51 protein-coding genes (2 of these 51 cut by a window edge) are annotated in these 56,226 nt (G+C 66.8%); 33 read left to right on the top strand and 18 right to left on the bottom strand.

All coding sequences use genetic code 11. The annotated features are described in order from the left end of the window. Nucleotides 1-219: the 5' portion of an electron transfer flavoprotein-ubiquinone oxidoreductase gene (locus V9K93_RS17590; protein ID WP_046985351.1), read on the bottom strand. It extends 1,458 nt beyond the left edge of the window; 219 of the gene's 1,677 nt are visible here — the first part of the coding sequence; it begins with the start codon at nt 217-219; its stop codon lies beyond the left edge, outside the window. A 306-nt stretch (nt 220-525) separates the two neighbouring features. On the opposite strand from V9K93_RS17590, the gene V9K93_RS17585 reads away from it, so the two are divergent. Next, the gene (locus tag V9K93_RS17585) at nt 526-1,689 is read left to right on the top strand and encodes an acyl-CoA dehydrogenase family protein (RefSeq protein ID WP_136638492.1); all 1,164 of its coding nucleotides are present in this window, start codon (nt 526-528) and stop codon (nt 1,687-1,689) included. 117 nt (nt 1,690-1,806) lie between these two features. Here V9K93_RS17585 and V9K93_RS17580 read toward each other — a convergent pair whose 3' ends face one another. Beyond that, nucleotides 1,807-2,286 (bottom strand): tRNA (cytidine(34)-2'-O)-methyltransferase, encoded by a 480-nt coding sequence (locus V9K93_RS17580; protein WP_046985349.1) that lies wholly within the window; start codon nt 2,284-2,286, stop codon nt 1,807-1,809. Between the two features lie 69 nt (nt 2,287-2,355). Next, the gene (locus V9K93_RS17575; RefSeq protein WP_046985348.1) at nt 2,356-2,832 is read right to left on the bottom strand and encodes an XAC0231 family protein; all 477 of its coding nucleotides are present in this window, start codon (nt 2,830-2,832) and stop codon (nt 2,356-2,358) included. Between the two features lie 415 nt (nt 2,833-3,247). On the opposite strand from V9K93_RS17575, the gene V9K93_RS17570 reads away from it, so the two are divergent. From V9K93_RS17570 to V9K93_RS17555, 4 genes are all read left to right on the top strand, one after another. Beyond that, nucleotides 3,248-6,097 (top strand): M16 family metallopeptidase, encoded by a 2,850-nt coding sequence (locus V9K93_RS17570; RefSeq protein ID WP_337302948.1) that lies wholly within the window; start codon nt 3,248-3,250, stop codon nt 6,095-6,097. Between the two features lie 178 nt (nt 6,098-6,275). Then, on the top strand, nt 6,276-6,593 hold the full coding sequence (locus V9K93_RS17565; protein WP_046985346.1) for a DUF4156 domain-containing protein: 318 nt from the start codon (nt 6,276-6,278) through the stop codon (nt 6,591-6,593). Nucleotides 6,594-6,696: 103 nt separating this feature from the next. Further along, entirely contained in the window at nt 6,697-7,713 is a 1,017-nt protein-coding gene (locus V9K93_RS17560; protein ID WP_004135358.1) for a 3-oxoacyl-ACP synthase III, read from the top strand. Between the two features lie 124 nt (nt 7,714-7,837). Beyond that, on the top strand, nt 7,838-8,728 hold the full coding sequence (locus tag V9K93_RS17555) for an alpha/beta fold hydrolase (protein ID WP_337302947.1): 891 nt from the start codon (nt 7,838-7,840) through the stop codon (nt 8,726-8,728). 100 nt (nt 8,729-8,828) lie between these two features. Here the strand turns inward: V9K93_RS17555 and V9K93_RS17550 are convergent, their stop codons facing one another. Beyond that, nucleotides 8,829-9,260 carry a YkgJ family cysteine cluster protein gene (locus V9K93_RS17550; protein ID WP_046985344.1) on the bottom strand — a complete coding sequence of 144 codons (432 nt, stop codon included), beginning with the start codon at nt 9,258-9,260 and terminating at the stop codon, nt 8,829-8,831. 104 nt (nt 9,261-9,364) lie between these two features. Between V9K93_RS17550 and oleC the strand changes: the two genes are divergently transcribed. The 3 genes from oleC (at nt 9,365) to V9K93_RS17535 (ending at nt 12,284) form a co-directional block, all read left to right on the top strand. Beyond that, nucleotides 9,365-11,023: an olefin beta-lactone synthetase gene (gene oleC / locus V9K93_RS17545; protein ID WP_337302946.1), complete on the top strand. Its 1,659-nt coding sequence runs from the start codon at nt 9,365-9,367 to the stop codon at nt 11,021-11,023. Beyond that, nucleotides 11,020-12,006: a 2-alkyl-3-oxoalkanoate reductase gene (gene oleD / locus V9K93_RS17540; protein WP_337302945.1), complete on the top strand. Its 987-nt coding sequence runs from the start codon at nt 11,020-11,022 to the stop codon at nt 12,004-12,006. The genes oleC and oleD overlap by 4 nt, the downstream gene beginning before the upstream one ends. 122 nt (nt 12,007-12,128) lie before the next feature. Further along, nucleotides 12,129-12,284, top strand: a complete 156-nt coding sequence (locus V9K93_RS17535) for a DUF1328 domain-containing protein (protein WP_004153593.1) — start codon at nt 12,129-12,131, stop codon at nt 12,282-12,284. A 118-nt stretch (nt 12,285-12,402) separates the two neighbouring features. On the opposite strand, the gene ddlA is transcribed toward V9K93_RS17535, so the two are convergent. Then, on the bottom strand, nt 12,403-13,497 hold the full coding sequence (gene ddlA / locus V9K93_RS17530; RefSeq protein ID WP_337302944.1) for a D-alanine--D-alanine ligase: 1,095 nt from the start codon (nt 13,495-13,497) through the stop codon (nt 12,403-12,405). A gap of 535 nt (nt 13,498-14,032) precedes the next feature. On the opposite strand from ddlA, the gene V9K93_RS17525 reads away from it, so the two are divergent. The 4 genes from V9K93_RS17525 to V9K93_RS17510 all read left to right on the top strand — a co-directional run bounded on the left by V9K93_RS17525 (nt 14,033) and on the right by V9K93_RS17510 (nt 17,734). Next, nucleotides 14,033-14,668 (top strand): ubiquinone biosynthesis accessory factor UbiJ, encoded by a 636-nt coding sequence (locus V9K93_RS17525; RefSeq protein WP_046985340.1) that lies wholly within the window; start codon nt 14,033-14,035, stop codon nt 14,666-14,668. Next, nucleotides 14,665-16,320 (top strand): ubiquinone biosynthesis regulatory protein kinase UbiB, encoded by a 1,656-nt coding sequence (gene ubiB / locus V9K93_RS17520; protein WP_253079464.1) that lies wholly within the window; start codon nt 14,665-14,667, stop codon nt 16,318-16,320. The genes V9K93_RS17525 and ubiB overlap by 4 nt, the downstream gene beginning before the upstream one ends. Nucleotides 16,321-16,325: 5 nt before the next feature. Further along, on the top strand, nt 16,326-16,904 hold the full coding sequence (locus tag V9K93_RS17515; RefSeq protein ID WP_295378634.1) for an O-methyltransferase: 579 nt from the start codon (nt 16,326-16,328) through the stop codon (nt 16,902-16,904). An 86-nt stretch (nt 16,905-16,990) separates the two neighbouring features. Then, complete coding sequence (locus V9K93_RS17510; RefSeq protein ID WP_046985337.1) at nt 16,991-17,734, top strand: pseudouridine synthase; 744 nt, start codon at nt 16,991-16,993, stop codon at nt 17,732-17,734. Between the two features lie 75 nt (nt 17,735-17,809). Here V9K93_RS17510 and V9K93_RS17505 read toward each other — a convergent pair whose 3' ends face one another. Next, complete coding sequence (locus V9K93_RS17505) at nt 17,810-18,337, bottom strand: DUF2059 domain-containing protein (protein ID WP_337302943.1); 528 nt, start codon at nt 18,335-18,337, stop codon at nt 17,810-17,812. A gap of 134 nt (nt 18,338-18,471) precedes the next feature. On the opposite strand from V9K93_RS17505, the gene arfB reads away from it, so the two are divergent. The 3 genes from arfB (at nt 18,472) to dcp (ending at nt 21,778) form a co-directional block, all read left to right on the top strand. Beyond that, the gene (arfB, locus tag V9K93_RS17500) at nt 18,472-18,903 is read left to right on the top strand and encodes an alternative ribosome rescue aminoacyl-tRNA hydrolase ArfB (protein WP_004135621.1); all 432 of its coding nucleotides are present in this window, start codon (nt 18,472-18,474) and stop codon (nt 18,901-18,903) included. 4 nt (nt 18,904-18,907) lie between these two features. Next, entirely contained in the window at nt 18,908-19,510 is a 603-nt protein-coding gene (locus V9K93_RS17495) for a lysophospholipid acyltransferase family protein (RefSeq protein WP_012509731.1), read from the top strand. 111 nt (nt 19,511-19,621) lie between these two features. Then, nucleotides 19,622-21,778: a peptidyl-dipeptidase Dcp gene (gene dcp, locus V9K93_RS17490; RefSeq protein ID WP_046985334.1), complete on the top strand. Its 2,157-nt coding sequence runs from the start codon at nt 19,622-19,624 to the stop codon at nt 21,776-21,778. A gap of 355 nt (nt 21,779-22,133) precedes the next feature. On the opposite strand, the gene V9K93_RS17485 is transcribed toward dcp, so the two are convergent. Both V9K93_RS17485 and V9K93_RS17480 read right to left on the bottom strand, forming a co-directional pair. Continuing rightward, on the bottom strand, nt 22,134-22,580 hold the full coding sequence (locus V9K93_RS17485) for a 3-dehydroquinate dehydratase (protein WP_004153636.1): 447 nt from the start codon (nt 22,578-22,580) through the stop codon (nt 22,134-22,136). A 3-nt stretch (nt 22,581-22,583) separates the two neighbouring features. After that, nucleotides 22,584-22,985 carry a hypothetical protein gene (locus V9K93_RS17480; RefSeq protein ID WP_337302942.1) on the bottom strand — a complete coding sequence of 134 codons (402 nt, stop codon included), beginning with the start codon at nt 22,983-22,985 and terminating at the stop codon, nt 22,584-22,586. Nucleotides 22,986-23,187: 202 nt separating this feature from the next. Here V9K93_RS17480 and lepB point away from each other — a divergent pair, with 202 nt between their 5' ends. Both lepB and V9K93_RS17470 read left to right on the top strand, forming a co-directional pair. After that, nucleotides 23,188-23,814, top strand: a complete 627-nt coding sequence (lepB, locus tag V9K93_RS17475; protein ID WP_136640087.1) for a signal peptidase I — start codon at nt 23,188-23,190, stop codon at nt 23,812-23,814. 124 nt (nt 23,815-23,938) lie between these two features. Beyond that, complete coding sequence (locus tag V9K93_RS17470; protein WP_295381628.1) at nt 23,939-25,195, top strand: MFS transporter; 1,257 nt, start codon at nt 23,939-23,941, stop codon at nt 25,193-25,195. A 117-nt stretch (nt 25,196-25,312) separates the two neighbouring features. Here the strand turns inward: V9K93_RS17470 and V9K93_RS17465 are convergent, their stop codons facing one another. Both V9K93_RS17465 and V9K93_RS17460 read right to left on the bottom strand, forming a co-directional pair. Beyond that, nucleotides 25,313-26,221, bottom strand: coding sequence for a LysR family transcriptional regulator (locus V9K93_RS17465; protein WP_014645561.1), 909 nt, complete (start codon nt 26,219-26,221; stop codon nt 25,313-25,315). Between the two features lie 204 nt (nt 26,222-26,425). Continuing rightward, nucleotides 26,426-27,394, bottom strand: coding sequence for a LysR family transcriptional regulator (locus V9K93_RS17460; protein ID WP_337302941.1), 969 nt, complete (start codon nt 27,392-27,394; stop codon nt 26,426-26,428). A 110-nt stretch (nt 27,395-27,504) separates the two neighbouring features. On the opposite strand from V9K93_RS17460, the gene aceB reads away from it, so the two are divergent. The 4 genes from aceB (at nt 27,505) to V9K93_RS17440 (ending at nt 34,489) form a co-directional block, all read left to right on the top strand. Continuing rightward, a complete protein-coding gene (gene aceB, locus V9K93_RS17455; protein ID WP_337302940.1) occupies nt 27,505-29,127 on the top strand; it encodes a malate synthase A in 1,623 nt (540 codons plus the stop codon). Nucleotides 29,128-29,191: 64 nt separating this feature from the next. Next, complete coding sequence (aceA, locus tag V9K93_RS17450) at nt 29,192-30,493, top strand: isocitrate lyase (RefSeq protein WP_004153647.1); 1,302 nt, start codon at nt 29,192-29,194, stop codon at nt 30,491-30,493. 420 nt (nt 30,494-30,913) lie between these two features. After that, the gene (locus V9K93_RS17445) at nt 30,914-31,957 is read left to right on the top strand and encodes a GGDEF domain-containing protein (protein WP_337302939.1); all 1,044 of its coding nucleotides are present in this window, start codon (nt 30,914-30,916) and stop codon (nt 31,955-31,957) included. Between the two features lie 42 nt (nt 31,958-31,999). Next, the gene (locus tag V9K93_RS17440; RefSeq protein WP_337302938.1) at nt 32,000-34,489 is read left to right on the top strand and encodes a putative peptide modification system cyclase; all 2,490 of its coding nucleotides are present in this window, start codon (nt 32,000-32,002) and stop codon (nt 34,487-34,489) included. 4 nt (nt 34,490-34,493) lie between these two features. Here the strand turns inward: V9K93_RS17440 and V9K93_RS17435 are convergent, their stop codons facing one another. Continuing rightward, on the bottom strand, nt 34,494-34,781 hold the full coding sequence (locus V9K93_RS17435; RefSeq protein ID WP_136639972.1) for an NHLP-related RiPP peptide: 288 nt from the start codon (nt 34,779-34,781) through the stop codon (nt 34,494-34,496). A gap of 119 nt (nt 34,782-34,900) precedes the next feature. On the opposite strand from V9K93_RS17435, the gene V9K93_RS17430 reads away from it, so the two are divergent. Then, nucleotides 34,901-36,097: a putative peptide maturation dehydrogenase gene (locus V9K93_RS17430; RefSeq protein ID WP_337302937.1), complete on the top strand. Its 1,197-nt coding sequence runs from the start codon at nt 34,901-34,903 to the stop codon at nt 36,095-36,097. 18 nt (nt 36,098-36,115) lie between these two features. Here V9K93_RS17430 and V9K93_RS17425 read toward each other — a convergent pair whose 3' ends face one another. From V9K93_RS17425 to V9K93_RS17415, 3 genes are read right to left on the bottom strand one after another with little or no spacing between them, the layout of a single operon-like run. Next, entirely contained in the window at nt 36,116-38,131 is a 2,016-nt protein-coding gene (locus V9K93_RS17425) for an acetyl/propionyl/methylcrotonyl-CoA carboxylase subunit alpha (protein WP_489686273.1), read from the bottom strand. Nucleotides 38,132-38,139: 8 nt separating this feature from the next. Then, complete coding sequence (locus V9K93_RS17420; RefSeq protein WP_337302936.1) at nt 38,140-39,750, bottom strand: carboxyl transferase domain-containing protein; 1,611 nt, start codon at nt 39,748-39,750, stop codon at nt 38,140-38,142. A 10-nt stretch (nt 39,751-39,760) separates the two neighbouring features. Next, a complete protein-coding gene (locus tag V9K93_RS17415) occupies nt 39,761-40,924 on the bottom strand; it encodes an isovaleryl-CoA dehydrogenase (protein ID WP_025875795.1) in 1,164 nt (387 codons plus the stop codon). 159 nt (nt 40,925-41,083) lie between these two features. Here V9K93_RS17415 and V9K93_RS17410 point away from each other — a divergent pair, with 159 nt between their 5' ends. The 3 genes from V9K93_RS17410 (at nt 41,084) to V9K93_RS17400 (ending at nt 44,057) form a co-directional block, all read left to right on the top strand. Then, nucleotides 41,084-41,692 carry a TetR/AcrR family transcriptional regulator gene (locus V9K93_RS17410; protein WP_025875794.1) on the top strand — a complete coding sequence of 203 codons (609 nt, stop codon included), beginning with the start codon at nt 41,084-41,086 and terminating at the stop codon, nt 41,690-41,692. A 205-nt stretch (nt 41,693-41,897) separates the two neighbouring features. Next, nucleotides 41,898-42,416, top strand: coding sequence for a c-type cytochrome (locus tag V9K93_RS17405; protein WP_025875793.1), 519 nt, complete (start codon nt 41,898-41,900; stop codon nt 42,414-42,416). 201 nt (nt 42,417-42,617) lie between these two features. Then, nucleotides 42,618-44,057, top strand: coding sequence for an ExeM/NucH family extracellular endonuclease (locus tag V9K93_RS17400; protein ID WP_337302935.1), 1,440 nt, complete (start codon nt 42,618-42,620; stop codon nt 44,055-44,057). Between the two features lie 47 nt (nt 44,058-44,104). Here V9K93_RS17400 and V9K93_RS17395 read toward each other — a convergent pair whose 3' ends face one another. Together V9K93_RS17395 and V9K93_RS17390 are read right to left on the bottom strand one after the other, a co-directional pair. Beyond that, the gene (locus V9K93_RS17395) at nt 44,105-44,482 is read right to left on the bottom strand and encodes a DUF3011 domain-containing protein (protein WP_080277675.1); all 378 of its coding nucleotides are present in this window, start codon (nt 44,480-44,482) and stop codon (nt 44,105-44,107) included. Nucleotides 44,483-44,638: 156 nt separating this feature from the next. Next, a complete protein-coding gene (locus V9K93_RS17390) occupies nt 44,639-45,496 on the bottom strand; it encodes an EamA family transporter (RefSeq protein WP_337302934.1) in 858 nt (285 codons plus the stop codon). Nucleotides 45,497-45,539: 43 nt separating this feature from the next. Between V9K93_RS17390 and V9K93_RS17385 the strand changes: the two genes are divergently transcribed. After that, the gene (locus V9K93_RS17385; protein WP_136640095.1) at nt 45,540-46,211 is read left to right on the top strand and encodes an alpha/beta hydrolase; all 672 of its coding nucleotides are present in this window, start codon (nt 45,540-45,542) and stop codon (nt 46,209-46,211) included. Continuing rightward, on the top strand, nt 46,208-47,308 hold the full coding sequence (zapE, locus tag V9K93_RS17380) for a cell division protein ZapE (protein ID WP_136640094.1): 1,101 nt from the start codon (nt 46,208-46,210) through the stop codon (nt 47,306-47,308). Before V9K93_RS17385 ends, zapE begins: the two co-directional genes overlap by 4 nt. Nucleotides 47,309-47,401: 93 nt before the next feature. Here the strand turns inward: zapE and V9K93_RS17375 are convergent, their stop codons facing one another. Then, nucleotides 47,402-48,238 carry a DUF2884 family protein gene (locus V9K93_RS17375; RefSeq protein WP_253079591.1) on the bottom strand — a complete coding sequence of 279 codons (837 nt, stop codon included), beginning with the start codon at nt 48,236-48,238 and terminating at the stop codon, nt 47,402-47,404. Between the two features lie 575 nt (nt 48,239-48,813). Here V9K93_RS17375 and V9K93_RS17370 point away from each other — a divergent pair. After that, nucleotides 48,814-51,225: a ribonucleoside-diphosphate reductase subunit alpha gene (locus tag V9K93_RS17370; protein WP_004136104.1), complete on the top strand. Its 2,412-nt coding sequence runs from the start codon at nt 48,814-48,816 to the stop codon at nt 51,223-51,225. Nucleotides 51,226-51,365: 140 nt separating this feature from the next. Further along, nucleotides 51,366-52,385, top strand: coding sequence for a ribonucleotide-diphosphate reductase subunit beta (locus tag V9K93_RS17365; RefSeq protein WP_012509755.1), 1,020 nt, complete (start codon nt 51,366-51,368; stop codon nt 52,383-52,385). Between the two features lie 157 nt (nt 52,386-52,542). On the opposite strand, the gene V9K93_RS17360 is transcribed toward V9K93_RS17365, so the two are convergent. Next, on the bottom strand, nt 52,543-53,178 hold the full coding sequence (locus V9K93_RS17360; RefSeq protein ID WP_253079592.1) for a LysE family translocator: 636 nt from the start codon (nt 53,176-53,178) through the stop codon (nt 52,543-52,545). Nucleotides 53,179-53,330: 152 nt separating this feature from the next. Between V9K93_RS17360 and V9K93_RS17355 the strand changes: the two genes are divergently transcribed. The 4 genes from V9K93_RS17355 to V9K93_RS17340 all read left to right on the top strand — a co-directional run. Beyond that, nucleotides 53,331-53,732: an acyl-CoA thioesterase gene (locus V9K93_RS17355; RefSeq protein ID WP_004153688.1), complete on the top strand. Its 402-nt coding sequence runs from the start codon at nt 53,331-53,333 to the stop codon at nt 53,730-53,732. 55 nt (nt 53,733-53,787) lie between these two features. Next, the gene (locus V9K93_RS17350) at nt 53,788-54,591 is read left to right on the top strand and encodes an NAD-dependent protein deacetylase (protein ID WP_337302933.1); all 804 of its coding nucleotides are present in this window, start codon (nt 53,788-53,790) and stop codon (nt 54,589-54,591) included. 107 nt (nt 54,592-54,698) lie between these two features. Next, entirely contained in the window at nt 54,699-55,799 is a 1,101-nt protein-coding gene (locus V9K93_RS17345) for an NADH:flavin oxidoreductase/NADH oxidase (protein ID WP_337302932.1), read from the top strand. A 193-nt stretch (nt 55,800-55,992) separates the two neighbouring features. Next, nucleotides 55,993-56,226, top strand: partial view of a hypothetical protein gene (locus V9K93_RS17340; RefSeq protein ID WP_101764733.1) — the start only. The gene runs 267 nt beyond the window's last position; 234 of the gene's 501 nt are visible here — the first part of the coding sequence; the start codon lies at nt 55,993-55,995; its stop codon lies off the right edge, out of view.

Raw genomic sequence — 56,226 nt, 5'->3', positions numbered from 1 at the left:
TTCGGTCAGCGCGCGCGGGTCCATCACCGCACCGGACAGCACGTGCGCGCCCGGCTCGGAGCCCTTTTCCAGTACGCACACCGACAGCTCGCGACCGGCTTCGATCGCGCGCTGGCGCAGGCGGATCGCGGTGGCCAGGCCGGCGGGGCCGGCGCCGACGATCACCACGTCGAACTCCATTACTTCACGCGGGGGCAGGGCGTTGGCTTCAGCGCTCATCGATTGCATGACTCGTGGGTAGTGCCGGCATCGGGGCCACCGGCGGTTGCCTGGGAATCGCGCGTGCAGCCACGAGCGAAACGGTTGTTTGAATGTGTCAGGGTACCGGGCCGCGCGTGATCGAGCTAGATCGCCGATGTTCACATCCGGATTGCTGCAATGCAGCGTAATGCGCGTGGTCTGGTAGGTGCCAACCTTGGTTGGCGTGAGCGGAAACACCAGCGCCGACCAAGGTCGGCCTCTACCCGCACACCAACTCCGCCCGGATGACCGACAATGGTCGGGTCCTGACTGCGTGTGAGTGCCATGGCTTTGGATCCGTACGACCTGTTCGATGTCCGTTCCCTGCTCAGCGAGGAAGAGCGCGCGGTCCAGGAGAGCGTCGCCCGCTTCACCAACGAGCGCGTGCTGCCGATCATCGGCGATGCCTTCGACCAGGCACGCTTCCCTTCAGAGCTGGTGCCGGAGATCGCCGCGCTGGGCCTGCTCGGTGCCACCCTTCCGGCCGAATACGGCGGCGGCGACCTCGGCGCGGTCAGCTACGGCCTGATCTGCCAGGAACTGGAACGCGGCGATTCCGGCCTGCGCAGCTTCGTATCGGTGCAGAGCTCGCTGTGCATGTACCCGATCTACGCCTACGGCAGCGAGGAACAGCGCCGGCAATGGCTGCCGGCGATGGCGCGCGGCGAGCTGATCGGCTGCTTCGGCCTGACCGAAGCGCACGGCGGCTCCGATCCGGCCAGCATGAAGACCCGCGCCGTGCGCGATGGCGACGACTGGCGCATCAACGGCAGCAAGATGTGGATCACCAGCGGCCCGGTGGCCGACCTGGCCATCGTCTGGGCGCAGACCGAGGACGGCATCCAGGGCTTCGTGCTGGAAAAGGGCATGCCGGGGTTCACCACGCAGGAAATCAAGCACAAGATGAGCCTGCGTGCGTCGCTGACCGGTGCGCTGTTCTTCGACGACGTGCGCGTGCCCGACAGCCACCGCCTGCCCAACGTGAAGGGCCTGAAGGGGCCGCTGGGTTGCCTGACCCAGGCCCGTTTCGGCATCAGCTGGGGCCCGATCGGTTCGGCCATTGCCTGTCTGGATGAAGCGCTGGGCTATGCCAAGGAGCGCGTGTTGTTCGGCCGCCCGCTGGCCGCGACCCAGAGCGCACAGATCAAGCTGGCCGAGATGGCCCGCCGCATCACCATGGCGCAGCTGCTGGCGTTGCAGCTCGGGCGCCTGAAGGAAGCCGGCCAGCTGCAGCCGCAGCAGGTCAGCCTGGCCAAGTGGAACAACTGCCGCATGGCCATCGACATCGCCCGCGAATGTCGCGATCTGCTGGGCGGGGCCGGCATCACCACCGAGCATGTAGCGATCCGGCATGCGCTGAACCTGGAATCGGTGATCACCTATGAAGGCACCGAGACCGTGCACCAGCTGGTGATTGGGCGTGAGCTGACCGGCATCAACGCGTTCTGAAACCTGTTTCCGGTGGGTGCCAACCTTGGTTGGCACATTCCTTCAGCGTGCGACGCAACATCTGTGCGGACCAAGGTCCGCAACCACCAGGATCGGTTCACACTTACCTGAGGCGGTTTACGCCCCGCCGGCAAACCCGTGCTGGCGCCACGCTTCGTACATCACCACCGCAACGGTGTTGGAAAGATTGAGGCTGCGGTTGTCCGGCCGCATGGGCAGGCGCAGGCGGCGGCCATCGGGCAATGCATCAAGCACGTCCTGCGGCAGGCCGCGGCTTTCCGGGCCGAACAGGAACGCATCGCCATCTTCGAACGCCACGCTGTCATAGCGGACGCTGGCCCGCGTACTCAGGGCAAACAACCGCTTCGGTGCGACCCGCGCCAGCGTCGTGTCCAGATCGGGGTGCACCTGCAGGCGCGAGTACTCGTGGTAGTCCAGCCCGGCGCGCTTGAGCTGCTTGTCTTCCAGTGCGAAGCCGAGCGGCTCGACCAGGTGCAGCTGCGCGCCGGTGTTGGCGCAGAGCCGGATCACATTGCCCGTGTTGGGCGGGATTTCCGGTTGGAACAGGATCACATGGAACTGGGGCGCGGCATTCATCGGCGCAGTGTACCTGCGACGACCGCCGCCTTTACGGCGCACGCCCCGCACGGGGCAGGGCGGCACCGGTTACGGGCGCAACAGGACCTGGGCGGTTTCGGTGGCCAGGGCCTGCAGGTCGGCGGCGCTCGGGCGAACCTGCAGGGCCGGCAGGTTGGTGATGACCTGGTTGGCGACGCTGGTGGCGGCGGCAGCCAGGGTGGCGGCGTAGCGCTGGGCTTCCTGCTCGGCGACCAGGGCGACACGCTGCTCCAGGCTCGGGCGAACTTCCACCGAGGCCAGGGTGGTGATCGGCATCGCGGCAGCAACCGGGGCGGCGAGGTAGCCGTTGCGCTCGGCCAGCTGGTCGCTGCTCGGGCGAACTTCCACCGTGGCCAGGGTCGGGATGCCGCTGGCCTGTTCCCAGGCCTGCTGGGCCAGCTGGTCGGCGGCCGGACGAACCTGCACGGTGGACAGGGTCTTGATGGATTCGGAGGCCTGCACCGACGAAACAACCGCGGTGCCGGCGATCAGGGCGATGGCGATGGCAATGGTCTTGGCGTTCATGACGGGGCCTGTTTAGTGTTGGTGGGCAGTGGTGTGGTAGTAAGGTAGTACACCAATTCTGGGCATGCAAGGAAAATTTTCCATTTCCTACATTTGTTCAGTCTTCAGTCAGCTTTTGTCTGAAGCCCTTCTTGGCGCAGGAAGTACCAAGCAATCCCCGTGCCAACTTTTAATCATTGATTTAAAAGGATTTTTGTCGGACAAAAAGTGTCCGGTGGGCGGACACCTGTCCATTTGATGCGTTGCGGACACTGTCCGGACGATGGCTGCCGGTGCATGTGACCGCCCAGGACACGGCCGTGAGGGGCCGCGAATGGTGCACAAGGGCAAACACCCCCAGTGACTGGCGACCGATTCCTGCCGCTGCGTGCGCAGGCTAGGATCGGGGTTCACCTATGTGACCAAGGATCTGGATATGTCTCTCGCCCTTCGCCCGCGCGCTGCATTGCTGGCCGTTGCCCTCAGCACCGCCTTGGGCACGCTCGCCCCAACCTCTGCACTGGCCGCCAAGCCGGCGGTACCGGCCAAGGTCGATATCCCGTATGAGCAGTTCACCCTGCCCAATGGCCTGCGCGTGATCGTGCATACCGATCGCAAGGCGCCGATCGTCGCGGTCAATGTCTGGTACCACGTGGGTAGCAAGGACGAGCCGGCCGGCCGCACCGGCTTCGCGCACCTGTTCGAACATTTGATGTTCCAGAGCAGCGAAAACCACGACGGTGAGTACTTCGAGCCCTTCAAGCAGGTGGGTGCCACCGGCCAGAACGGCACTACCAACACCGACCGCACCAACTACTTCGAGAACGTGCCGACCACCGCGCTGGACATGGCGCTGTGGATGGAGTCGGACCGCATGGGCCACCTGGTCGGTGCGATCGACCAGGCCGCGCTGGACGAGCAGCGTGGCGTGGTGCAGAACGAGAAGCGCCAGGGCGAGAACCAGCCTTATGGCCAGGCCTGGGATCAGCTCAACAAGGCGCTGTACCCGGTCGGCCACCCGTACCACCACGGTGTGATCGGTTCGATGAACGATCTCAACGCCGCTTCGCTGGACGACGTGAAGACCTGGTTCCGCACCTGGTACGGCCCGAACAACGCGGTGCTGGTGCTGGCCGGTGACATCGACCTGGCCACCGCCAAGGAAAAGGCTGCCAAGTACTTCGGCAGCATCCCGGCCGGCCCGAGCATGGCGCAGCCGGCAGTGAACGTGGCCAAGCGCAGCGCCGATACCCGCGAGACGATGACCGACAAGGTGCCGCAGGCGCGCATCTACCGCGCCTGGAACGTGCCGCAGGTCGGCACCGCCGACATCGACCAGCTGCAGTTGTTCGCCGAGGTGTTGGGCGGTGCCAAGTCCTCGCGCCTGAGCCAGCGCCTGCAGCACCAGGACAAGCTGGTGGACAGCATCGGTTCGGGCCTGTCGGCCTCGCAGCTGGGCTCCAACTTCGTGATCGTGGCGACCGTGAAGCAGGGCCAGGATCCGGCCAAGGTCGAGAAGATCATCGACGAGGAACTGGACCGCCTGATCAAGCAGGGCCCGACCGCGGCCGAGCTGGAGCGCGCCAAGACCGGCGCCCGCGCCGGCTTCATCCGTGGCATCGAGCGCATCGGCGGCTTTGGCGGCAAGGCCGATGCGCTGGCCGAGTGCGCGGTGTTCACCGGCGACCCGGGCTGCTTCCGCACCTCGCTGGCCAACATCGACAAGGCCAGTGCCGCCGATCTCAGCCGCCTGGGCGCACAGTGGCTGGACAAGGGCAGCCATACCCTGGTGATCGCACCGGGTGAGCGCGTGGCACTGAAGGAGGAGCCGAGCCAGGCACCGAAGCCGTTCAACGTGCCGGCGGTGGACCCGAAGTACAGCACCCTGCCCGAACAGGTGGACCGCAAGGCCGGCGTGCCGCAGACCCGCGAGTTCCCGCAGCTGAAGTTCCCGGCCCTGCAGCGCGCCACGCTGAAGAATGGCACCCAGGTGATCCTGGCCGAACGCCATGAGATTCCGGTGGTGCAGTTCAGCTACCAGTTCCCGGGCGGCTTCAGCGCCGACCAGGGCCGCAAGCCGGGCACCGCCAACTTCACCATGAGCCTGATGACCGAAGGCGCCGGCAAGCTCGGCTCGCTGGCCTTCGCCGATGCTGCCGATACGCTGGGTGCCAGCCTGGATGCCTCGGCCGGCTTGGACTCGATGAGCGTGGACCTGTCGGCACTGAAGGAAAACCTGGCGCCGTCGCTGGCACTGTACCGCGACCTGCTGCGTGAGCCGCGCTTCGAGCAGGGCGAGATCGACCGGGTCAAGGCGACCTGGATCGCCGGCATCCAGCAGGAGAAGGTCAACCCGGGTGCGGTGGCGATGCGCGTGCTGCCGCCGCTGCTGTACGGCAAGGGCCACCCGTATGCCATTCCGTTTACCGGCAGCGGTGACGAGGCGGCGATCAACGGCCTGACCCGCGAAGACCTGGTCGACTTCCACCACGATTGGCTGCGTCCGCAGAACGGCACCCTGATCGTGGTCGGTGACACCACCCTGGCCGAGATCGTGCCGCTGCTGGACAAGCAGCTGGGCGACTGGAAGGCTGCCGGCGACGCCCCGCAGGTGAAGGCGGCCACCGACGTCGCATTGCCGAAGGGCCCGCGCGTGTTCCTGATCGACCAGCCGGGCGCGGTGCAGGCCAACCTGTTCGCCGGCCAGGTGGTGGCGCCGTCCAGCGCCACCAGCTCGACCCGCTTCGACATCGCCAACGGCGTGATCGGCGGCGACTTCACCTCGCGCCTGAACATGAACCTGCGTGAGGACAAGCACTGGTCGTACGGTGCGCGCAGCAGCGCGATCAACTCGGTGGGCCAGCGCCCGTGGATGGCCAGCGCGCCGGTGCAGATCGACAAGACCGGCCCGGCGATGGCGGAAATGCGCAAGGAAATTGCCGCGTTCGCCGATGGCAGCAAGCCGGCCACCGCCGCCGAGGTCAACCGCATCCGCAACATCCAGACCCTGAGCCTGCCTGGGGCCTACGAGACCGCCAGCGCGGTGGCGTCGACCATCGGTTCGATCGTGCAGTTCAAGCGCCCGGACGACTACGTGCTGCGTCGCAAGGCCGAGATCGAGTCGATGACCCCGGCACAGGTGCAGCAGGCCGCCGACGAGATCAAGCCGCAGGCGCTGACCTGGGTGGTGGTGGGTGACCTCAAGCAGACTGAAGCGGCGGTGCGTGCGCTGAATCTGGGTGAGGTGACGGTGATCGACGCCGAAGGCAATCCGGTCAAGAAATGAAATAAGGCAAGACCCGGCCCGCCATGTGGCGGGCCGGCTCCCCTTGGTAGTGCCGGCCGCTGGCCGGCAACTCTGAAGGGGTCAGAGCCTCCTGCGGGGGATCTGACCCCGCCCACGGGCTACCCCCGATTCAGGCTGTTCAGGCAGAATCCCCCCCATACCCTTCCAGGATCTGCCCATGCGCGTTCTGCTGCTTTCCTCCCTGCTGCTCACCGTCACCGCCTGTACCTGGGTGCCGATCGAACCGGCGGGCAAGACGACCCGCGTGCTGCCGGCAGGCCCGGTTCCGGCCGGTTGCATCGCCAAGGGCGAGGTGGTGGTCACGGTGAAGAGCAAGGTCGGTTTCTACAACCGCAACCCGCTGCGCGTGCAGGAAGAGCTGGAAACCCTGGCCCGCAACGAGGCCCCGAGCGCCGGTGCCAATGCCGTGCAGGCCGCTGCCGCACCGGCCGAGGGCAGCCAGCGCTTCGCCGCATTCCAGTGCCCGCCGCGCTGAATGCTTCACCATACGGCCAAGCCTGAATTCGTAAAGATGCGGTGAAGGCCCCGGGAGTTATAGAATAGCGCCCCCTTTTGCCTGAGCCTTGGCGCTAACCTCGATGCTCTTCAAGAATGTCTCGATCGCCGGCCTGGCACACGTTGATGCGCCGCATACGCTGACGACCAAGGAAATCAACGAGCGGCTGCAGCCGACGCTGGATCGCCTTGGTATCCGCACCGACGTGCTCGGCGATATCGCCGGCATCCATGCCCGCCGCCTGTGGGACAACGGCGTGCTGGCCTCCGACGCCGCCACCATGGCCGGCCGCAAGGCGCTGGAAGACGCAGGCATCAATGCGACGCAGGTGGGCCTGCTGGTCAACACCTCGGTCAGCCGCGACTACCTGGAGCCGTCCACTGCGTCGATCGTCTCCGGCAACCTCGGCGTCAGCGACGAGTGCATGACCTTCGACGTCGCCAATGCCTGCCTGGCCTTCATCAACGGCATGGATATCGCGGCGCGCATGATCGAGCGCGGTGACATCGACTACGCGCTGGTGGTGGACGGCGAGACCGCCAACCTGGTGTACGAGAAGACCCTGGAGCGGATGACCGCCCCGGACGTCACCGCCGACGACTTCCGCAACGAACTGGCCGCCCTGACCACCGGTTCGGGTGCCGCCGCGATGGTGATGGCGCGCTCGGAGCTGGTGCCGGATGCACCGCGCTACAAGGGCGGCGTGACCCGCTCGGCCACCGAGTGGAACCAGCTGTGCCTGGGCAACCTGGACCGCATGGTCACCGATACCCGCCTGCTGCTGATCGAAGGCATCAAGCTGGCCCAGAAGACCTTCACCGCCGCCAAGATCGCCTTGGGCTGGGCCGTGGAAGAGCTGGACCAGTTCGTGATCCACCAGGTCAGCCAGCCGCATACCGCTGCGTTCATCAAGAACTTCGGCATCGACCCGAAGAAGGTCATGACCATCTTCGGCGAGCACGGCAACATCGGCCCGGCCTCGGTGCCGATCGTGCTGAGCAAGCTCAAGCAGCTGGGCAAGCTGAAGAAGGGCGATCGCATCGCGCTTCTGGGCATCGGCTCGGGCCTGAACTGCTCGATGGCTGAAGTGGTCTGGTAAAAAAGTCACCGCTGACCTGCTGCGCGCCGTCCTCACGTGCCAGCCAACCGCTCGCGACGGGCAGCGATGATTTTCCAAGTGTCCAAGGGCCGGTTCTACCGGCCCTTTCTACAGGTGCGATCCGATGTCCCAGCTTCCCGGTTACCCCGCCCACCCGCAGCGTTTCGAGGTCCGCCCCGGCCTGTCGATGAACTATCTCGACGAAGGTCCGCGCGATGGCGAGGTGGTGGTGATGGTGCACGGCAACCCGTCGTGGAGCTATTACTGGCGCACGCTGGTGTCCGGACTGTCGGACACGTACCGCTGCATCGTGCCGGACCACATCGGCATGGGCCTGTCGGACAAGCCCGATGACAGCCGCTACGAGTACACGCTGCAGTCGCGCGTGGATGATCTGGACGCGTTGCTGAGGCACTTGGGCATCACCGGTCCGGTGACGCTGGCCGTGCACGACTGGGGCGGCATGATCGGCTTCGGCTGGGCGCTGTCGCACCATGACCAGGTGAAGCGCCTGGTGGTGCTCAACACGGCCGCGTTCCCGATGCCGGCGGCGAAGAAGATGCCGTGGCAGATCGCGCTGGGCCGCCACTGGAAGATCGGCGAGTGGATCATCCGCACCTTCAACGCGTTCTCGTCCGGTGCCTCGTGGCTGGGCGTGGAGCGGAAGATGCCGGCCGATGTGCGCCGCGCCTACGTGTCGCCGTACAACAACTACGCCAACCGCATCAGCACCATCCGCTTCATGCAGGACATTCCGCTGTCGCCGGCCGACAAGGCCTGGTCGCTGCTGGAACGCGCCGGCAAGGCGCTGCCGTCGTTCGCCGATCGTCCGGCCTTCCTCGGCTGGGGCCTGCGCGACTTCGTGTTCGACCACCACTTCCTGAAGGGCTTCCAGGCGGCGTTGCCGAAGGCGCAGGTGCATGCCTTCGAGGATGCCGGCCACTACGTGCTGGAAGACAAGCATGAAGTGCTGGTGCCGGAGATCCGGGCGTTCCTGGACAAGAACCCGATCTGATCGGTTCCCGGGTCGGGTCCCGGTAGTGCCGGCCGCTGGCCGGCAAGCGCACAATGCGCGCCGGGTTCATGAGGTTGCCGGCCAGCGGCCGGCACTACCACTACGCCGCGATCGGCGCCTGCGGCGGCGAAGACGGGCTGTTGCCGTTGTCGTCCGGATGGTCGTCGTCGTTGCCCGCTTCGTCGCGCCAGCGCCAGTCGGCCAGGGTCAACGGATCCAGCCCATAGGCGATACGGGCCTTGTCGCACTGCGGGCTGGCCTTGCCGTATTCCCACGACGCATCCACCTCGCGGCACACGCTGGGCCGGTTGGGGTGGATGGTGCAGCGTGAATACACGCCGATCTGCGCATCCAGCGCCACGCAGCGCACCGGCTTGGAGTGGGTGCCGCGCATGCACAGCCGGTGCGGATCGAGCACCTCGGTCAGCTGGTGGGGGACGCCACCGGGAGTGACCTCGTCCGATTCCATCCAGTGGAAGGCCACGCGGTATTGAGTGCAGCAGGCGCCGCAGGTCATGCAGGGATGTTGCATGGGCAAGCCGCCCCGGGCGGCAGTCGGAATCAGGAACGAGGGTGCGGATTTTCCACGAAGTGGGCCGCCGCGCAAGAAATTCCGTAAGCGGCGACAATGAACGGATGAACCGACCCTGCAATATTTCGGCCCGTTTGCCTGAACTGGCGCGTGAACGCCCCGACCAGATCGCCATCCGCTGCCCTGGCCGCCGCGGCGCCGGCAACGGCATGGCCGCCTACGATGTGACCCTGGATTACCGCCAGCTGGACGCCCGCAGCGACGCCATGGCCGCCGGCCTGGCCGGCTATGGGATCGGCCGCGGGGTGCGCACGGTGGTGATGGTGCGGCCGTCGCCGGAGTTCTTCCTGCTGATGTTCGCGCTGTTCAAGCTGGGCGCGGTGCCGGTACTGGTCGACCCGGGCATCGACAAGCGCGCGCTGAAGCAGTGCCTGGACGAGGCGCAGCCGGAAGCCTTCATCGGCATTCCGCTGGCCCATGTGGCGCGGCTGGTGCTGCGCTGGGCACCGTCGGCAACCCGTCTGGTCACCGTCGGTCGGCGCCTGGGCTGGGGCGGAACCACTCTGGCCGCGCTGGAACGCGCTGGCGCCAACGGGGGACCGATGCTGGCCGCTACCGATGGCGAGGACATGGCCGCGATCCTGTTCACCAGCGGCTCGACCGGCGTGCCCAAAGGCGTGGTTTACCGCCACCGCCACTTTGTCGGCCAGATCCAGCTGCTGGGCAGCGCCTTCGGCATGGAAGCGGGCGGCGTGGACCTGCCGACCTTCCCGCCGTTTGCCTTGTTCGACCCGGCGCTGGGCCTGACCTCGGTGATTCCGGACATGGACCCTACCCGGCCGGCGCAGGCCGACCCTGCGCGGCTGCATGACGCGATCCAGCGCTTCGGGGTGACCCAGCTGTTCGGCTCGCCGGCGCTGATGCGGGTGTTGGCCCGCCACGGCCGGCCCCTGCCAACGGTGACCCGGGTGACCTCGGCCGGTGCGCCGGTGCCGCCGGATGTGGTCGCTACCATCCGCAGTCTGCTGCCCGCCGATGCGCAGTTCTGGACCCCGTATGGCGCCACCGAATGCTTGCCGGTGGCGGTGGTGGAGGGCCGCGAGCTGGAGCGCACCCGTGCTGCTACCGAGGCCGGCGCCGGTACCTGCGTGGGCAGCGTGGTCGAGCCGAACGAGGTGCGCATCATCGCCATCGATGACGCACCGCTGCCGGACTGGTCGCAGGCGCGTGTGCTGGCGGTGGGCGAGGTGGGCGAGATCACCGTGGCCGGACCGACCGCCACCGACAGCTACTTCAACCGCCCGCAGGCCACCGCGGCGGCGAAGATCAGCGAGACCTTGGCTGATGGCAGCGTGCGCGTCGTGCATCGCATGGGCGACGTCGGCTACTTCGATGCGCAGGGTCGTCTGTGGTTCTGCGGCCGCAAGACCCATCGGGTGGAAACCGCGCATGGGCCGCTGTACACCGAGCAGGTCGAGCCGGTGTTCAATACCGTGCCCGGGGTTGCGCGCACGGCGCTGGTCGGTGTTGGTCCGGCCGGTGCGCAGGTGCCGGTGCTGTGCGTGGAACTGCAACGTGGTCAGTCAGACAGCCCGGCGCTGCAGGAAGCGCTGCGTGCGCACGCAGCAGCCCGCGCGCCAGAAGCCGGCCTGCAGCACTTCCTGGTGCATCCGGCGTTCCCCGTTGATATCCGTCACAACGCCAAGATCGGCCGCGAGAAGCTCGCCGTCTGGGCCAGCGCCGAACTGGAGAAGCGCGCATGAAGATCCTGGTCACCGGTGGTGGTGGTTTCCTTGGCCAGGCGCTGTGCCGCGGTCTGGTCGAACGTGGCCACCAGGTGCTGGCGTTCAACCGCAGCCACTACCCGGAACTGCAGGCCATGGGCGTGGGCCAGATCCGCGGCGATCTGGCCGATGCGCAGGCGGTGCTGCACGCGGTGGCCGGCGTCGATGCGGTATTCCACAACGGTGCGAAGGCCGGCGCCTGGGGCAGCTATGACAGCTACCACCAGGCCAACGTGGCCGGCACCGACAACGTCATCGCGGCCTGCCGTGCACATGGCATCAGCCGCTTGGTCTACACCTCCACGCCCAGCGTTACCCACCGCGCCACCCATCCGGTGGAGGGCCTGGGTGCCGACGAAGTCCCGTACGGCGAAGATTTCCAGGCACCGTATGCGGCGACCAAGGCGATTGCCGAACAGCGCGTGCTGGCGGCCAACGACGCCTCGTTGGCGACGGTGGCGCTGCGCCCGCGCCTGATCTGGGGCCCGGGCGACCAGCAGCTGGTGCCGCGCCTGGCCGAACGTTCACGGCAGGGCCGCCTGCGCCTGGTCGGCGATGGCAACAACAAGGTGGATACCACTTACATCGACAACGCCGCGCTCGCGCACTTCCTCGCTTTCGAGGCATTGGCCCCGGGTGCAGCGTGTGCGGGCAAGGCCTACTTCATTTCCAACGGCGAACCGCTGCCGATGCGCGAGCTGGTCAACAAGCTGCTGGCCGCTGTGGGTGCACCGACGGTGGACAAGGCGATCAGCTTCAAGACCGCTTATCGCATTGGTGCGGTCTGCGAACGGCTGTGGCCGCTGCTGCGCCTGCGCGGCGAGCCGCCGTTGACCCGCTTCCTGGCCGAGCAGCTGTGCACGCCTCACTGGTACAGCATGGAACCGGCGCGCCGCGATTTCGGCTACGTGCCGCAGGTCAGCATTGAAGAAGGGCTGCGCAGGCTGAAGGCTGCGTCATGACGTCAGGCTCACGGCGCTGAAGACTTCATCACGCGCAGAGCCTGCCATCACTGGTTGCACACCGCCGAATCGGGAGGATGGACCCACGCCATCCAACGGCCCGGACATCTGCGAGGAGCACCATGCTGCATTACGCCGTTATTTTCTTCGTCATCGCCATCATCGCCGCCGTGCTCGGCTTCTCCGGCATCGCCGGTGCCGCCAGCAACATTGCCTGGATCCTGTTCGTTGTGTTCCTGGTACTGGCAGTGATCTCGATGTTCCGCAAGCGCGGTTAGAAGACCGCAGGGTAGTGCCGGCCGCTGGCCGGCACTGCTCTTTCCGGTGGGTGCCGACCGTTGGTCGGCACGCTCCTTTGTAGAGTCGAGCCATGCTCGACTCTACAGAGAGCGCCCCCTACACGGCGCTGTGCAATCCGCGATCGGCTTCATGGCGCTCCAGCGCCAGTTCGATCAGGCGCGTGATCAGCGTGGTGTAGTCCACACCGCTGGCGCCCCACAGCTTCGGGTACATGCTGATGCGGGTGAAGCCCGGCAGCGTGTTGACCTCGTTGATGACGATCTCACCGTCTGCGGTGAGGAACACATCCACGCGCGCCATGCCCGCACACTCCAGCGCCTGGTAGGCCTGCAGCGCGATCTGCTGGATGCGCGCCCGGGTTGCGGCATCGATATCCGCCGGCACCACCACCTCGGCGCCATCCTCGTTGATGTACTTGGTGTCGTAGGCGTAGAACTCGTCGTGTACCACCACCTCGCCGCACAGGCTGGCCTGCGGCAATTCGTTGCCCAGCACCGCGCACTCGATCTCACGGCCGACCACCGCCGATTCCACCAGCACTTTGTGGTCATAACGCAGCGCCAGTTCCAGTGCCCCGGCGAAGCCCGCCGCATCCTTGACCTTGCTCACACCCACCGACGAACCCTGGTTGGCCGGCTTCACGAACAACGGCAGGCCGAGCTGCGCGATCACCGCATCGACATCGACTGCCGCCGCCTGATGGCGACGGATGCACAGCCACGGTGCCACCTGCAGCCCAGCGTCGCGCAGCAGGCGCTTGGTCACGTCCTTGTCCATCGCCACCGCCGAGCCCAGTACCGGCGAACCGACGAAGGGCAGGTTGGCCATGCGCAGCAGGCCCTGCAACGCACCGTCCTCGCCCAGCGGCCCATGCACGATCGGCAGCACCACATCGATCTGTCCCAGCGCACTGGCTGCATCGGACGGCTGCAGTTGTGACTGCTCGGCACCCGGGCGTACCGCCAGCGATGTGCCGGACCGATGCAGCGCGATGCGCGACGGATCATCGGCATTGATCAGGAAGGTATCCGGCTGGCTCAGATGCCACTGGCCCTGCTTGTCGATGCCGACCAGCACCGGCTCGAAGCGCTCGCGATCAAGCGCATCGAGGATGTTCTTCGCCGACTGCAGCGAAACTTCGTGCTCGGAAGACTTGCCACCGAAGATGATGCCGACCCGGGTCCGTGCCATGGTGTTGCGATGTCCTTTGCGTTGCGTGGCCGTACAGCATGAACCTTCCATTGCCGCTCAGGTGAGGCACAGATGAACCGCCTGGCGGCCGGCTCAAGTAGCGGCCAACCTTGGTTGGCTCCCGGAAATCCAGAGCCGACCAAGGTCGGCATCTACCAACGCGAGATGCCATCAGCATTGGGGTCAGAGCCCGTTGCGCAGCAACGGGATCCGACCCCAGTCGTTCCGACAGACTGCAGGAAACTGTCGAAGGCGGGGTGGTGTGGGTTTGCGGGGTGTGAGCCGCATGGGCCCGAGGCATGCCTCGGGCGGGTTGGGCAGGACGCCCAACCCCGGTCTTGCCGTGTGCGCAGGACAGCGCACACGAGCAAGCGGCGACCAAGCCCCCATGGACGGGTTCACGGCGTCCCCGTAAACCCACACCACCCCGCCTCCCACAGGAAGCCAGCCTTTGATGTTGCTCTGGCAGTGGCCTCTGCGGGTGCCGGGCAGCAGCCCGGCCCAAGCCCCCCACCCACGCAGGTAGAATGCACACATGGCTCTCTCCCTGCTCAAGTCCCTCAAGCCGGTCGCCGGCCGCGCCCTGCAGATCGCCCTGAACCGCGCGCTGGCGCTGGATCCGGATACCCGCCACGCGCTGGCCAGCCTGGATGGCCGGCATATCGACCTGACCCTGGAAGCGCCCTCTCTGGCGATGCGCATCAGTGTCGATGGCGACCAGCTGCGGGTCGGTCCAGTGGACGCACAGGAAGCCGATCTGGCCGTGCGCAGCAGCCTGGCCGGCGTGCTCGCGCAGCTGCCGTTGCTGGCCAGTGCACGGCGCGCCGACAACAACGGCAAGGGCCGCGTGCGCGTGGCCGGCGATGCCGAACTGGCGCGCCGCCTGCAGCAGCTCGCCAAGGGCTTCGATCCGGACTGGCAACAGCCCTTCGTCAGCGTGTTCGGCGAGGTGCTGGGCGTGCAGGTTGCCAACACCCTGCGCAGCGCGCTGCAGCACGCGCGGCAGGGCGCGATCGACCTGGCCCACAGCGCCGCCGAATTCATCACCGAGGAATCGCGCGACGTGGTGCCGCGCGCTGAGCTGGATGCCTTCCATGATGATGTGGACGTGCTGCGCGATGACGTCGAACGTCTCGGCGCGCGCGTACAGCGCCTGCGGGGTGCCGCATGAAGGCTGTGCTGCGCGCCAGCCGCATTGGCCGGGTGATCCTGCGCTACCGCCTGGACGACCTGCTGCAGGGCACCCCCGCCGAGCGCTGGCTGCGCCTGGCCAAGCCGTTCGTGCCGCGCGCTTCGGCCGACATCGCTGCTCAGTCGCGCGGTGCACGCCTGCGCCTGGCACTGCAGGATCTCGGCCCGATCTTCGTCAAGTTCGGCCAGATCCTGTCCACCCGCCGCGACCTGGTGCCGCCGGACGTGGCCAATGAATTGACCCTGCTGCAGGACCGCGTCAAGCCGTTCGATGGCGAGACCGCACGCCGCATCGTCGAAGAAGCGCTCGGCCTGCCGGTCAGCGAGGCCTTCGCCAGCTTCGACACCGAGCCGCTGGCCTCGGCGTCGATCGCACAGGTGCACGCGGCCACGCTGGCCGATGGCCGCCAGGTGGTGGTCAAGGTGCTGCGCCCGGGCATCGAGAAGCAGATCGACGCCGATATCGCGTTGCTCAATTCGCTGGCTGCCCTGGTCGAGCGCACCCATCCGCGCGCCGACAAGATCCGCCCGCGCGAAGTGGTGGCCGAAGTCGAAAACACTCTGTCCGCCGAGCTGGACCTGCAGCGCGAAGGCGCCAATGCCAGCGTGCTGCGCCGCTTCTGGGAAAACAGCGACGACCTGTACGTGCCGGAAGTGATCTGGAGCCACACCGCCGAGCGCGCGCTGACCCTGGAGCGCGTGTGGGGCATCCCCTCCGATGACATTGCTGCACTGGACAAGGCGGGCATCGACCGCAAGGCACTGGCTGCCAAGGGGGTGCGGGTGTTCTACACCCAGGTGTTCCGCGACAACTTCTTCCATGCCGACGCGCATGCCGGCAACATCTGGGTCGACACCGATCCGTCGCGCCGCGCCAACCCGCGCTTCATCGCGCTGGACTTCGGCATCATGGGCCAGCTCTCCCAGGAAGATCAGTACTACCTGGCCGAGAACTTCATGGCCATCTTCAACCGCGATTACCGCCGCATCGCCGAACTGCACGTGCAGGCGCGCTGGATGCCGGACAACGTGCGCATCGATGATCTCGAGGCCGCCGTGCGTTCGGTGTGCGAGCCGTACTTCACCCGGCCGCTGTCGCAGATCTCGCTGGCCGAAGTGCTGATGAAGCTGTTCCGCGTGGCCCAGCGTTACCAGCTGACCCTGCAGCCGCAGCTGATCCTGCTGCAGAAGACCCTGCTGAACATCGAAGGCGTCGGCCGCCAGCTCGACCCGCAGATCGACATCTGGGCAGTGGCCAAGCCGGTGCTGGCGAAGATCCTGCGCGAGCGCTACAGCCCGCGCCGCGTGGTGCGCGAGATCGGCAAGCGGCTGCCGGAAATCATGACCCACGCGCCGGACATGCCGCGCCTGGTACACGCCTGGCTGACCCAGCAGGTGGAAGGACGCCACGAACTGTCGATGCGTTCGCGCGACCTGGCCGCACTGGATGCCAGCGTGCAGCGCCTGCAGAAGCGCGCGGTGGGTGCGATCACCGGTGTCGGCCTGCTGGCCATCGCCGCACTGATGTATGTGGTGCAGCCGCCGGGCTGGTACTGGGGTGACCTGCCGATGTGGAGCTGGCTGTCCGGTGCGGTCGGTGCGGTCGCGCTGCTGCGCGCGTGGTGGAAGTAGGCCCCGTGCTGAAAGCGCTCAAGGACGAGCTGGTCCGCTTCGGCGCCGACAACGACGCACGCGAAAGCGAGCGCGGCCGACGCATGCTCAACATCACGCCTGACACCGGTGAATTCCTGTCGGTTCTGGTGCGATTCGGCAACACTCACCGGGTGCTGGAAATCGGTACGTCCAACGGCTATTCCACGCTGTGGCTGGCCGAGGCCGCCGCCGCCATCGACGGCCACGTGACCACGCTGGAGTACGCCGACGACAAGGTGGCGATGGCGCGAGCCACGTTTGCACGGAGTGGCCTGGGTGATCGCATCAGCCTGGTCCATGGCGATGCCGGGCTCTGGCTGGCGCAGGCCGCCGATGCCTGCATCGACCTGCTGTTCCTCGATTCGGACCGCGGGCAGTACGCCGGCTGGTGGCCGCAGCTGCGCCGCGTGCTGCGCCCCGGTGGCCTGCTGGTGGTGGACAACGCCACCTCGCATGCGGAAGAGATGCAACCGCTGCGCGTGCTGCTGGATGCTGATCCGGACTTCAGCACCAGCCTGGTGCCGGTGGGCAACGGCGAGTTGCTGGCCGTGCGCAACGCCTGACCGGCGCATCTGCCTACCTGGGGTCAGATCCCTTTTCCACAGGGAAAGGGATCTGACCCCGATCAGGGCACCCGTATAATCCCGCGGTGAGCACCGAACCCGATACCCTCGCCGCGGTCGAGACCGACACCGCGCCCCTGCAGCTGCTGCACCTGGATGAGCGCCTGGCCGTGGTCAACAAGCCTGCCGGGCTGATGGTCCACGACAGCAAGCTGGCCCGTGGCGAAGACGACTTCCTGGCCGACCGCCTGCGCGAGCAGCTGGGTCGCCCGATCTTCCTCGTGCATCGCCTGGACCGGGCGACGAGCGGCTGTCTGCTGCTGGCTTTCGACCGCGAGACCGCCAGCGCGCTGGGCAAGGCGCTGATGGGCGGTGAAGTGGCCAAGGACTACCTGACGGTCTGCCGTGGCTGGCCGGCCGAGTTGTCCTGGCGGGTCGACCACGACCTGGACGGTGGCCCGGGCAAGCCGGTGAAGAAGCCGGCAGTGACCGACTTCCAGCGCCTGGCCACTGGCGAGCTGTCAGTGCCGATCGGTGAGTTCACCAGTTCGCGCTATGCATTGCTGCGCTGCCAGCCGCAGACCGGGCGTTTCCGGCAGATCCGCCGGCACCTCAAGCACCTGTCGCACCACATGATCGGCGACACCAGCCACGGTGATGGCCGGCACAACCGCATCTTCCGCATGCAGGGCGTACACCGCATGCTGCTGCACGCCGAGCGCCTGCGCTTCCCGCATCCGGACGGTGGCACGGTGGACGTGCGTGCGCCGTTGGACGGCGGGTTCCAGAAGGCGCTGGACCTGTTCGGCTGGCAGGTGGATACCGCTTGACGGTAGTGCCGGCCGCTGGCCGGCAGCTACGCGATTCCAGATGTACTGGGGAGCCGGCCAGCGGCCGGCACTACCTCACTTCTTTTCCGGCTCGTTGACGATCGCTTCCAGGTCCTTCTGCAGGTCCGCGAACAACGGCTGCATGCGGGCCTGGATCGCCACCATCACGTTCTGCATCAGGGCCGGGGTCTTGTCCAGCAGGCTCTGGCCGGCGGCGCTCTCGTAGAACTCGGCCATCGCCAGCACGTCTTCCTTGCTGAACGTCTTCTTGTACAGGTCCACGTACATCGGCCGCAGCTGCTGCCACGACAGGGCCTGGCGCAGGGTCTGGCTGGTCCGCGCCTGGATCCGCTTCAGCTGCTCCTGCTGCTGGGCGTTGAGCTGGCGCTGCGCGGCCACCTGCTGGAACTGCTGCTGCTGCATCGCCTCGATCTGCGGCAGCATGGTGTCGATCATGCTCTGCGCGCGCGAGGCTGACAGCAGGCGGTTGATGTCGCCATCGGTCGGCGGGGCGGCCAGTGCCGGAACGCTGGCCACGGCCAGCGCCAGCAGCAGGGCGGCGCGGCGCAGCAGGGACGGCAGGGCGGGTGTGGTGCGGGTCATGCGGGGCTTCCTGCAGTACATGGGACGGCCAGCATACCGGCAGCCGAGGCGAAGGCGGCGTGTTCGGTACCTGATCGGCGGCATACGGTGCGCAATGACGCACTCCGTCGCGTGGCTGCCGCTACAATGCGCGGATGGGCAGTGGACCGGTCACCATCAGCGCGCAGCTTGAAATCCCCGACGGCGAGATCGTCGAGCGGTTCGTGCGTGCCAGTGGTGCCGGTGGCCAGAACGTCAACAAGGTTTCCACCGCGGTGGAACTGCGTTTCGATGTGGCCGGCTCGCCCTCGTTGCCCGAACCGTTGCGCGAACGCCTGCTGGCGCGGCGCGACCGGCGCATGACCGGCGAAGGCGTGCTGGTCATCGACGCGCAACGATTCCGTACCCAGGATCGCAATCGCGAGGATGCGCGCGATCGGCTGGCGGCCTTCATCCAGGCCGGGCTGCACGTGCCCAAGCCACGCAAGGCCACCAAGCCGACCCTCGGGTCGAAACTGCGTCGTCTGGACGCCAAACGCGGGCGCGCGCAGGTCAAGCGCGGGCGCTCATCACGTGACTGGGAGTGATTGCTTGAACAACCCGACGCCGTTGCTGCCGGCCATTCCGCCGAACATGCCGCAGGTCAAACCCAACCGCTTCCTGCGCTGGCTGGCGCGCTGCACGCTGCGCATGGGCGGCTGGAAGGTTACCGGCACCCTGCCCGACATCCCGAAGCTGGTCTTCATCATCGCCCCGCATTCGTCCAACTGGGATGGCCTGTGGGGCATGGCGGCCAAGATCGCACTGGGCATGAAGGTCAAGGTGCTGGGCAAGGCCTCGCTGTTCTGGTGGCCACTGGGCCCCCTGTTGCACAAGCTGGGCGTGATCCCGCTGGACCGCAGTTCGCCGCAGGGCACGGTGGGCCAGGCGGTGGACCTGCTGCGCAACAACGAGAAGATGTGGTTTGCCATCACCCCGGAAGGCACGCGCAAGGCGGTGAAGGACTGGAAGGCCGGTTTCCTGAAGATCGCGCGGATGGCTGATGTGCCGGTTCTGGCGGCGTATTTCCATTACCCGGAAAAGATCATCGGCATCGGCCCGGTGTTCCATCCCAGCGGAGACGACGCAGCCGACATGGCGGCGATCCGCGAGTTCTACCGGCCCTGGATCGGCAAGACCCGCGGCACGGTCTGAGCCGGCCGCGCGCCGCTGCCTAGACGCCACGTCCGGCACATGCCGGGCGTGCGCGACAGGAGTAGGGTGGACGGCTGGTATCCCATACCGTCTGCCCAAGGAGCGTTTTACATGTCGCGTACCGTAGTCCTGGCCGCCGCCATCAGCCTGGCGCTGGCGGCCTGTTCCGGCAAGGAGTCCACCCCCGTGTCCGATGCCCAGAAAGCCCCGGCCCAGCAGCCGGCCGAAGCCTCCACCAACCCGCTGCTGAGCGCCAGCACGCTGCCGTTCCAGGCCCCGCAGTTCGACAAGATCAAGGACAGCGACTACCTGCCGGCCTTCGAAGAAGGGATGCGCCAGCACCTGGCTGATGTCCGCAAGATCGCCGACAACCCTGAGCCGGCCACCTTCGACAACACGCTGGTGGCGATGGAGCGCAGCGGCGAGACCCTGAACCGCGTGTCGCGCATCTTCTTCGGCCTGGTCCAGGCCGACGGCACCGAAGCGCGCCAGAAGATCCAGGAAGACATCGCACCGAAGCTGGCCGCGCACCAGGACGAGATCAACCTCGACCCGAAGCTGTTCGCGCGTGTGAAGTCGCTGTACGACCAGCGTGACACGCTGGAACTGGACCCGGTGCAGAAGCGCCTGGTCGAGCATTACTACGACGGCCTGGTGCGCGCCGGTGCCCAGCTGTCCGACGCCGACAAGGCGAGCCTGCGCAAGCTCAACGTGGAAGAGACCACCCTCTCCACCCAGTTCCACACCCGCCTGGTGGCCGCTACCGCCGCTGCCGCCGTGGTCGTCGACGACAAGGCCAAGCTGGCCGGCCTGGACGACAATGCGATCAACAACGCTGCGTCTGCCGCCAAGGACCGCAAGCTGGATGGCAAGTTCCTGCTGCCGCTGCAGAACACCACCCAGCAGCCGGTGCTCGGTTCGCTGACCGATCGTGACCAGCGCGCCGCGGTGCTGAAGGCTTCGGAAACCCGCGCAGAGCGTGGCGATGCCAACGACACCCGGCAGACCGTACAGCGCCTGGCACAGCTGCGTGCGCAGAAGGCCAAGCTGCTCGGCTTCGACACCTTCGCCGACTACCAGCTGGGCGACCAGATGGCCAAGACCCCGGCCGCTGCGCTCAAGCTGCTGACCGACACCGTGCCGGCCGCGACGGCCAAGGCGCGTGCCGAAGCCGGCGAGATCCAGAAGGTGATCGACGCGCAGAAGGGTGGTTTCCAGGTCGCTGCTTCGGACTGGGATTTCTACGCCGAACAGGTGCGCAAGGCCAAGTACGATCTGGACGAGTCGCAGATCAAGCCGTACTTCGAACTGGACAACGTGCTGCAGAACGGCGTCTTCTACGCCGCCACCCAGCTGTACGGCATCACCTTCAAGCCGCGTACCGACATTCCGACCTACAACCCGGACATGAAGGTATACGAAGTGTTCGACAAGGACGGCACTTCGCTGGCCCTGTTCTACACCGACTACTTCAAGCGTGACACCAAGTCCGGCGGCGCATGGATGGACGTGTTCGTCGAACAGGACGGCCTGACCGGTGCCAAGCCGGTGGTCTACAACGTCTGCAACTTCACCAAGCCGGCCGACGGCCAGCCTGCGCTGATCAGCTTCGACGACGTCACCACGATGTTCCATGAGTTCGGCCATGCGCTGCACGGCATGTTCTCGAACGTGAAATACCCGTCGATCGCCGGCACCGCCACTTCGCGTGACTTCGTCGAGTTCCCGTCGCAGTTCAACGAGCACTGGGCGCTGGATCCGAAGGTGTTTGCCAACTACGCCAAGCACTACAAGACCGGCGAGGCGATGCCGCAGGAACTGGTCGACAAGATCCTCAAGGCACGCAGCTTCAACCAGGGCTATGCGACCACCGAGTACCTGTCGGCCGCGCTGCTGGACCTGGCCTGGCACACGCAGAAGGCCGATGCGCCGCTGCAGGATGTCGGTGCGTTTGAAGCCAGCGCACTGAAGAAGTTCAAGGTCGACCTGCCGCAGGTGCCGCCGCGTTACCGCACCACCTACTTCGACCACATCTGGGGTGGTGGTTATTCGGCCGGTTACTACGCCTACTTCTGGGCCGAAGTGCTGGACCATGACGCCTACCAGTGGTTCACCGAACACGGTGGCCTGACCGCCGCCAATGGCCAGGAATTCCGCGACAAGATCCTCTCGCGCGGCAACAGCGTGGAGCTGTCGACCCTCTACCGCGATTTCCGCGGCAAGGACCCGTCGGTGGAGCCGCTGCTGAAGTTCCGCGGCCTGAAGTAAGCGCGGCCTGAAGTACGAAAGAAAGAACGGCGGGGGCAACCCCGCCGTTTTTCGTTGTGTCGCTCATCCACGCATGGCGTGGATCCATGTGTCGACCAAGGTCGACACCCACCCAGAGCAGGCCATGCCATTCCGATAGGTCGCGGAAACGTGTCGAAGGCGGGGTGGGTCCGGTTGCGGGGGCGTGAGCGCCATGGATGGCGCGACCGAGCTTACATGGACGTACTTGCAGCGTCCCCCGCAACCGGACCCACCCCGCCATCCCAAGCAATGCCAGCCTCCGCTGTTGCTGTTGTTGTTGAGGTTGCCGGCCAGCGGCCGGCACTACCCCCGGGTGCCGGGCGCAGCCCGGCCATCACGTCCCTACATGCACCCGGTTCGCCTGCTCGGCCAACCCCAGGTGGTCCAGCGCGATGTCCAGCGCCAGCACATAACTCTGCGCGCCATACCCCGCGGCGATGCCCAGGCGCTGGCCGACACCGGCCGGCAGGCACGGCTCGGCCACCGCGCCGTCGTCATGCACTTCCACGTAGGCGTTGTGCAGGTACGGCAGCAGCCGCTGCAGGCGCAGGCTGTTGGCACACGCACCCGGATCGAGCAGCGTCACCTCGCCACGGCTGTGATCGGCCACGCGCAGCGCATCCAGCAGTTCCTGTTCCGAACCGCAGGCACGGATCGCGACGCTGGTGCCGGCGTCGATCGCGCGATGCACCAGCGACTTCAGTACCGGCGCCGGCAGCGGCATTGCCGTGCGGATCAATGCACCGGCCGCTTCCGGGCCGCGGATGATGAAGATCGACATGGCTCAGCCCTCCTGCGCCAGACGGCGGCCAACGATGGCCAGCGACAACGGGTAACCGGCCTGCTGGCTGCGCTGGTCGACCACCACTGCGGCGGGACCGTGCTGCAGGCGCAGGCGTGCCTCCAGGCCGGGCTCGCTGGGGGACTGCAGCTCGATGTACTGCGCCGGCAGCCGTTCCAGCGCCGCCTGCAGCGCGCCACCTTCGGCCTGCCATTGCGCCTCGTCGGCGGCGCCGACATCCAGCAGTACCCAGTCGGCCGAGCGTGCCTGTGGCTGGCACAGGCACTGGCGCACCTCGGACAGGCTGGCGCAGTCGCTGCACAGCACGCGATGGCCGCTCAGCTGCGCCGGCAGCTGCGGGCGCGGCGCCGACGAAGACGCGTGGCGGATCACCAGGAGGGTCATACAACACCTTGCGGAATGCGCCCTGCGGCGCGGTGGGCACACGATGCGCGTGGTGGCCGTAAAGGTGCGATGCCCGCGGCCGGGTCGGGGCGTAAAACCTGCGTAACCCGTGCATCGGTAGCGCGGGGCCATGCCCGGCGCTAACGGAACCTCCTGCGCCCGGATGTGGTCTGATGCAGCTACCAATCACCCGGAGCCTGTCATGGATGCTGTTGCCCGTCCCCCGTTTTCCGAACGCGCACTTGCCTGGTTGAAGAAGGAGGCGCTGCCGTTGCTGGTGATGCTGGGCCTGCTCGCCGCCGCCCGCGATACCCTCGCCAACCACTACGTGGTGCCCAGCGGCTCGATGCAGCCGACCCTGCAGCCCGGCGACCGGGTGGTGGTGGACATGCGGGCCTATGGCCTGCGCCTGCCGTTCACCGGCAAGGAACTGATGTCCACCGGCGTTCCGCAGCGCGGTGAAGTGGCGGTGTTCGATTCACCGGCCGACGGCACCCGCCTGATCAAGCGCGTGGCAGCAGTGGCCGGTGATCACGTGCAGCTGCGCGACGGCCATCTGAGCATCAACGGCCAGCCGCTGCAGATTGCCGACCTGCAGGACGTGGAAGCCTTCGGCGACCGCCATGCCAGCCTCGACCTGGACATGGGCGGCGGCCCGGACATCGCCGACCTGGTGGTGCCGGACGGCAAGGTGCTGGTGCTGGGTGACCACCGTGGCAACAGCTTCGATGGCCGCTTCTTCGGCTTTGTCGACGCCGACAAGGTCTACGGCCGCGCCGTGGCGGTGTATTACCGCCGAGGCGCTGGCTTCGAGTGGCAGCGCCTGTAAGCTGAATTGATACTTCCTGTGTATCAATCCTGACCTATCAGGTTATGGATCGACTGGATGGGCGGGCCTAGTCTGAGGCCCGTTCCCTCCCACGCCCGGCCGTCCCCACCGGCCCCTCGATTCCATGACTGGCGAAACCACGGCGGCCGTCGAGCGCCGCCTACACACCGTCGACTCCGACGCCGAGACCCGCATCCAGCAGGGCACACCGGCTTTCCGTCGAACCGCGCTGGCGCTGTTCCTGGCCGGCTTCTCCACCTTCGGCCTGCTGTACACGGTGCAACCGCTGCTGCCCGAGTTCAGCCGCCACTTCGGCGTGTCCGCCGCCGGCAGCGCGATGTCGCTGTCGCTGACCACCGGTACGCTGGCGGTGGCAATGCTGCTGGCCGGCCTGCTGTCCGACGCGGTCGGCCGTCGCCCGTTGATGATCGCTGCGTTGCTGGCCTCGGCCATGCTGTCGCTGAGCACTGCGCTGGTGGACGACTGGACCACGCTGCTGGTGCTGCGCACCCTGCTTGGCCTGGCGCTGAGCGGCGTGCCGGCAGTGGCGATGACCTACCTGGTCGAGGAAATGGACAGCCGCGCGCTGGGCCTGGCGATGGGCCTGTACATCGGCGGCAATGCCATTGGTGGCATGAGCGGGCGCCTGCTGGCCGGCATCATCGCTGACCACTGGGGCTGGCGCTGGGGCATCGGTGTGGTCTCGATCATCGCAGTGGCCAGCACCGTGCTGCTGTGGCTGCAGCTGCCGCCGTCGCGCCACTTCCATCCCCGCCGTGATGGCCTGCGCCAGTTGCCGTCGCGCTGGCGCACGCTGTTCGCCGACCCGGGCCTGCCGTGGCTGTTCGCTACCTCGTTCGTGCTGATGGGTGTGTTCGTCACCCTCTACAACTATCTGGGCTACCACCTGCTGGCGCCGCCGTACCACCTCAGCCAGACCGTAGTCGGACTGATCTTCAGCGTGTATCTGGTGGGTACCTTCAGTTCGGCATGGATGGGGCAGCAGGCCACGCGCTACGGACGCGGCCGCATCCTGTCGATCTCGTTCGCACTGATCGGTGCCGGCATCGTGCTGCTGGCGATGCCATGGCTGAGCACGATGGCGCTGGGCATCGCGCTGGTGACCTTCGGCTTCTTCGGTGGCCACTCGGTGGCCAGCAGCTGGGTTGGCAGCCGTGCCGGTGCGATGCGCGCGGAAGCCTCAGCGCTGTATCTGTTTGCCTACTACCTCGGGTCCAGTGTGCTGGGCGGAGTCGGCGGCCTGGCCTATGCGGCCTGGGACTGGCTGGGCGTGTGCCTGTTCGCTGCCGTGCTGACTTTGATCGGTGGTGGCATCGTCTGGGCGCTGCAGCAGCGCACCCCGCAGCCGGTGACGGCGTGACCCAACGCGCGCTCCACTTGGGCGCGGCGCTGCTCTGGTAGATGCCGACCTTGATCGGCGCTCTGGCAGGGGGGCCAACCAAGGTTGGCATCTACCAAAGCTGCATGGTCGGCCGTATCACCCCTCCGCGAACGCCCCGCGCAGCAGCCCAGCAAAATTGCGGATCAACGGCGTCACCCCCTCGCGATGCCACGCCAGCTGCACCTCCGAATGCGCGCCGGCGTCTGCAAGCGCCACGAAGCGTGCACCCTCCACGCGGATGTGGTCGCACGACGACGGCAGGATTGCCGCACCCAGCCCGGCGGCGGCCAGACTGATCAGCGTCGAAGCCTCACCGGCTTCCTGCACGATGCGTGGAGTGAAGCCGGCGGCGGCACACAACGCGATCATGTGGTCATGGATGCCGGCGCCGGCGCTGCGCCGGAATGCCACGAACGGTTCCTGCGCGAAGTCGCGCAGCGACAGCGTGCCCTGCTTCGACAGCCTGCGCAGGGCAGGGTGGTCGGCATGCACGATCAACGCCAGCGGATCGACGAACAGGCTGTGGGCCACCAGCTCCGGCGGCAACGCGCGCTTGCGGATGATGCCCACGTCCAGGCTGCCATCGAGCAGCGCATCGATCTGCTGCAGGGTGTTCATCTCGCTCAGCTGCAGTCGCACCTGCGGGTACTGCTGGCGGTAGCGCAGGATCGAACGCGGAATCTGCGGTGACAGCGGCGTGGCCCGGGTCAGGCCGATGCGCAACTCACCCTGCTCACCGCGCTGCGCGCGCTGCACCTCATCCACCGCCGTTTCCACCTGCTGCACGATGGCGCGTGCCCGTTCCTGCAGCAGCTCACCGGCAGGCGTCAGCTGTACACGACGATGGCTGCGCACGAACAAGCGCGCACCGATCAGGTCCTCCAGCTGGCGGATCTGCTGGCTGAGCGGCGGCTGCGACATACCCAGCCGCTCCGCCGCCTGTCCGAAATGCAGCGTATCGGCAACGGCGAGGAAGTAGCGCAGGTGGCGGAGTTCGATGGACATGGGTGCAGTCTATCCAGCCCGACGCCGGGAATCGTCATCCACGCATGGCGTGGACCAACCGTGTCGACCAAGGTCGACACCCACCAAGAGCAGGCCACACCGCCCCACCCGCCACGGAATCCCCGCTGTTGCCTTTGACGTTGCCGTTTCCTCTGCCGTTACCGTTGATTCGGCAGGTGCAGGGCGCAGCCCTGCCGCACACCCTCACCGCTCCGAATGCCCGCTCTGGTCGTAATCGCGCGGACTGAACAACTCCGGCTGGATCAGCTCGATGAACGCCCGCGCCTGCGCCGACAACGCCTTGCCACGCCGCACGATCACCCCGTAACTGCGTTCGGGGAACCAGCGCTTCATCGAACGCGCCGCCAACCGTTCGCGGTCAGCCTCGTTCAGGCACAGCGCCGGCACGATGGAAATGCCCATGCCCATCGCCACGTACTGCTTGATCACCTCCCAGCCGCCCACCTCCAGCGCGACCGTGTACGCGATGCGGTGACGCTGGAACACCTGGTCCACCAGCCGGTAGGTGATCTGCCGTTTCGGCGGCAGCACCAGCGGATAACGGGCGATGTCGGCCAGTTCCAGCTCGCCACCGCTGGCCAGCGGATGGTCATGCGGGGCGATCAGCACCTGTTCGAAACGGTAGGCCGGCGCATAGCTGAGGTCGGCCGGTACATCGGTCATCGAACCGATCGCCAGGTCGGCGGCGTCCTCGCGCAGCAGGTCGGTGCCGTCGGCGCTGATCGCGTTGTGCAGGGTCAGGCGCACGTCCGGATGATGCAGGCGGAAGCGTTCGACGATCTTCGGCAGCAGGTACAGGATGGTCGAGCTGTTGGCGGCGATGTTCAGCTCGCCCGCGTCCAGGCCACGCACCTTGTCGCGGAAACGCGCCTCCAGCCCGTCCAGGTTCTCCACCAGCGGCTGTGCCATTTCGTACAGCAGCTGGCCCTCGCGGCTGGGCACCAGACGGCGCCCGCTGCGCTCGAACAACGGCACCCCCAGCTCCCGTTCCAGCGCCTGCAACTGCAGGCTGATGGCCGGCTGGCTGACGAAAAGTGCCTCAGCCGCCCGTGAGACTGAGCCCAGGCGTACGGTCTGGCAGAACGCGCGCAGCGGCTTCAGCCGGTCGGATTTGTAGGAAAAACGAGGGCTTGGCGGGGGGCGTGTGCTCATCGTGTCACAAGTATTAGCACAAATTATGTAGAACATTGCAAAAACTGTTTTGCCAAATACTCGGCCCCAGCGGCACCGTGGAGACGTTCCCCCACCGCTGGAGTCGCCCCATGTCCGCCGTCGCTTCCGCTGTTCCCACCCCCGCCAGCAAGGCCACCCCCGGCATCGCCCTGGCGACCCGCGTGGCCGGCCAGGACACCCTGCTGCCGGCGCCGCTGCTGGCCCTGCTGGTGTCGCTGCACCGTGCGGTGGAACCGGGCCGGCAGGCACGGCTGCAGGCGCGCCGCGAGCGCCAGGCGTTCTTCGACCAGGGCGGCTTGCCGGACTTCCGCGAAGACACCGCCGCGATCCGCAGTGGCGACTGGCGCGTTGCCCCGCTGCCGGCCGCGCTGCAGGATCGCCGTGTCGAGATCACCGGCCCGACCGACCCGAAGATGGTCATCAACGCGCTGAACTCCGGCGCCAAGGTGTTCATGGCTGACTTCGAGGACTCGACCTCGCCGACCTGGCGCAACCTGCTGGCGGGTCAGCAGTCGCTGGCTGCCGCAGTGCGTGGCGATCTCGAATACACCGCACCCAATGGAAAGCACTACGCCCTGCGCCCGTACGACGAGCAGGCGGTGCTGATCGTGCGCCCGCGCGGCTGGCACCTGGACGAGAAGCACGTGCGCATCGATGGCCAGTTCATTGCCGGCGGCCTGTTCGATGCGGCGGTGTTCGCCTTCCACAACGCCCGCACCCTGCAGGCCAAGGATCGCGGCCCGTACTTCTACCTGCCCAAGCTGCAGAGCATGGAAGAGGCGGGGTTGTGGGAGACCGCGCTGTCGCACATCGAAGGCATGCTCGGCCTGCCGCACGGCCAGATCAAAGTGACCGTGCTGATCGAAACGCTGCCGGCGGTGTTCGAGATGGACGAGATCCTGCACGCGCTGCGCGATCGCATCGTCGGCCTGAACTGCGGGCGCTGGGATTACATCTTTTCGTACCTGAAGACCTTCCGCCGCCACGCCGATCGCGTGCTGCCCGAGCGCGGCCAGGTGACCATGACCCAGCCGTTCCTGAAGGCGTATTCGGAACTGCTGATCCAGACCTGCCATCGCCGTGGTGCGCATGCGATGGGCGGCATGGCCGCGCAGATTCCGATCAACAACGATGCCGCTGCCAACGAACAGGCGATGGCACGCGTGCGCGCCGACAAGCTGCGCGAAGTGACCGCCGGCCACGACGGCACCTGGGTCGCGCATCCGGCGCTGATTCCGGTGGCGATGGCGATCTTCGACGAACACATGCCCGGTGCGAACCAGCACAGCGTGCTGCGCCAGGATGTGCGCGCAGGCCGTGACGAACTGATCGCACGGCCGCCCGGCACCATCACCCGCGCTGGCTTCGAAGGCAACGTGGAAGTCTGCGTGCGCTACCTGGCCGCCTGGCTGGATGGCAACGGCTGCGTGCCGATCCATCACCTGATGGAGGACGCGGCCACCGCCGAGATCAGTCGCAGCCAGCTGTGGCAGTGGCTGCATACGCCGGGCCAGCAACTGGACGATGGCACTGCGATCGACCCGGCGCTGCTGGATTCCACCCTTTCGCAGCTGCCGGCAAGGATGGGCGATACCAGCGCGCTGCCCGGTGGCGCACGCATCGGCGAGGCCATCGCCCTGCTCGGCGAACTGAGCCGCAGCGAAGAACTGACCGATTTCCTGACCCTGCCGGCCTACGCGCGCATCGACTGATCGCCGCCCGCGTATCCCGCCGTTTCCCTCCCCGCTGCACGCACGAACCGAACTGGAGAAAGACATGAGCAAGCTGCCCACTGCCGAACAGATCCAGCACGACTGGGATACCAACCCGCGCTGGGAAGGCATCCAGCGCAACTACAGCGCCGCCGACGTGGTGCGCCTGCGCGGCACCGTCCACATCGAGCACTCGCTGGCCCGCCTGGGTGCGGAGAAGCTGTGGGCGTCGCTGCATGAGCGCGAGTTCGTCAACGCGCTGGGTGCACTGACCGGCAACCAGGCCATGCAGCAGGTCAAGGCGGGCCTGAAGGCGATCTACCTGTCCGGTTGGCAGGTGGCGGCCGACGCCAACCTGGCCGGTCAGATGTATCCGGACCAGTCGCTGTACCCGGCCGATTCGGTGCCGGCGGTGGTCAAGCGCATCAACAACACGCTGCTGCGCGCCGACCAGCTGCACCACGCTGAGGGCAAGGACGACATCGACTTCCTGCAGCCGATCGTGGCCGATGCCGAAGCCGGTTTCGGTGGCGTGCTCAATGCGTTCGAGCTGATGAAGGCGATGATCGAAGCCGGCGCCGCTGGCGTGCACTTCGAAGATCAGCTGGCCTCGGTGAAGAAGTGCGGCCACATGGGCGGCAAGGTGCTGGTGCCGACCCGCGAGGCGATAGAAAAGCTCAACGCTGCGCGCCTGGCCGCGGACGTGCTGGGCGTGCCGACCCTGCTGGTGGCGCGTACCGATGCCGAGGCTGCCGATCTGCTGACCAGCGACATCGACGGCAACGACAAGCCCTTCGCTACCGGCGAACGCACCGTCGAGGGCTTCTACAAGACCCGCAATGGCCTGGACCAGGCGATCAGCCGCGGCCTGGCCTATGCGCCCTATGCCGACCTGGTGTGGTGCGAGACCGGCAAGCCGGATCTGGAATTCGCTCGGAAATTCGCGGAGGCAATCCATGCGAAGTTCCCAGGCAAGCTGCTGGCCTACAACTGCTCGCCCAGCTTCAACTGGAAGAAGAACCTGGATGACGCCACCATCGCCAAGTTCCAGCGTGAACTGGGCAGCTACGGCTACAAGTTCCAGTTCATCACCCTGGCCGGTTTCCATGCGCTGAACTACGGGATGTTCAACCTGGCCCATGGCTACGCGCGTCGGCAGATGAGCGCGTTCGTGGAACTGCAGGAGGCCGAGTTCGAAGCGGCCGAGCGCGGCTTCACCGCAGTCAAGCACCAGCGTGAGGTCGGCACCGGCTACTTCGATGCGGTGACCCAGGCGATCCAGCAGGGCCAGTCGTCGACCACCGCGCTGACCGGCTCGACCGAGGAAGAGCAGTTCCACGGCGGGCGCAGCGAACGCGCGGCGTGATGCGGTAGTGCCGGCCGCTGGCCGGCAACCACGCGATCCTCCGGGCACCACGGGGAAGCCGGCCAGCGGCCAGGCTCTACCGAAGCCTGGAGATCCGATCAGGGTGGCCAGGGAAGGGCCAGACAACGTCGGCCGGTCGGGGGACCTGCCGGCGTTGTTGTATCGATGCAAAGGCGTGGTCAGCAAGCAGCGTCAATCAGGCGCACCCCCGCGTACCGGCAACTTGGCCGAAAGCCTGTGAAGAGTGCCATCGGGTTGATCCAGCAGGACTTTTGCCCGGACACCCGTGACCAGAACGGCCACCACGCATCCTCACATCAGGCAAGATCGCCGGGGCATTAAAAATGAGATAGGGCGCACACTTTAAAGCGGTGCTATGCTCCGCGGCTCACCAGGGGACGCTGGCGGCGGGTGCAGGGAATGACCGGCAGGGGTGCGGCCGAGAACAGTGATGTGACGTCAGGTATCGCCCGGGTGGCGATGGCCGAGATCGTGCACGCGCTGCTTTCCGCTGCCGAGGTTGCATTGTTTGCCAGATTTGCCCGCCCATGCAAGCTTCATGCCGGACAGTGGTTGTTCCAGCGTGGCCATCGCGGCGAACGGATGTATGTGATCCTCCAGGGCCAGATCGAACTGGACTTCGGCGAGGACCTGGTGATCAAGACGCTCGGCCAGCATGAGTTCTTCGGTGAGCTTGGCCTGCTGGTCGGCGATCACCTGCGCAGCGCCAGTGCACGCGCGCTGGCCGACTGTGAAGTGCTGGAGCTGGGCCCGGCTGACTTCCATCGCCTGGTGGAATCCGATCCCGGCCTGGTCGCCTACTTCCTGCGCCGCACGATCATGCGCGTGCTGACCAACGAGCAGGCCCTGATCAGCCAGCTGCGCCGGCGCAACCACGATCTGGAAACCGCGCTGGACAACCTGTACATCACCACACACCAGTTGACCCACACCCGTGAACTGGTGCGTACCGATGAACTGACCGGGCTGCACAACCGTCGCGGCCTCACCCTGTACCTGCAGGAGTGCCGCGCCGATGGTGACGGGTTGCCGCAGGCACTGCTGCTGATCGACTGCGACCGCTTCAAGCAGATCAATGATCGTCACGGCCACCAGGCCGGCGACCGAGTGCTGCAGAGCATGGGCAACATCCTGCGCTCGATGGCCGGTGAGCAGGACCTGGCCTGCCGCCTCGGCGGCGATGAGTTCTGCCTGATCCTGCGCCGTGGCAACCATGAGATCGTGCAGCACGCGGCCGAGTTCATCCTCAGCGCGGTGCATGGCCTGCTCGAACGCAGTCATGGCACGCCGCATGTCAGCCTGGTCAGCATCGGTGCCAGCCTGCTGGCGCCGGAGGCAGGCTGGAGCGAGTGGTATGCCTGTGCGGATCGTGCGCTGTACCAGGCCAAGCGCGATGGCGGCAACTGCCTGCGCTGGGGCGGCGACTCCGAAAACGGACAATGAGCAGCAGAGGTGGCAATGGACGGCATTCCGGATTTCCTCCCGATGCAGAGTTCGCAAGTGCGGACCCTGCTGTTCACCGATCTGTGCGATTCGCTGCAGCTGGTCGAGCGGATCGGTGACGTTGCCGCCGCTGAGCTGTTCCAGCAGCATGACCGTCTGGTGCTGGGCCTGCAGCAGCGCTGGAACGGCCAGCTGATCGATCGCTCTGACGGATTGTTCATCCTGTTCGAACGTCCCATCGATGGCATCGGCTTTGCCCTTTCCTACCAGAACGCCGTTGATGCACTGGGGCGCGAACGTGGCGTCGTCCTGCGTGCACGCGCCGGCCTGCACGTGGGTGACGTGCTGCTGTGGAACAACAGTGCCGAGGCCGTTGCTCACGGCGCAAAGCCGGTGGAGGTGGAAGGCCTGGCCAAGCCCATGGCTGCGCGCCTGATGCAGCTGGCGTGGCCTGGGCAGGTCCTGCTGTCTTCGGCTGCCGAACAGATGGCGCGTCGGGCAGCCAGCGAACTGCCCTGGGCGGCCGATGAGCTGCGCTGGAAGGATCACGGCTGCTGGCGCTTCAAGGGCATCGGCGAACGCCAGGAAGTCTTCGAGGTGGGACTGCGTGGCAGCGCCCCGCTACGTCGCCCGCGCTCGGGCGAAAAAGCGTGGCGGGATCTGCCGCTGTGGCGTCGCCCAGCCGCGCTGGTGACCGAGGCGGCGCTCATGCTGGCGCTATGCGGAGTGCTGTGGACACTGTTTCGGCCGGCACCGGCCATCGCCTTCGCCGAACGCGATTGGGTGATCGTGGCGGCGGTGCACAACGCCACGGCTTATCCGCAGCTGGACAGCAGCCTGGAGCAGGCGCTGTATATCAGCCTGGGACAGTCGCGCTTCGTCAACATCCTCAGCGAGCTGAAGGTGCGTGACACGCTGCAGCTGATGCAGCGCCCTCCGCAGGCGCGGCTGGACCGCAGGCTGGCCATCGAGGTCGCGCTGCGTGACGGAGTTCGTGCGGTATTGATCCCCAGCGTGCTGGAGCTCAACGGCAAAGTGCGGGTCAGTGTCGAAGTCGTGGATCCGCGTAGTGGACAGACCGTTTACACGCGCTTTGCCGACGGCCGCGGGCTGGACTCCATCCTCGCCTCGACCGATCACGTGGTTGCGGCGTTGCGTACCGACCTTGGCGAAGCGCTTCGTGACGTCGGCGCTGACCAGCGACCGTTGCCTACCGTGGCTACCGCCAATCTGGACGCACTGCATGCGTATGCCAAGGGCGTGGATGCAACGGCTGCGGCGCGCTACGACGATGCGTTGATGTTCTTCGAGCAGGCAACCCGGCTGGATCCTGCCTTTGCCTTCGCCTACGTCGGGCAGATGAACATCCAGCACGCCAAGGGCAACCTGGAGCAGGCCGCGGCGCTGTACCACAAGGCGGTCAGCCAGCGTACGCACCTGACCGCGCGCGACCAGCTCTATCTCGATGCCTGGGCGGCCGATTTCGAAGGTGCACCGCCTGCACGCATCGCTGACAAATGGCGCATGCTGACCGAGTTGTACCCGGACGACCCGGCCGGCTGGATGAACTACGCGATGGTGCTGTTCGCGCAGGGGGACTATGACGGCTCCCTGGCAGCTGCCCAGCCATTGCTTGGCCGCCAGCACTCGCGTCGTGCATTGGTGCTGGCGTTCGTCGCACGGATCCAGCTGGCACGCGGAGAGACGGGCGCCGCAGATGCCGCGCTGCGGGGCGCCCGGCTGCATCCGGGCTGGAATGGCGATGGCATGGAGCCGGTGCTGGCAGCACTGACCGGTGATTTCGCTGCAGCCAACGCCAGTTTCGAAGCCATGGCACCGCTCGGGCTTGGCACGCGCATGGAGCGCGCGGCGGTGCTGGCCATGCAGGACCGCAGGACGGAGGCGGCCGCTGACATGCAACAGCTGGCGTCGCAATGCAGAACTCGCGGCGGCATGTGCGACATCCTGGCCCTGCAGGCACTGGCTTGGCGCGGACAAGCCGGTGCCCCGGCTGTGGAACAGCAGTACCAGCAGGTACTGGACCGGGCATTGGCGGCCATCGATCGCAGTCAGCCGGCGCCCGCGCGCCGCAACGCATTCATTGCCTTGGCGACGGCCTACCATGCCGTACGTGCCGGACAGGCGTCCGTGGTGGCCAATCGGCAGGACGCGCTGCAGGCCCTGCCGGAACGGGATGGTGATCCTCGCCTGCGCGAACTGTGGAACCTGCTGCAGGCGCGTATCGCATTCGACCAGGGCAAGTTGGCGCATGCGCAGTCACTGCTGGCCCAGCGACCCGATGCAAGCCTGTTCCAGTGGCGGGTGTTGCAGCTGGACCTGTTGCGTGCTCGCGGCGACCACGATGCTGCCGTTCGGCAGGCGCATTGGCTGCAGCGTCATGCGGGCCTGGCCTTCGCCGAAAGCATCGGCGACTACGCGCTGCTGCCGCTGAACGTCATGGACGCACAGCGGCTTGCCCTCCAGAAGGGCACAACCCTCGCCGCTGGCACAGGCGCGCCGGTCGCACCCTGATCGATCAATCGTGCTTCAGGCCGGGCAGGCCGTCCTCGAACAGGAACGGCACGTTGAAGGCCGCGCGTGCGCTCAGCAGGCTGCTCATGCGCGAGGCCGCCTCGGCGAACTCCTGCTTGCCCCCCAGCGTCGCCAGCGGCGCGCGGCAGGCATGCACAGTAGCTTCGTCGGCACCCAGCGCCAGCAGGGCCTTGCCTGGGTCGGCACTGAAGGCTACGCGGAAGTCATCGTCGTGGGACAGGCGCTCCAGCAGCTGCTGGACGACGTCGGCGGAGAGGGGGGATGCAGACATGGGGCACTACCAGAAGGTGGAAAGTACAAGTATCGGCTGCCGTACAGGGGAGTTGATGGCCGCCTGCGGGCTGCGCGCTATCATCGTCGACCATGCAGGCCCTGGGATGACAGATCCACATGAATTTCCGCCGTTGCCTGATGATGATGGTGGAGCCGATCGAGCGCCCCAGGTTCGACCTGGCTGGCGTACTGGGTGGCGGTACCGGCGTTGATTTCGAGCGTTCGCTGCAGGTCCGTGCCGCGCACCTGCGGGAACCGCGTGTGATCGATGCAGCAAGCTGCATGTGGCTGCTTCAGTGCAGTGCAGAGCAATGGCAGCCGCTTCCTTCGGATCCGCAGGCGCGCGCTGATGTCCTGACGCTGCTGGAACTGGGGTTGCTGGTCAGCGATGATCCGGCCCACGCGCAGGCCTTGGCAATCGAGCAGCAGGTACGCGACAGTCACTGGTGGCCATTGTCGGCGCTGCACTACCAGCAGTCGTGCTGGGACGAGGTGGACAGCGTGCAGGACATGGAGCAGCACCAGCTGGTGACCGCACGCGATCTGGTGCGCAGCTACGGCAGTCCGCCGCCCGAGGCACCTCCGCGTATACATGGCGCGCGGGCACTGCCTTGCTACGAGGATGATCCGATGCAGCCGCAGCTGCAGGCACGGGCTACCTGCCGCAACTTCGATACCGGGCGTGCGCTGCCGTTGCCACTGCTGGCCCGCGTGCTGCAACAGGTGCTGATGGCACAGGCCGAGGTGGAAACCGATCCAGGTGTCCGGTTCCTGAAGAAGAACGTGCCTTCAGCCGGCAGCCTGCATCCGCTGGAGGCCTACTTACTGGTACGCAACGTGGAGGGAATGGCCCCGGGGCTGTATCACTACCATGCGGTGGCGCACGAGCTCGGCCGGCTGTCGGCACAGCCACAGGACATGGAGTCGCTGTGCCAGCGCTTGCTGGCCGGGCAGCATTGGTTCGCCGATGCACACGTGCTGCTGGTGCTGGTGTGCCGCTTCGAGCGCAACTTCTGGAAGTATCGGAACCATGCCAAGGCCTACCGTGCCGTCACGCTGGATGCCGGCCATGTTTCACAGGCACTGTATGCGTCGGCCACCGCACTGGGCCTGGGCGCTTTTGTTACAGCGGCCATCAACGAAGCCGAGGCCGGGCGTGCATTTGGCCTGCAGCCGATGGCCGAAGGTGCGTTGGCGATCTGCGGGCTGGGCTGGCGCAGTGGCACAAAGACCACCGCGGAGCTGGACCCGGATGGCCACGTGTGGCCACGTTCGGACCCACGCGCGGGGGATGCCGACGCAGCCGGGCCCTAGGGCCCGGCGCGTCATCGTTCACGCCGCCTCGAAGTCCACCAGCACCGCGCCATCACCTACCTGGTCGCCGGCCTTGGCGCGGTAGCCCTTCACCGTGCCATCGGCCGGTGCCTGCAGGGTGTGCTCCATCTTCATCGCCTCCAGCACCACCAGCGGCGTACCGCGCTTGACCTCGGTACCGGCCGCGACCAGCGTGGCCACGATCTTGCCCGGCATCGGGGCCAGCAGGCTGCCGGCGTCGGCCACGGCAGTGTCCGATTCGCCCACCGGATCATGCAGGGTGAAGCGGTGCTGGCCATCGGCGCCGAACAGGTACAGCTGGTCGCCCTCGCGCAGCAGCTGCAACGTCCAGCGACGCTCGCCCAGCTGTACCGTCAGGCCGTGTGCATCGGCCGCACCGATCACCTGCACCGGTGCTGCGTCATCGCTCTGCACACGCCAGCCATCGGCCTGCGCCCATACCTTCAGCGTGTGCGTGCGTTCGCCCTGCTGCAGCGGCAGCACGCGCGGGGCGGCGGCACCAAGACGCCAGCCATCCTGCGCCTGCCACGGCGAATGCGGGTCGCGCGCATCGCTGCCGGCGCGCGCGGTAGTGGCCACAGCGGCAACCGCTGCCAGCTGCCACAGCGCATCGTCGCTGTCGCCGAACGCGTTCAATGCCGCCTGTTCGCGTTCGATCAGCGCGGTATCCAGCTTCGCGTGCGCGAACGAATCGGTGTTCACCAGCCGACGCAGGAAGCCGGCATTGGTGGTCACGCCCACCACCTGGCAGTCGGCCAGGGCCTGGCTCATGCGGCGCAGGGCCGCCTCGCGATCGACGTCCCAGACGATCAGCTTGGCGATCATCGGATCGTAGTACGGGGTGATGCTGTCGCCTTCCTCCACGCCGGTATCCACGCGCACATGGGCCGACGCAATCGGCAGGCGCAGGCGGCGCAGGGTGCCGGTGGAGGGCAGGAAGCCACGGTCGGCGTCCTCGGCGTACAGGCGCGCTTCGATCGCATGGCCATGGATGGCCAGCTGCTCCTGGCGCAGCGGGAGCGGTTGGCCCGAGGCCACGCGCAGCTGCCACTCCACCAGATCGGTGCCAGTGATGTATTCGGTTACCGGGTGCTCGACCTGCAGGCGGGTGTTCATTTCCATGAAATAGAAATCGCCGTCCGGGCCGGCAATGAACTCCACCGTGCCCGCGCCCACGTATCCCACCGCGCGCGCGGCATCGACCGCGGCCTTGCCCATCGCGGCGCGGCGTTCGGCGCTCATGCCCGGTGCGGGCGCTTCTTCCAGCACCTTCTGGTGGCGGCGCTGCACCGAGCAGTCGCGCTCGAACAGGTAGACCGCATCGCCGTGGCTGTCGCCGAACACCTGGATCTCGATATGGCGCGGACGCTCGACGTACTTCTCGACCAGTACGTGGTCGTTACCGAACGCCGATGCCGCCTCACGCTGGCAGCTGGCCAGTGCATCGACGAAGTCCTCGCTGCGATCAACCTTGCGCATGCCCTTGCCACCGCCACCGGCGCTGGCCTTGATCAGCACCGGGTAGCCGATGCCGTCGGCCTGCGTGCGCAGGAAGTCCGGTTCCTGCTGGTCGCCGTGGTAGCCCGGCGTCAGCGGTACACCGGCCTTGGCCATCAGCGCCTTGGCCGCGCTCTTGTCGCCCATCGCGCGGATCGCGGTGGCCGGCGGGCCGATGAAGGTGATGCCGGCGGCGGCACAGGCATCTGCGAAATCGGCGTTCTCGGACAGGAAGCCGTAGCCGGGATGGATCGCCTGCGCACCGCTGCGGCGTGCGGCGTCCAGCAACACGTCGCCGCGCAGGTAGCTTTCGCGCGCTGCGGCCGGGCCGATGTGGATGGCCTCGTCGGCCAGGCGCACGTGGCGCGCGTTGCGGTCGGCATCGGAATACACCGCCACCGTGGCGATGCCCAGGCGGTGGCAGGTCGCGATGACGCGGCAGGCGATCTCGCCACGATTGGCGATCAGGACTTTGGTGAACATGGCAACGTGCTTCATAGGAGCTTGCTCGGTCATGGCACGGGTTACATGCGGAACACGCCGAAGCGCGTCTGCTGCGGGGCGGCGTTGAGGCTGGCCGACAGCGCCAGGGCGAGCACGCGGCGGGTATCGACCGGATCGATCACACCGTCGTCCCACAGGCGCGCGCTGGCGTAGTACGGGTGTCCCTGCTGCTCGAACTGGTCGCGGATCGGTGCCTTGAAGGCGTCTTCCTCCGCTGCCGGCCACTGGCCGCCCTTGGCTTCGATGCCATCGCGCTTGACCGTGGCCAGCACGCTGGCGGCCTGCTCGCCGCCCATCACGCCGATACGCGCGTTCGGCCACATCCACAGGAAGTTGGGCGAGTACGCGCGGCCGCACATGCCGTAGTTGCCGGCGCCGAACGAACCACCGATCACCACGGTGAACTTGGGCACCTTGGCGCAGGCCACCGCCATCACCAGCTTGGCCCCGTCCTTGGCGATGCCGCCCTGTTCGTACTTGCGGCCAACCATGAAGCCGGTGATGTTCTGCAGGAACACCAGCGGAATGTTGCGCTGGGTGCACAGCTCGATGAAGTGCGCGCCCTTCAGTGCGGATTCGGAGAACAGGATGCCGTTGTTGGCGATGATGCCGATCGGGTAACCGTTCAGATGCGCAAAGCCGGTGACCAGCGTGGCGCCGTAGCGTGGCTTGAACTCATCGAAGCGCGAGCCATCGACCAGCCGTGCGATCACTTCGCGCACGTCGTAGGGCTTGCGCGTGTCGGCCGGAATCACCCCGTACAGCTCGTGTGCCGGCAGCAGCGGCTCTTCCGTTGCCTGCACCGCCATCGCCGGTTCCGGCTTGCGCCAGTTGAGCTGGGCGATGATCGCGCGCACTCGTGCCAGCGCCTGCAGATCGTTGTCGGCCATGTGGTCGGCCACGCCGGAAATGCGCGTGTGCACGTCCGCACCGCCAAGTTCCTCGGCCGTCACCACTTCACCGGTGGCGGCCTTCACCAGCGGCGGGCCGCCGAGGAAGATGGTGCCCTGTTCGCGCACGATCACCGTCTCGTCGCTCATCGCCGGCACATAGGCACCACCGGCGGTGCAGCTGCCCATCACGCAGGCGATCTGCGGGATGCCCTGCGCGGACAGGTTGGCCTGGTTGTAGAAGATGCGGCCGAAATGATCGCGGTCCGGGAACACCTCATCCTGCAGCGGCAGGAAGGCACCACCGGAATCGACCAGGTAGATGCACGGCAGGTGGTTCTGCTCGGCAATCTCCTGCGCGCGCAGGTGCTTCTTCACCGTCATCGGGTAGTAGGTGCCGCCCTTGACCGTGGCGTCGTTGGCCACGATCACGCATTCCACGCCGCTCACGCGGCCGATGCCGGCGACCACGCCCGCAGCAGGCACGGCATCGTCGTACATGCCATGCGCGGCCAGCGGCGCGATCTCAAGGAAGGCGCTGCCAGGGTCGAGCAGGGCGTCGATGCGGTCGCGCACCAGCAGCTTGCCGCGTGCGGTGTGCTTGGCACGCGCTGCTTCGCTGCCACCCAGCGCGGCGCGGGCGAGGGTGGCATGCAGGTCGTCGACCACGGCCTGCATCGCGGCGCGGTTGCTTTCAAACGTTTCGCTGCCCGGTTGCAGCTGGCTGTTCAGGACGGTCATCGCGATAGCCTTACAGAGTGCGCTGGAACAGTTCGCGGCCGATCAGCATGCGGCGGATCTCAGAGGTGCCGGCGCCGATTTCATACAGCTTGGCGTCGCGCCACAGACGGCCGGTCGGGTACTCGTTGATGTAGCCGTTGCCGCCCAGGATCTGGATCGCCTGGCCGGTCAGCCAGGTGGCCTTTTCAGCGGCGTACAGAATGGCACCGGCGGCATCCTGGCGGGTGGTGCGGCCCTGGTCGCAGGCGCGCGCCACGGCATACACATAGGCGCGGCAGGCACCCAGGCCCACGTACATGTCGGCGATCTTGGCCTGGATCAGCTGGAAGCTGCCGATCGGCTCACCGAACTGGTGGCGTTCGTGCACGTACGGCATTACCACGTCCATGGCAGCGGCCATCAGGCCCAGCGGGCCGCCGGACAGCACCACGCGCTCGTAGTCCAGGCCGGACATCAGCACGCGCACGCCGCCGCCGACCGCGCCCAGCACGTTTTCTTCGGGAATCTCGCAGTCCTGGAACACCAGTTCGCAGGTGGGCGAAGAGCGCATGCCCAGCTTGTCCAGCTTCTGCGCGGTGGAGAAACCCTTCATGCCCTTCTCGACCAGGAACGCGGTGATGCCCTTGGCGCCGGCTTCGACATCGGTCTTGGCGTACACCACCAGCACGTCGGCGTCGGGGCCGTTGGTGATCCACATCTTGTTGCCGTTGAGCACGTAGCGGTCGCCGCGCTTGTCCGCGCGCAGCTTCATCGACACCACGTCCGAACCCGCACCCGGTTCGCTCATCGCCAGCGCGCCGACCTTGGCGCCGCTGCACAGGTCTGGCAGGAAGCGCTGCTTCTGCGCTTCGGTGCCGTTCTTGCGCAGCTGGTTCACGCACAGGTTCGAGTGCGCGCCGTAGGACAGGGCGATGCCGCCGGAGGCGCGGGAGATTTCTTCCATCGCCACCACGTGGGCCAGGTAGCCCATGCCGGTGCCGCCGTATTCTTCTTCCACGGTCAGGCCCAGCAGGCCCTGTTCGCCCAACTTGGGCCATAGTGCCAACGGGAACTGGTTGGTTGCATCGGCCTCGGCCGCGAGCGGCGCGATCTCGGCAGCGGCAAAATGGGCCACGCTCTGGCGCAGCAGGTCGATATCTTCGCCGAGGTCGAAGTTCAGGGATGGCACGTGCATTGCGATGGCTCCACGAGGGAAGGTGGGGAATGGACGCACCCGGAAGGGGAAGCGGGCGGCCGTTCACAGCAGCGGCCCGCGCGGGCGATTGGAGCCCAGCGTAGCGGGGTTCGGGTAAGAAGTGAATACAAATTCAAAAATTGAAACCAGACTCAGAACATGGCCTACAAACGCTCAGCATTGATGGAAGAACGCCTGGCCGGGGCCCGTGAACGGATCCTGCTGGCCACCCGCGAACTGGTCGCCACCGGCGGCTGGCGCAACGCGCCGGTAACCGCCGTGGCCACCCAGGCCGGGGTCTCCACCGGCCTGATCTACCGCCACTTCCCGTCCAAGGCCGAGCTGTTCGTGGAAGTGCTCAACGCTGCCGTGGCCCATGAGGTGGCGATCATGGAACGCATCGCCAGTGCGCCGCAGCCGGCCAGCGTGCGCCTGCGCCAGGCCATCACCGCCTTCGTCCGCCGCGCCCTGGCCGGCCCGGGCCTGGCCCATGCCTTCATCGTCGAACCGGTGGACCCGGACGTGGAAGCCGAGCGCATGCGCGGCCGCCGTGCCTTCGGTGACGTGTTCCTGCGCCTGGTGGAAGAGGGCGTGGCGGCCGGTGAACTGCCGGCACAGGACGCGCACGCTGCCGCTGCCTGCCTGGTGGGTGCCTTCACCGAAGCGATGGTGGGCCCGACCGCACCCAGCCGCGAAGCGCACCGCGACGAGGACGCTCTGGTCGAGGCCATCTGCAGTTTCTGCCTGCGGGCTGTTGGCGCAGGGTGATGCCGCCGTTGCGGGTGCCGGGCGGCTTCTACCGCGCTTCGCGCTCGCCGGGCGCGGTCCGGCGCCACCCGCACGCGGCCACGGCCGCATGCTGCGCCGCACCAGCTGTGATGCCTGTTGTCGTGCGCGGCGTGCGTTCTATACTCGGCCCATCACGCAGTCGCTCAGCCGTGGTCCAACGACTATCAGCCAGGGGTAACGAAGAGTGCGGAATTACGATCTGGAGTTCCTGAAACGCTTCTCCATGGTGATCGCGCTGTTGATGGCCATCACCCTCGGTCTGATCCTGCTGGCCGCGTTCATCCACACCCGGATTCCGCCCGAGGTGTCGCCCACCGCCGCCAAACGCACTGAACAGCGCATCTCGCCCACTGGCGCGGTATACGCCGGCAGCACCGGCGCCGCCGCGCAGGCCGCGGCCAAGGCCGCAGCGCTGGCCAAGGCCGCCTCGCAGGTGGCCTACGGCGGTACCAAGGATGGCAAGGTGATCTTCGACAACCTGTGCACCGCCTGCCATACCACTGGCGTGGGCATGGCGCCGACGCTGGACCACTCGCACTGGGACAAGCGCCTGGCGCAGGGCAAGGACACCCTCTACAAGCACGCCATCGAGGGCTACACCGGCCCCGACGGCGGCATCATGCCGCCCAAGGGCGGCAACCCGGCGCTCACCGAGGAGCAGATCCACGCCACCGTGGACTGGATGCTGGGCAATCTGAAATAGCGGACGCCGCCGCGTCCACTGGTAGTGCCAGCCGCTGGCCGGCAGCCACGCATCGCATGAAGGTCATGAGGTTGCCGGCCAGCGGCCGGCACTACCCGGCTTTGCCCACCAAGGCCTGATCGCCCCTATGCCCCCGCTGCGCAGGCGGGGTTTCGCATTTCAGGGTTAGTCTGTGCGCCTCTTCCGTGGAGTCGTCTGTCGATGCGTCGCCGTTCCCTCGCCCTTGCCCTGTCCCTGCTGATGCCGGCATCCGCTTTCGCCCAGGCCCAGCCACAGGTTGCGCCGACCTCGGCGCCTGCGCCACGCAGCCCAGCCACTGTCACCCTGGCCGCCGCGCCGGCCGACTGGCGTGCACTGGATGGGCAGCACGTGCGCATCGCCGCGCCGCTCACCCTGGCCGGCACCGATGGCCTGGAACGCTTCGGCCAGCTCACCGTCGCCTTCGATGGCCGCCTGTGGCAGCCGACCGAAGTGGCCGCGCCCGGCAGTGCCGGGATCGAACAGGTGATGGCCGACAACCAGCGCCGCCGCCTGCTGCTGGACGATGGCAGCGATATGCGTGATCCGGCCAGCGTCGCCTACCTGCCGGGCAACCCGGTGCTGCGTACCGGCATGCAGCTGCGCAACGTGGAAGGCACCGTGCGCGTGGACGCGCAGGCCCGGCCCAGCCTGCAGGTGGACGGTGTACTGAAGCTGCCGGACCTGCAGCGCCCGGCCGTGCCGAGCGTACCCGGCCGCCTGCACATCGCTGCGTTCAACCTGGAGAATTTCTTCAATGGTGACGGCAAGGGCGGTGGGTTCCCGACCCTGCGCGGCGCGCGCACGCTGGACGAGCACAAGGCGCAGGTCGGCAAGCTGGTCGCCACCGTCAACGCGCTGGGCGCCGACATCGCCGCGCTGATGGAACTGGAGAACGACGGTTACGGCCCGCAGTCGGCCATCGCCGAACTGGTGGATGCGCTCAATGCCGGCCTCGCCGCAGACAAACAGTGGGCGTTCGTCGATGCCGGCCAAGGCCCCGGCAGCAATCCGATCCGCGTCGGCATCATCTACCGCAAGAGCGAATTCAAGCCGCTCGGCACGCCGCTGACCAAGCTCGACGGCCCCTTCGTCGAACACAGCCGTGCGCCGCTGGCACAGGCCTTCCAGGGCAAGGGCGGGCCGTTCATGGTGGTTGCCAACCACTTCAAGTCCAAGGGCTGCCGCGATGCCAGCGGCGCCGACGCCGACCGCAATGACGGGCAGGGCTGCTGGAACGCCACCCGCGTGGAATCGGCCAGGCAGCTCAACACCTGGGTGCAGGCCGAAGCCGCGCGCCTGAAGGTGAAGGACGTGGTGCTGATGGGCGATTTCAACGCCTACGCCATGGAAGATCCGATCCGCACCCTGCACGACCTCGGCTGGCAGGATGCCTTCAAGGTGGCCAAGGTCGAACAGCCCTACAGCTACGTCTACAACGGCTACACCGGCCGCCTCGATCATGCGCTGCTCAGCCCGACCATGGCCAAGCGCCTCGCCGGCGCCGCCGAGTGGCACAGCAATGCCGACGAGCAGGACGCCAGCGGCTACCAGGGCCGCAACGTGCAGGGCCCGTGGCGCAGCTCCGACCACGACCCGCTGCTGCTGGGCTTCGATCGCTGAGTGGGTGCCCGGCCGGCCCTGTGCGGACCGGCCGGACGGCCTGCTGCTCATCGCCAGTAGTAGCGCTCGATGCGGAAGGTTGCACGGCAGCCGTTGTCGACCCAGATCGTGCCGCGGTCCACGCCCCAGTCGCGTCCCTGCAGGCAGGAGGCATGTGACTCGCGGTTGATCAGGTGCACGCTGTCCTTCTGTGAGACCTGTACATGGCAATGCGCGCGACGCTGGTCGCGGCTGCTGCAGCTCACCACTTCCGAGCTTGAATCGCCGCGATGGGTTTGTACGGGGGGCGGATAGGCGGGATAGCGCGGATAGGCCGGTTCATGTGATGGATAGCCGATCCCGCCGCTGAAATCGGGATAGCCTCCGATGCTGCTGCAACCGGTCAGGGTTGCGGCCAGCAGCATGAGAGCGCACACGTGTTTCATCACATTCTCTCCAGATGCAGGTCCGGTCGAGTCTAGGCAGCGGGATGCCCATCACGACGGAACTGCACTGTGAGCGGCGTCAACGTATCAATCGAAATGCGCAGCAGGATCGGAATCTTCTGCACCGGCTATCGGCAACGGCGCGAACTGTGCCCATCAACCCAGCGCGATCAGGGTGATCGCGACTACCGCCAGCGCCAGTCCGAGGCGGTTCCACCGGCTCATAGGCTCGCCGAAGGCGAATACGCCAACCAGCGCACCCAGCACCACCACGCCGATGTTCATGCCGGCGAACACGGTGGCCGGGCTGTCCGGCATCGACTGGTGCGCATGCACATAGAAAAGAATGTTGCCGCCGTTGAGCAGGCCCAGCAGTGCACCCGCACCCAGGTTGCGCCAGGCCAGGCGGCTGCGCCCACTGAAATGCCGCCACAACTGCAGCGCCAGCATCAGTACGAAGGCCACGCTGAAACTGGCCAGCATCGCGGCCATCGACGGCGTGCCCGACAGCGCCACCTGCTTGAGCAGCACGTCCACCACCGCGAACCCGGCCCAGACGCCCAGCAGCCAGCCCCAGCCACCGGGTGAGGACGCCACCGCCGGTCCGCGCGGGCGCAGGCTGATGGCCACCATCGCCAGCAGACCCAGGCCGAGACCGGCCAGCTTCCACGGCGTGGCGGTCTGGCCGAAGAACAGGAAGGCCGCCGCCAATGACAGCAGCAGCGACAGCCGCTGCGCCACGTCGCTGCGGACGATGCCGGCCACCGCCACCGCGCGGCCCAGCACCAGGAAGATCGACGGCAGCACCACCGCCAGCGCCAGCAGCGACAGCCATGGCGCGTGTGGTGCGCGCAGCGCATCCATCGGCGGCTGCAGCACCACGGCGGTGAGCGTTGCCGCCACCAGATAGTTCCAGGTGACCATCTGCGCAACATCCAGCTGGCGGCGGCTGGCCAGCTTCAACAACACCGAAACCAGCACACTGCAGATCACGGCCAAGGACAGGTAGAGCATGGGGCGGGCACAGGGCAGGGGCGGGGGACGCTATCATGGTGCCATGCACAAGCCCTCGTTCCCTGTCGCCGCTGGCGAAACTGCATGCCTGGTGCTGGATGGCCCGGTTGGTCCGCTGGAGGTGGTCGTCGACCTGCCCAAGGCCGATGTGCCGGCGCAGCCGATCGTGGCCATCATCTGCCATCCGCTGTCCACCGAAGGCGGCACCCTGCACAACAAGGTGGTCACCATGACCGCCACCACCCTGCGCGAGCTGGGCATCGCCACGGTGCGCTTCAACTTCCGCAGCGTCGGTGGTTCGGCCGGTGAGTTCGATCACGGCGTGGGCGAGCAGGACGACCTGAAGGCGGTTGCCGCCTGGGTGCAGAGCCAGCGCCCCGACGACCGCCTGTGGCTGGCCGGTTTCAGCTTCGGCTCGTTCGTTTCGTTGAAGGCTGCTGCCGAGCTGCAGCCGGAAGCGCTGATCTCGATCGCGCCGCCGGCCGGCCGCTGGGATTTCGATGGCATCGCGCCCCCGGCGCGCTGGCTGGTGATACAGGGCGAGCAGGACGAGATCGTCGATCCGCAGGCCGTCTACCAGTGGCTGGACACGCTGGCGTTCCCGCATGAGCTGGTACGCATGCCGGAGACCAGCCACTTCTTCCACCGCAAGCTGATCGATCTGCGCGGCGCGTTGACCCACGGCGTCAAGCACTGGCTGGGCGCGGCGGCATGAGTGCAACCGAGTTGACCCCGTCGCAGCGGTACGCGGAAGGGGTTGCCCGTGGCGACTGGCAGAACGACCCGGCCCAGCACGCCGCGCTGGCCGAACTGGACCGCATCCACCTGGGCCTGCTGGACAGTGCCGAGGACGGCTGGCTGGACCGCCTGTCCTCGTTCTGGAAGAAGCCCGAGCCGGTCAAGGGCCTGTACTTCTGGGGCGGCGTCGGTCGTGGCAAGACCTTCCTGGTCGACCTGTTCTACGACGGCCTGCCGATCAAGCAGAAGTACCGCACCCATTTCCACCGTTTCATGCGCAGCGTCCACGAGCGCCTGCGTGAGCACCAGGGGCAGAGCGATCCTCTGGCGAAGATCGCCCAGGAGTGGCGCAGCAACCTGCGCGTGCTGGTGCTGGACGAATTCTTCGTCACCGACATCGGCGACGCCATGTTGCTGGCGCGGCTGCTGGAGCGGATGTTCGCCGAGGGCGTGACCCTGGTCACTACTTCCAATACGGCGGTGGAAAACCTGTACCTCAACGGCTTGCAGCGTGAGAGTTTCATGCCGGCCATCGGCCTGCTGCAGCGCTTCTGCGTCGAGCTGTACGCCGAGGGCACCGAGGACTACCGCATGCGCGCGCTGACCCGCTCGCCGGTGTACCGCGCACCGTTGGCCGCCGACAGCGACGACTGGCTGGCCACGCGCTGGAACGAATTGAGTGGCGGCCAGCCGGCCAAGACCGGCAACATCGAGATCGAGGGCCGCAAGATCCCGGTTCGTGGCCGTGGCAAGAGCATTGCCTGGTTCGATTTCGCCGCCCTGTGCGAGGGCCCGCGCGGCCCGTCGGACTACATCGAGATCGCGCACGAGTTCAACACCGTGCTGCTGGGCGGCATCCCTGCGTTCGACCGCCTGAACGAAGATGCCGCGCGCCGCTTCGTCAATCTGATCGACGAGCTGTACGACCGCCATGTCAACCTGGTCTGTACCGCCAGCACTTCGCCGGTCGAGCTGTATTCCGGCACCCGCCTGCAGGGCGCGTTCGAGCGCACCGCCTCGCGCCTGATTGAAATGCAGAGCGCCGAATACCTGGGTACCCCGCACCGGGCGTGAGGGGTTCTGCGGGAGTGCGTTGCCGGCCAGCGGCCGGCACTACCACGCTAGGGTTCCGGTAGTGCCGGCCGCTGGCCGGCATACGCAGCGCAGTTATCGGGAGGGTGCCACGGCATTCCCACGTGGCTGCTCATCCGGCCCGGCCGAGACATGCAGCCCCGAGCCGGTGCCGTGCTCCACCCGCACGCTCGCGTCGCGCTGCAGCAGCCGTAGCGGCTGGCCCTGGTAGCGCACCTCCAGCGCATCGTGGGCCTCTGCCAGTGACCGCACCAGCGGGCATAGCGCCATGGCCTTGGCCTCCAGCTGCTGGCTGCGTGCCTCCATGCGGCGGTCCACTTCCGCATCGAGGCGGTCGGCGCGGCGCTCCATGGCGCCGGCGCGGCCGGTGAACACCTGCCACAACACGCTGCGGGTCATCGACCCGGCCATCGTCTCGGCCATCTGCTCGATGTGCGCATCGAAGCCGTCGCCGAAGGCCTCCTGTTCCCAGTAGCCGCGGCCCAGGCTGGCGTCGATCCAGTCCTGCATCTCGCCGCGCATCGCACGCATCTGGCGGTTGCGGGACTTGCCGGTGATGGCTTCGAAGGCGGCGTCCAACGCATCGAAGGTGACTGCGGAGACTTCGTGGGCCAGCGCCGTGGCCGCTGGCATCAGCTGGCGGGCACCGGCCTCCATCTGCCGCAGGCGGGCGGCGTCGGCGGTGCTGACCGTCACCATCCTGCCGTCCAGGCTCAGCTCGCCGTCGTGGAACACCACTTCATGCGGTGCCTGTGGGCCGTGCCGCAGCCAGATGCCGCCGCTGTCCACCAGCACGTCGTAGTCGGTATGGATGCCGCACTGGTCTGAACGCAGGTCCGGTCCTTCGGCGGCCAGTGCCGGGGCAATGAACAGGGCGGGCAGCAGGGCCAGGGCGGGCAGTGACAGGCGCATCGGAACATCCTTCTCCGGAACCGAAGGTCCCCAGCATCCGCTGCCTGGGCAAGGCCGTCACCGGCCGGAAGTCACCCGTCCACCGGATTCCCACCGGCTGCCCACCACCTATCCACAGGGTTGTCCCTAGCCAGTTTCATCACTGTCATGTGAAGCTGTCATCGTTCCGCTGGTGGGGCGCTGATTGCTACCGCCGTGATGTTTTTCGGGCTTGACTGCGCAGCCCGTTCCAGCAGGTTCAAAGCGTCCAAAGCGGGCGCCGACGGCCCGATCCTTGCGGCGCAAGGGATTGCCGAATTTCACTACATTTGGCGTTGACGGACCCCCTGACCCCCACTATCTTGTGGCTGACGGCGTTGGGAACCCCAAGCCGCCGGGTCCATGGAATGGATCGCCGGACCCTCCGGTGATGCGCCCTCCACGCCCGAAGCGGCACCGGTCAGCACTACCAGCAGCAGCCACAGGCGCAGGTCTCAATTCCTGCGACGCCGGTCTGCAATGCTGGGGTGTCACGTCCCGGGCCGCGTCATCCGATGCACCGAGCCACCATCCATCACGCCAAGAGGACTCACGCCGTGACCACCGAATCCAGCGCCACCATCGAGAAGGAAAGCGAATTCCTGTTGACGTCGCCGCCGACGGCCAACGCGATGAGTGTGACCAAGCGCAATGGCACGACCGAGCTGGTGGATCTGAACAAGATCGTGCGCGCGGTGCAGCGTTCCTCCGAAGGCCTGCACGCCGTCGATCCGATGCGCGTGGCAACCCGCACCATTTCCGGCCTGTACAACGGCGCCACCACCCGCGAGCTGGACGAGCTGTCCATCCGCACCGCCGCCCTGCTGATCGGTGAAGAGCCCGAGTACGGCCGCCTGGCCGCGCGCCTGCTGGCCAACTACATCGCCAAGGAAGTCTCGGGCCAGGAAATCTATGCCTTCTCGCAGTCGGTTGGTCGTGGCCACGAAGTGGGCCTGATCAACGACCGCCTGCTGAACTTCGTGCAGACCAACGCACGCAAGCTCAACGATGCGATCGACATGTCGCTGGACCTGAACTTCGATTACTTCGGCCTGCGTACCCTGTACGACCGTTACCTGCTGCGCCATCCGCATACCCGCAAGGTGATCGAGACCCCGCAGCAGTTCTTCCTGCGTATCGCCAGCGCGCTCAGCGAGGACGTGCCGGAGGCCCTGGCGCTGTACAAGCGCATGGGCAACCTGGACTACCTGCCGTCCAGCCCGACCCTGTTCAACTCCGGCACCACCCACGAGCAGCTGTCCTCGTGCTTCCTGCTGGATTCGCCGCAGGATTCGCTGGAGTCGATCTACTCCAAGTACGGCGATATCGCCCAGCTGTCCAAGTTCTCCGGCGGTATCGGCGTCAGCTACACCCGCGTGCGTTCGCGCGGCTCGCTGATCAAGTCCACCAACGGCCATTCCAACGGTATCGTGCCGTGGCTGAAGACCATGGATTCGTCGGTGGCTGCGGTGAACCAGGGCGGCAAGCGCAAGGGCGCGGCCTGCGTCTACCTGGAAACCTGGCACGCCGACGTCGAGGACTTCCTTGAACTGCGTGACAACACCGGCGACGAATCGCGCCGTGCGCACAACCTGAACCTGGCCAACTGGATCCCGGACCTGTTCATGAAGCGCGTCGAGGCCGACCAGGAATGGTCGCTGTTCGATCCGCGCGTGGTGCCGGAGTTCACCGACCTGTTCGGTGAAGCCTTCGAAGCCGCCTACCTGCAGGCCGAGGCACAGGGCAAGGCCAACCGCACCATCTCCGCGCGCAAGCTGTACTCGCGGATGATGCGCACCCTGGCCGAGACCGGCAACGGCTGGATGACCTTCAAGGACAAGTGCAACCGCGCCAGCAACCAGACCCTGCGCGCCGGCAACGTGATCCACCTGTCCAACCTGTGCACCGAAATCCTGGAAGTCACCTCGGCCGAAGAGACCGCGGTGTGCAACCTGGGTTCGATCAACCTGGGCAACCACTTCGACGGCAACGGCGAGTTCGATTTTGACAAGCTGGCAGACACCGTGCGACTGGCCGTGCGCCAGCTCGACCGCGTGATCGACCTGAACTTCTACCCGATCGAATCGGCGCGCCGTGGCAATCTGCGCTGGCGCCCGGTCGGCCTGGGCTGCATGGGCCTGCAGGACGTGTTCTTCCGCAAGCGCCTGCCGTTCGACGGCGCCGAAGCCCGCGCGCTGTCGAAGAAGATCGCCGAGACCATTTACTTCCACGCGCTGGAAACCTCGGTCGAACTGGCCCAGGAACGCGGCAAGCACCCGTCCTTCGCCGACACCCGTGCGGCCAGCGGCGAGCTGCAGTTCGATGCATGGAACGTGGTGCCTGAAGACGCCGAGCGTTGGGACAGCCTGCGCGAGCGCATCAAGGAACATGGCCTGCGCAACTCGCTGATGATCGCCATCGCACCGACCGCGACCATCGCCTCGATTGCCGGCTGCTACGAGTGCGTTGAACCGCAGGTGTCCAACCTGTTCAAGCGCGAAACCCTGTCCGGTGACTTCCTGCAGGTCAACCGCTACCTGGTGAACGAGCTGAAGAAGCTGGGCCACTGGACCCCGGAAATGCGCGACGCGATCAAGCTGGCCGAAGGCTCGATCCAGGGCATCACGCAGATTCCGGAAACGCTGCGCCACGTCTACCGCACCGCGTGGGAACTGCCGATGCGTTCGCTGATCGACATGGCCGCCGACCGTGGCGCCTTCATCGACCAGTCCGCCTCGCTCAACCTGTTCATGGAAAGCCCGAACATCGGCGCGATGTCCTCCATGTACATGTACGCCTGGAAGCAGGGCATCAAGACCACCTACTACCTGCGTTCGCGTCCGGCCACCAAGATCGCCAAGACCACGGTCAGCCACGCCGCAGGCGCCGCCCCGGAGAAGGTGTTCAGCCCGGAAGAGGCCATCGCCTGCTCGCTGGAAAACCCGGAAGCCTGCGAAGCCTGCCAATAACATTGCATGGTGGGTGCCGACCGTTGGTCGGCACTCGAACACTTCGCACTTATAGAGCCGAGCCATGCTCGGCTGCTGGAATGACAAGGTAGCGCCGGGCCACGCCCGGCGTTTTGACCCGAGAAGACAAGGAAACACCCATGGCCGACAAGCCCAAGCAGATGCTGCTCGATCCCGGTTTTGAACTGACCCTGCGCCCCATGCGCTACCCGCAGTTCTATGACATGTACCGGAATGCGATCAAGAACACCTGGACGGTGGAAGAGATCAACTTCCAGATCGACATCAGCGACCTGCACAGCAAGATGTCGCCGGGCGAGCGTCACTTGATCCACCGCCTGGTTGCGTTCTTCGCCACCGGCGATTCGATCGTGTCCAACAACCTGGTGCTGAACCTGTACCAGCACTTGAACGCACCCGAAGCGCGCATGTACCTGTCGCGCCAGCTGTACGAAGAAGCGCTGCACGTGCAGTTCTACCTGACCCTGCTCGACAACTACCTGCCGGATCCGGACGAGCGCGTCAAAGCCTTCGCCGCGGTGGAGAACATCGACTCGATCAAGAAGAAGGCCGATTTCTGCTTCAAGTGGATCGACTCGATCCAGAACCTGAAGCGCATCGAGACCCGCGAAGAGCGTCGCCAGTTCCTGCTCAACCAGATCTGCTTCGCTGCGTGCATCGAAGGCCTGTTCTTCTTCGCCGCGTTCGCCTACGTCTACTACTTCCGTTCGCGCGGCCTGCTCAACGGCCTGGCTTCGGGCACCAACTGGGTGTTCCGCGACGAAAGCGCGCACATGGACTTCGCCTTCGAGTGCGTGGACGTGATCCGCGAGGAAGAGCCGGACCTGTTCGACGACAAGATGAAGCAGGATGTCTATGACATGCTGGCCGAAGCGATCGAGTGCGAAGTGCAGTTCGCCGAGGACGTGCTGTCCGGTGGCGTGGCGGGCATCTCCACCCGTGACATGCGCCAGTACCTGCAGCACTGCGCCGACAACCATTTCCATCGCCTGGGCATGGAGCGCAAGTACAACGTGCGCAACCCGCTGAGCTTCATGGAACTGCAGGACGTGCAGGAACTGACCAACTTCTTCGAACGCCGCGCCTCGGCCTACCAGGTGGGCGTGCAGGGCGAAGTCGCCTTCGACATGAACTTCTGATCGAACCGGTCAGGCCTGTCGCAACGAGAAACCCCGGCCAACGCCGGGGTTTTTTGTTGGTAGCGCCGGGCCATGCTCGGCGGAAACCGTCCGGCACGACGGACAACGTCGGCCGCGCTGCGCGCTCGCCGGGCATGGCCCGGCGCTACCGTATGTCTTACCGCCGCCCTTCCACCGCCATGCGCACCGCCAGCCCGGCCAGCACCGTGCCCATCAGCCAGCGTTGCACCACCTGCCAGGTCGGGCGCGCGGCGAGGAAGCCGGCAATGCTGCCCGCGGTCAGCGCGATGATGCCGTTCACGGTCACACTCACCGCGATCTGGGTGGAGCCCAGCACCACCGATTGCATCAACACGCTGCCTTCGCTGTCCGGGTGCAGGAACTGCGGCAGCAGCGACAGGTACATCACCGCCACCTTGGGGTTCAACAGATTGGTCAGGAAGCCCATCGTGAACAGCTTGCGCGGGCTGTCCTGTGGAAGCTCGCGTACCGCGAACGGCGAGCGGCCGCCGGGCTTGAGCGCCTGCCAGGCCAGGTACAGCAGGTACAGCGCGCCACCGATGCGCAGCGCGTCGTAGGCGAACGGTACGGTCATCAGCAAGGCGGTGATGCCCAGCGCCGCGCACAGCATGTAGAACACGAAGCCCAGCGCCACCCCGCCCAGCGAGATCAGGCCTGCCACCGGCCCCTGGCAGATCGAGCGCGAGATCACGTAGATCATGTTCGGCCCGGGTGTGAGCACCATGGCCAGCGAGACCAGCGCAAAGGCCAGCAGGTCGGAAGTGGCGGGCATGGGCAGTCCTGGCAGTGGGCGTGGCGCAGTGTAACGCCTGCCACAGGCGCGGCCTGCGCAGGCGCCGCTGCCGGGTGACCGTTGCACGTGCATTCCGATGGCCATCACGCCGGTCGCTTAGAATCCGCAGCACCCCACACCGAAGCACCCCCATGACCCCGATCCCCGAGACCGTGCCGCCCACCGAAGTGCGCATGGCCGAAATCGTCTTCCCCAACCACACCAACCACCTCGGCACCCTGTTCGGTGGCCAGGCATTGGCGTGGATGGACAAGGCCGCCTTCCTGGCCGCCGCCCGCTATTCGCGGCGCACGGTGGTGACCGCGCGCAGCGACCAGGTCGACTTCAAGCTGCCGATCCGCATCGGCCAGATGGTGGAAACCATCGGCCGCATCGTCGAAGTCGGCCGCAGCTCGATGAAGGTCGAGGTGGAACTGGTCGCCGAAGACCTGCACAGCGGCGAGCGCAAGCTGTGCACCCGCGGCCACTTCGTGATGATCGCGCTGGACGAGGAAGGCCATCCGATCGCGGTGCCGCCGCTGCCGGCAGCCTGATCCGCCGGCTGAACCTGCGCTTGCGGGGGCGCCGCCGCGCCCCCATCTGGCAGCCATGACCCCGCCACTGACCGACTTCATCGACCGCGCCCAGCGCCTGTTCGTACTGACCGGCGCTGGTTGCAGTACCGCTTCGGGCATTCCCGATTACCGGGATACCGATGGCCAGTGGAAACGCACGCCGCCGGTGACTTACCAGGCCTTCATGGGCGAGGCGGCCACCCGCCAGCGCTACTGGGCGCGCAGCCTGCTGGGTTGGCCGCGCTTCGGCCTGGCCCAGCCCAACGGCACCCACCAGGCCCTGGCCGCGCTGGAAGCGCGCGGCACGCTGCAGGTGCTGCTGACGCAGAATGTGGACGGCCTGCACCAGCGTGCCGGCAGCCACAACGTCATCGACCTGCACGGCCGTCTGGATCTGGTGCGCTGCATGGGCTGCGAGCGCCGCAGTGGCCGTGAGGAATTCCAACAGCGCCTGCTGGACGCCAACCCCGGCTGGGACGCGCTGGAGGCCGGCATCGCCCCGGATGGCGACGCCGACCTGGAGACCGATTTCTTCACGTTTGTGGTGCCCGAGTGCCCGCACTGCAGCGGCGTGTTGAAGCCGGACGTGGTGTTCTTCGGCGAAAACGTGCCGCGTGAACGCGTGGCGGCGGTGCACGATCACCTGCAGCAGGCCGACGCGGTGCTGGTGGTGGGTTCCTCGCTGATGGTCTATTCCGGTTTCCGCATCGTGCAGGCCGCAGCCAAGGCGGGGCTGCCGGTAGCCGCGCTGAACCGTGGCCGCACCCGCGCCGACGACCTGCTGCAGTTCAAGGACGAGCGCGACTGCGCCGAGGCGCTGGCCGGCTGGGTGCGCTGACCCTGCGTCTGCGCCTTCCCACGAAACAGCGATCCATCCAGACGGTTGATTCGCAGGCCGTGCGGCGGTGCAATACGCCCCCCCATCCGCTTCTCCCCCGCCTCGCCGTGACCCAGCTGTTTTCGCCGATCTCGTTCGGCCCCCTGACCCTGTCCAACCGCATCGTCATCGCGCCGATGTGCCAGTACTCCGCCGAAGACGGCCGCGCCAGCGACTGGCATGCCATGCACCTGGGCAACCTGGCGCAGTCCGGCGCCGGCCTGCTGATCCTGGAAGCCACCGCGGTCGAGCCGCGCGGCCGCATCAGCTGGGCCGACCTGGGCCTGTGGGACGATGGCACCGAGGCCGCGCTGGCGCAGGTGCTGGCCAGCGTTCGCCGCTGGTCGCCGATGCCGCTGGGCATCCAGTTGGGCCACGCCGGCCGCAAGGCCTCGGTGAAGCGTCCGTGGGACGGCGGTGGCCAGTTGCCGGCCGACGATGCGCGTGGCTGGGCCACGCTGGCACCGTCGCCACTTCCGTTCCATGCCACCGATCCGGCACCGCAGGAGCTGGACGAAGCCGGCATCGCCGAAGTCATCGCCGCCTTCGCCGCCAGTGCGGTGCGTGCCGAGCGCCTGGGCTTCGAGCTGATCGAGCTGCATGCCGCGCACGGTTACCTGCTGCACCAGTTCCTGTCGCCGCTGAGCAACCGCCGCACCGATGGCTACGGCGGCTCGCTGCCGAACCGCCTGCGCCTGCTGGTGGAAGTGTTCGACGCGGTGCGTGCGGTGGTGTCCGACAAGGTCGCCGTGGGCGTGCGCATCTCTGCCAGCGATTGGGTCGATGGCGGCTGGGACCTGGTGCAGAGCGAGGCGCTGGCCCAGGTGCTGGACGCGCGCGGCTGCAACTTCCTGCATGTCTCCAGCGGTGGCCTGGACGAGCGCCAGAAGATCACCGTCGGCCCCGGTTACCAGGTGCCGTTCGCCGCGGCGATCAAGGCCAAGGTGCGCATGCCGGTGATCGCGGTGGGCATGATCACCGAACCGGAACAGGCCGAGTCGATTCTGCGCCACCGCCACGCCGATGCCGTGGCCCTGGCGCGCGGCATCCTCTACGACCCGCGTTGGCCGTGGCACGCTGCCGCAGCATTGCGCGACAGCGTGGACGCTGCGCCCCAGTACCTGCGCTGTGAGCCACGCGATGCGCGCGGTGTGTTCAAGGCGCGCTGACGCAATCTGCGAGCGCATTGTGACGCTTCAGGATGCAGGGGATCTACGCGGCGGCGAGTTGCGGCATAGCCTGTCGCAACGAACTAGGAATGATTGCGGATACCACTTTATGTGAATGACACCTCATTGCGCTGGGTGCGGACATTGCAACGTTGAGCTGCACACACGGTTGTGCAGCCAATGGAGAAACGCAATGAAACCCATGATGCTGGTTGTTCTGCTCTCGGCTTTCTCACTGCCTCTATCAATGCCTGCCGTCGCAGGTGATGACGTGGCGAGTGTCACCGGGGCGGAGAATGTCTCGCTCATGCACGCCCCTGTGAACTCGCGGGGGCGGCTTGATCTTCACATGATCGAGCTCTCTCCCGAATCCCCACTGATGTTGCTTTCACCCCTTGCGCGCAAGCAGTTTGTCGATTCGCTGGTG

Origin of the sequence: Stenotrophomonas sp. CCNWLW162 (assembly GCF_037203745.1) — a bacterium.
Lineage (GTDB): Bacteria > Pseudomonadota > Gammaproteobacteria > Xanthomonadales > Xanthomonadaceae > Stenotrophomonas > Stenotrophomonas maltophilia_AQ.
Note: the sequence above shows the minus strand (reverse complement) of the source record. Positions and strands in the feature narration are given on the sequence as shown.

What these genes read in the sequence shown, in the direction of transcription:
- V9K93_RS17460 (WP_337302941.1), bottom strand. Translation starts at nt 27,394, where the DNA reads ATGAGCACACGCCCCCCGCCAAGCCCTCGTTTTTCCTACAAATCCGAC.
- V9K93_RS17505 (WP_337302943.1), bottom strand. Translation starts at nt 18,337, where the DNA reads ATGACCCGCACCACACCCGCCCTGCCGTCCCTGCTGCGCCGCGCCGCC.
- V9K93_RS17470 (WP_295381628.1), top strand. Translation starts at nt 23,939, where the DNA reads ATGACTGGCGAAACCACGGCGGCCGTCGAGCGCCGCCTACACACCGTC.
- oleC (WP_337302946.1), top strand. Translation starts at nt 9,365, where the DNA reads ATGAACCGACCCTGCAATATTTCGGCCCGTTTGCCTGAACTGGCGCGT.
- V9K93_RS17365 (WP_012509755.1), top strand. Translation starts at nt 51,366, where the DNA reads ATGGCCGACAAGCCCAAGCAGATGCTGCTCGATCCCGGTTTTGAACTG.
- oleD (WP_337302945.1), top strand. Translation starts at nt 11,020, where the DNA reads ATGAAGATCCTGGTCACCGGTGGTGGTGGTTTCCTTGGCCAGGCGCTG.
- aceB (WP_337302940.1), top strand. Translation starts at nt 27,505, where the DNA reads ATGTCCGCCGTCGCTTCCGCTGTTCCCACCCCCGCCAGCAAGGCCACC.
- V9K93_RS17400 (WP_337302935.1), top strand. Translation starts at nt 42,618, where the DNA reads ATGCGTCGCCGTTCCCTCGCCCTTGCCCTGTCCCTGCTGATGCCGGCA.
- V9K93_RS17410 (WP_025875794.1), top strand. Translation starts at nt 41,084, where the DNA reads ATGGCCTACAAACGCTCAGCATTGATGGAAGAACGCCTGGCCGGGGCC.
- V9K93_RS17425 (WP_489686273.1), bottom strand. Translation starts at nt 38,131, where the DNA reads ATGACCGAGCAAGCTCCTATGAAGCACGTTGCCATGTTCACCAAAGTC.
- V9K93_RS17555 (WP_337302947.1), top strand. Translation starts at nt 7,838, where the DNA reads ATGTCCCAGCTTCCCGGTTACCCCGCCCACCCGCAGCGTTTCGAGGTC.
- V9K93_RS17415 (WP_025875795.1), bottom strand. Translation starts at nt 40,924, where the DNA reads ATGCACGTGCCATCCCTGAACTTCGACCTCGGCGAAGATATCGACCTG.
- V9K93_RS17435 (WP_136639972.1), bottom strand. Translation starts at nt 34,781, where the DNA reads ATGTCTGCATCCCCCCTCTCCGCCGACGTCGTCCAGCAGCTGCTGGAG.
- V9K93_RS17355 (WP_004153688.1), top strand. Translation starts at nt 53,331, where the DNA reads ATGACCCCGATCCCCGAGACCGTGCCGCCCACCGAAGTGCGCATGGCC.
- lepB (WP_136640087.1), top strand. Translation starts at nt 23,188, where the DNA reads ATGGATGCTGTTGCCCGTCCCCCGTTTTCCGAACGCGCACTTGCCTGG.
- V9K93_RS17535 (WP_004153593.1), top strand. Translation starts at nt 12,129, where the DNA reads ATGCTGCATTACGCCGTTATTTTCTTCGTCATCGCCATCATCGCCGCC.
- dcp (WP_046985334.1), top strand. Translation starts at nt 19,622, where the DNA reads ATGTCGCGTACCGTAGTCCTGGCCGCCGCCATCAGCCTGGCGCTGGCG.
- V9K93_RS17580 (WP_046985349.1), bottom strand. Translation starts at nt 2,286, where the DNA reads ATGAATGCCGCGCCCCAGTTCCATGTGATCCTGTTCCAACCGGAAATC.
- V9K93_RS17385 (WP_136640095.1), top strand. Translation starts at nt 45,540, where the DNA reads ATGCACAAGCCCTCGTTCCCTGTCGCCGCTGGCGAAACTGCATGCCTG.
- V9K93_RS17440 (WP_337302938.1), top strand. Translation starts at nt 32,000, where the DNA reads ATGCAGAGTTCGCAAGTGCGGACCCTGCTGTTCACCGATCTGTGCGAT.
- V9K93_RS17395 (WP_080277675.1), bottom strand. Translation starts at nt 44,482, where the DNA reads ATGAAACACGTGTGCGCTCTCATGCTGCTGGCCGCAACCCTGACCGGT.
- V9K93_RS17430 (WP_337302937.1), top strand. Translation starts at nt 34,901, where the DNA reads ATGAATTTCCGCCGTTGCCTGATGATGATGGTGGAGCCGATCGAGCGC.
- V9K93_RS17350 (WP_337302933.1), top strand. Translation starts at nt 53,788, where the DNA reads ATGACCCCGCCACTGACCGACTTCATCGACCGCGCCCAGCGCCTGTTC.
- ddlA (WP_337302944.1), bottom strand. Translation starts at nt 13,497, where the DNA reads ATGGCACGGACCCGGGTCGGCATCATCTTCGGTGGCAAGTCTTCCGAG.
- aceA (WP_004153647.1), top strand. Translation starts at nt 29,192, where the DNA reads ATGAGCAAGCTGCCCACTGCCGAACAGATCCAGCACGACTGGGATACC.
- V9K93_RS17575 (WP_046985348.1), bottom strand. Translation starts at nt 2,832, where the DNA reads ATGAACGCCAAGACCATTGCCATCGCCATCGCCCTGATCGCCGGCACC.
- V9K93_RS17585 (WP_136638492.1), top strand. Translation starts at nt 526, where the DNA reads ATGGCTTTGGATCCGTACGACCTGTTCGATGTCCGTTCCCTGCTCAGC.
- ubiB (WP_253079464.1), top strand. Translation starts at nt 14,665, where the DNA reads ATGAAGGCTGTGCTGCGCGCCAGCCGCATTGGCCGGGTGATCCTGCGC.
- zapE (WP_136640094.1), top strand. Translation starts at nt 46,208, where the DNA reads ATGAGTGCAACCGAGTTGACCCCGTCGCAGCGGTACGCGGAAGGGGTT.
- V9K93_RS17390 (WP_337302934.1), bottom strand. Translation starts at nt 45,496, where the DNA reads ATGCTCTACCTGTCCTTGGCCGTGATCTGCAGTGTGCTGGTTTCGGTG.
- V9K93_RS17480 (WP_337302942.1), bottom strand. Translation starts at nt 22,985, where the DNA reads ATGACCCTCCTGGTGATCCGCCACGCGTCTTCGTCGGCGCCGCGCCCG.
- V9K93_RS17565 (WP_046985346.1), top strand. Translation starts at nt 6,276, where the DNA reads ATGCGCGTTCTGCTGCTTTCCTCCCTGCTGCTCACCGTCACCGCCTGT.
- V9K93_RS17485 (WP_004153636.1), bottom strand. Translation starts at nt 22,580, where the DNA reads ATGTCGATCTTCATCATCCGCGGCCCGGAAGCGGCCGGTGCATTGATC.
- V9K93_RS17445 (WP_337302939.1), top strand. Translation starts at nt 30,914, where the DNA reads ATGACCGGCAGGGGTGCGGCCGAGAACAGTGATGTGACGTCAGGTATC.
- V9K93_RS17570 (WP_337302948.1), top strand. Translation starts at nt 3,248, where the DNA reads ATGTCTCTCGCCCTTCGCCCGCGCGCTGCATTGCTGGCCGTTGCCCTC.
- V9K93_RS17550 (WP_046985344.1), bottom strand. Translation starts at nt 9,260, where the DNA reads ATGCAACATCCCTGCATGACCTGCGGCGCCTGCTGCACTCAATACCGC.
- arfB (WP_004135621.1), top strand. Translation starts at nt 18,472, where the DNA reads ATGGGCAGTGGACCGGTCACCATCAGCGCGCAGCTTGAAATCCCCGAC.
- V9K93_RS17420 (WP_337302936.1), bottom strand. Translation starts at nt 39,750, where the DNA reads ATGACCGTCCTGAACAGCCAGCTGCAACCGGGCAGCGAAACGTTTGAA.
- V9K93_RS17560 (WP_004135358.1), top strand. Translation starts at nt 6,697, where the DNA reads ATGCTCTTCAAGAATGTCTCGATCGCCGGCCTGGCACACGTTGATGCG.
- V9K93_RS17465 (WP_014645561.1), bottom strand. Translation starts at nt 26,221, where the DNA reads ATGTCCATCGAACTCCGCCACCTGCGCTACTTCCTCGCCGTTGCCGAT.
- V9K93_RS17525 (WP_046985340.1), top strand. Translation starts at nt 14,033, where the DNA reads ATGGCTCTCTCCCTGCTCAAGTCCCTCAAGCCGGTCGCCGGCCGCGCC.
- V9K93_RS17360 (WP_253079592.1), bottom strand. Translation starts at nt 53,178, where the DNA reads ATGCCCGCCACTTCCGACCTGCTGGCCTTTGCGCTGGTCTCGCTGGCC.
- V9K93_RS17375 (WP_253079591.1), bottom strand. Translation starts at nt 48,238, where the DNA reads ATGCGCCTGTCACTGCCCGCCCTGGCCCTGCTGCCCGCCCTGTTCATT.